We start from the raw sequence: 55,358 nt of genomic DNA on the forward strand, positions 1-55,358 counted from the left end.
CAGGGCCTCCTGGGCCGATTCCCCGGACCGGGCGGTGGCGATGGCCCAGACACTGCCGTCGGCCTGCTCGGTGAGGAAGATCCTCGGGAGCGGGCGGGGCGGCGGGCCGGCGGTGACCTCGCCGGTGCGGGCGTCGAAGACGCCCTCGTGGCAGGGGCAGTACAGCTCTCCGTCGGCGCCCCGGTCCTCGCGCCAGAGCACGGCGCAGGCCAGGTGGGTGCAGACGGCGGAGTAGCCGACGAGGGAGCCGTCCGAGAGCCGCACGGCGAGGGCCCGGTCCTCGTCCCCGGGGTAGCGGAAGGCCACGGACTCGCCCGGCATCAGCTGGTCGGCGACCTTCTTCGGCTCGGGCATCGAGGTGCTGTCCCCGTGCCGGTGCAGGATCCCGGCGGCGACGCCGACGCCGCCGGCGGCCAGGCCGCCGGAGACTGTGGCGACGATCCGCAGGTAGTCGCGGCGGGTGGTGAGGGAGTCGGCGCTGATCCGGTCGCGCAGCTGCTCGGCGGCGGCGTCGCCGTCCTGGCTCCGCGGGCCGGGAGCGGGCGCGGGCGGTTCGGTGATGCTCATCGGACGTCGACTCCGTTCACCTCGACGACGGGCAGGCCGCCGGGGACGGGCCACTGGACCTTGTCGGCGGGGACGACCATGGCCACGCCCGTGCTGACCACCACGTCGCCGAAGGCGAAGGAGTCGGCGACCTGGACGCCGGGGCGCTCGGCGCGGAGCTCTTCGAGGGTTCCGTAGAAGAGGGCACCGGTGGGGCAGACGGTGGCGCACATCGGGGCCAAGCCGTAGGCGGTGCGGTCGTAGCAGAGGTTGCAGTTCATCTGGAGCTTCGCCTGGAGGTCGATCTTCGGGACGCCGAAGGGGCAGGCGTTGACGCAGTTGGCGCAGCCGATGCAGCGGGTGGTGTCGGCCTGCTGGACCACCCCGTCCGCGGTCACCAGGATCGCGTCGGCGGGACAGACCTCGGCGCAGGGCGCGACCGGGTCCTCGCAGTGCATGCAGACAGTCGGGAGGGAGGCGACGGACATGCCGGGTTCGGTGTAGTCCAGGTGGATCATCGACTTACCGCGGTGGGAGTCGCATTCGCGGCAGGCGGAGACGCACGCCTGGCAGCCGATGCAGCGGCCCGGGTCGATGAAGATCGTGCGGCCCATCATGGCGGGTCAGCTCCTCTCCGCCGTGCCACGGCCCTGCGAGGACGTGGGGGGCAGGGGGTCGGTCCGGGAGACCTGCGCCTCCGGGTAGGCCACGTGGCCCGGTGCCGTGGGCGGGGCGGGCACCTCGTCGGCGTGCTCGGCGGGTTCGATGCGGGCCGCGCAGACCTTGTACTCGGGGATCTTCGAGCGGGGGTCGAGGGCGTCGACGGTCAGGGCGTTCGCGGCGGTCGGCACCGGCCAGTGGTAGGGGATGAAGACGGTGTCGGGGCGGATCGCCTCGGTGACGAGGGCGGGGAAGACCTCGCTGCCGCGGCGGGTGACCACCCGTACGGGGTCGCCGGTGCGGTAGCCGTGCGAGGGGTGGACCTCCACCCAGGGGCGCGGGGTCTGTTCGACGAGGGCGCCCAGGCGGCGGGTCTGGTTGCCGGAGAGGAAGTGGGCGACGGTGCGGCCGGTGGTGAGGGAGAGGGGGAACTCCTCGGAGTAGGGGTCCATCGGCGGGTGCCATTCGACGACCTGCAGGTGGATCCGGCCGTCGGGGTGGTAGGTGCGGCCGCCCTCGAACAGCCGGGGGGTGCCCGGGTGGTCGGTGCTGGGGCAGGGCCACATGATGCCGCCGGTCTCCTCCAGGCGCTCGTAGGTGATGCCGTAGTAGTCGTTGACCGTGCCGGCGGAGGCGACGCGCAGTTCCTCGAACACCTCGCGGGAGCTCGCGAAGTCGAATTTGTCGCCGTGTCCGAGGCGCCGGGCGAGCGCGCACATCACCCAGGTGTCGGTGCGCACGCCCGGCGGGGGCTCCTGGGCCTTGTTGTGCTTGACCACGCGGGCCTCGGTGTTGGCCATGACGCCCTCGTCCTCGGCCCAGACGGTGACGGGGAAGACCACGTGCGCGTTGGCGGCGGTCTCGGAGAGGAAGAAGTCGAACTGGGCGTGGAATTCCAGGGTGTCGTAGCCCTGCTTGACCGTGCTGTAGTGCGGGAGGGAGACGAAGGGGTTGTTGCAGATTCCGATGAGGCCGCGGATCTCCTGGCGCTGCATCTGCCAGACCATCTCCATCATGGAGGTGCCGGCGGGCGGGAGCTCGGATTCCTCGATGCCCCAGATCTCGCAGATCTGGCGGCGGTGCTCCTCGTTGAGGATGGACCGGCCGCCGGGGAGGAGGTCGGACTTCTGGCCGTGCTCGCGGCCGCCCTGGCCGTTGCCCTGGCCGGTGATGGTGCCGTAGCCGGCGCCGGGCCGGCCGAGGTTCCCGGTGGCGACGCACAGGTTGATGATGGACAGGCAGTTCTCGACGCCCTGGGAGTGGTGTTCGACGCCGCGGGCGTGGAAGGCCATGGCCTTGGCGGCGCCGCCGAACATCCGGGCCACCTGGACGATCTGCTCGGCGGGGACCCCGCAGATCTCGGCGGAGCGGGCGGGCGGATAGTCCTGGACGGTCTTCCGGACCTCGTCCCAGCCGGTGGTGTGGGCGGCGAGGTACGCCTCGTCGGTCAGCTTCTCGGCGACGATCACATGCAGCACGGCGTTGAAGAAGGCCGAGTCGGTGCCCGGCTTGAGGGCCACGTGGACATCGGCGGTGCGGGCGATCGCCGTCTCGCGCGGGTCGACGACGATCAGGGAGGCGCCCCGGTCGCGGGCGCCCCACAGGTACTGGGTCATCACCGGGAAGCACTCCCCCACGTTCGACCCGGCGATGAGCAGGCAGTCGGTGAGGAGGATGTCGGAGAAGGGGTTGGCAGCCCGGTCGATGCCGAAGGCGAGCTTGTTGGCGCCCGCCGCGCTGACCATGCACAGCCGGCCGTTGTAGTCGACGTGCCGGGTGCGCAGGGCGACCCGGGCGAACTTGCCGACCAGGTAGGTCTTCTCGGAGTAGAGGCTGGCGCCGCCGAGCACACCGAAGGCGTCATGGCCGTGCGCGGCCTGGATGCGCCGGACCTCGGAGACGGTGAAGTCCAGCGCCTCCTCCCAGGACACCTCCCGGAAGGGCTCGTCCCGGGAGCGGCGCATGAGCGGGGCGGTCAGCCGGTCGGGGTGGTTGACCTGCTGGTAGGCGTTGATGCCCTTGGGGCACAGCCGCATCCGGTTGATGTCGTGGTTGCGGGGCTCCACGCCGAAGACCTTGCCGCCCGCGTCCACCCGCAGGTACATCCCGCACTGCACGCCGCAGAAGCAGCAGTGGGTGGGCACCAGGGTCTCGCCGTTCTGGTCGGCGTGCCAGCGGTCGGCCGGAATGCCGCCCGCGTCCCGGAAGTTGCGGGTGCCGGGCGGGGCGATGGACGGGTCCAGGGGAAGGGGGGCGGGCCGGGACGGGGCCTTGTCGGGGTCGGTCGCGGTCACTTGAACCCCTTCTTCACATGGCTCAGGTAGGCATTGCCGCGCAGGACCCGTTTGCAGCGCGGGCAGTATTCGACGAGGGCGTTGAAATCGAGCTGGAGGTCCCGCATGGTGCCGCGCAGGTTCTCCACGTACGGGGTGGTGTCGATGGGCTCCCCGCAGCGCTTGCAGGCGAAGACCTGCTCGTCCTGGCGGGCGGTGTACTTGAACAGCTGCATGCCGACGGCGGCCGGGCGCTGCACGATGTGGAAGAACTTCCCGAAGGGGATGTAGATGAGGGTGAACACCACCGACACCATGTGCAGGACGGCCAGGAACTCGTAGCCCCCGCCGTGCAGGAAGATCGACGAGAAGGTCAGCAGCAGCCCCGTCACGGAGATCACGATGAGGCAGATCAGCGGCAGCAGGTCGTAGGCGAAGCGCTGGCCGGTGATGGCGCCGCGGTCCTTCATCCTGCGCCACAGGAAGTACGAGGCTCCGGGGATCACCAGGACGGCGGCCACGTCCAGGCCGTGGAACATCAGCCAGCCCAGGAGGTCCAGCGAGTCGAAGCCCAGCACCTTGATGCCCCAGATCCGCATCTCGTAGCCCGGTCCGGAGCCGGTGGCGGAGGTGAAGGTGAACCAGCCCCAGGTCAGCGGGAAGGTGATGAGGGCGGCGAGGACGCAGCCCCAGAAGATCAGCTGGTGGGCGATCCACCGGGAGCGCGAGCGGGCGCCGAGGAACTTCTGGAAGCCGAGGTAGGTGGCGATCATGCGCGGTACGGCGGTGGGCGCGCGGCGGAAGTTCTCAGCGGAGAAGAAGCTGCCGAAGCCCTTCCGGAAGAGCCGGCGCGCACCGGGCGCCGAGACCCAGACCGTGTAGCGGTAGGCGACGCCGAAGGCGAGGAAGACGGTGGCGACGGCGTACGGGAGCAGCGCGGAGTCGAAGTCGCGCAGCAGCCGGCTGCCGAGCACGATCGCGGCGATGAGCAGCAGCGAGACGAGGGTGCCGGCCAGGGTGGCCCGTACGGACACGGACCGGCGGCTCCCCGAACCGGCGGGAAGGTGCGGGGCGGCAGGGGCTTCTGAGGGCTCGGGCACAGCCCCACGCTAGGCGGTCTGCCCGGTTTCAGCCCGCTGTGACCGGTTCCGTACTGAGCCGAACGGGGGTCATACGGCCCGCAGCCCGTACCCCTCGAACACCGCACGGGCCGCCGCCACCTGGGCCGCGCTCGGCGGCGGGGTGCCGCGCAGGGCGTAGTCCATGCCCAGCGCCTCCCACTTGCCCGCGCCGAGGGTGTGGAAGGGCAGCACGTCGACCCGCGCGACATTGCCGAGGGAGCCCGCGAAGGCCGCGACGCCCTCCACGTTCTCCCGGGCGTCGGTCAGCCCCGGCACGAGCACGAACCGTACGTGGACCTCCTTGCCCAGGTCCGCGAGGCGCCGGGCGAAGTCCAGCGTGGGCCGCAGCGGGCGCCCGGTCACCCGGCGGTAGGTCTCCCGGTCCCAGGACTTGAGGTCCAGCAGGACCAGGTCCGTATCGCGCAGCAGCGCGTCGGTGGCGCGCCCGCCGAGGTACCCGGAGGTGTCCAAGGCGGTGTGCAGCCCCAGCTCGTGCTTCATCCGGTGCAGCAGCTCCCCCGCGAAGACGGGCTGGAGCAGCGGCTCCCCGCCGGAGAGGGTGGCCCCACCGCCCGAAGCGGCGATGAAGGCGCGGTACCGGGCCGCCTCGGCGATCACGTCGTCGGCCGAGGTGCGCCGGCCGCCGCGCATCCTCCAGGTGTCGGGGTTGTGGCAGTACAGGCAGCTCAGCGGGCACCCCGCGAGGAAGGTGACGAAGCGCGTGCCCGGCCCGTCGACTCCGGTGGACACGTCCCAGGAGTGCACCGACCCCTCACTGGGCCGCCGGGTCACCGCCGCGGCGGGGGTCACGGCCGGTGTCACGGCCGGGGTCACGGCGGTGGGCCCGGGACGGGCGGGGTTCGAACCGAGGACGACGGTCATGGCAGGTGCTCCCGACTGATCCGGTGTGCGGCGGAGGACTGGTACAGGGCGTGCGGTGCGGTCCTACAGCGACCCGTGGAAGGTGCGCCCCAGCACATCGAGCTGCTGCGCGCGCGTCAGCCGTACGAAGTTCACCGCGTAGCCGCTGACGCGGATGGTCAGCTGCGGGTACTTCTCCGGGTGCTCCATGGCGTCGGTCAGGGTGTCGCGGTTCAGGACGTTGACGTTCATGTGGAAGCCGCCCCCGGCCGTGTACCCGTCGAGCACCCCCGCCAGGTTCGCGATCCGCTCCTCGGGCGTGCGCCCCAGGCCCTCGGGGGTGACGGTGCTGGTCAGCGAGATGCCGTCCTCCGCGTCCGCGTAGGGCAGCTTCGCCACCGACAGGGCGGAGGTGACATAGCCGTGGGTGTCGCGGCCGTTCATCGGGTTGGCGCCCGGCGAGAAGGGCTCCCCGGCGCGGCGGCCGTCCGGGGTGTTGCCGGTCTTGCGGCCGTAGACCACGTTCGAGGTGATGGTCAGCACCGACTGGGTGTGCTCGGCGCCCCGGTAGGTCTCGTGCCGCCGGATCTTCCGCATGAACTCCTCGACGAGCCCGACCGCGAGGGCGTCGGCGCGGTCGTCGTTGTTGCCGTAGGCCGGGTAGTCGCCCTCCACCCGGTAGTCCGTGACCAGCCCGCTCGCGTCCCGCAGCGCGGTGACCCTCGCGTGCTTGATGGCGGACAGCGAGTCGGCGGCGACCGACAGCCCGGCGATGCCGCAGGCCAGGGTGCGACGTACGTCGCGGTCGTGCAGGGCCATCTCGACGCGCTCGTAGGCGTACCGGTCGTGCATGTAGTGGATGACGTTGAGGGCGTGCACATAGGTGGCGGCCAGCCACTCCAGCTGGGCGTCGAACTTCGCCCGCACCTCCTCGTAGTCCAGCACCTCGGAGGTGACGGCTCCGGTGTCCGGGCCGACCCGCTCCCCGGAGATCTCGTCCCGGCCGCCGTTGACCGCGTAGAGCAGGGTCTTGGCGAGGTTCACGCGGGCGCCGAAGAACTGCATCTGCCTGCCGACGGGCATCGCCGAGACGCAGCACGCGATGGCGGTGTCGTCCCCGGACCGGGGGCGCATCAGCTCGTCCGACTCGTACTGGACGGAGGAGGTGTCGATGGAGACGCGGGCGCAGAACTCCTTGAAGCCCCGGGGCAGCCGCGGCGACCAGAGGACCGTCATGTTCGGCTCGGGCGCCGGGCCGAGGTTGTAGAGGGTCTGGAGGTAGCGGAAGGAGGTCCGGGTGACCAGCGGGCGGCCGTCCTCGCCCATGCCGCCGATGGACTCGGTGACCCAGGTCGGGTCGCCGGAGAAGAGCTCGTCGTACTCGGGGGTCCGCAGGAAGCGCACGATGCGCAGCTTGATCACGAAGTCGTCGACGAGCTCCTGCGCCCCCTCCTCGGTGAGCCGCCCGGCCGCGATGTCCCGCTGGAGGTAGATGTCGAGGAAGGTGGAGGTGCGGCCGAGGGACATGGCTGCGCCGTTCTGCTCCTTCACGGCGGCCAGGTAGGCGAAGTACAGCCACTGGACGGCCTCGCGGCCGGTGGTGGCCGGGCCGGAGATGTCATGGCCGTAGGAGGCGGCCATCGCCTTGAGTTCGTGCAGGGTGCGGATCTGCTCGGCCAGTTCCTCGCGCAGCCGGATCGTCTCCTCCAGCGAGCGGCCGCCGGCCGGCAGGGCGTCCAGTCCGGCCTTCTCCTCGTGCTTGGCGGCGATCAGCCGGTCGACGCCGTAGAGGGCGACCCGGCGGTAGTCCCCGATGATGCGGCCGCGCCCGTAGGCATCGGGCAGGCCGGTGATCACGCCCGCCTTGCGGGCGGCGCGGATCCCGGGCGTGTAGGCGTCGAAGACACCGGCGTTGTGGGTCTTGCGGTACGCGGTGAAGACCTTCTCCAGCTCCTCCGGGACCGGGTAGCCGTAGGTCCGCAGGGCCCCGGCGACCATCCGCCAGCCGCCGTTGGGCATGATCGCGCGCTTGAGCGGGGCGTCGGTCTGGAGGCCGACGATCAGCTCCCGGTCGCGGTCGATCCAGCCGGGGGCGTGGGCGGTGATGGAGGAGGGCACGTCGTACGCGATGTCGTACACGCCCCGCTCGCGCTCGCGCGGGAAGCGGTCCGTGAGGGCCTTCCAGACGGCGGTGGTGCGCTCGGTGGGGCCCGCGAGGAAGGAGTCGTCGCCCTCGTAGGGGGTGTAGTGGCGCTGGATGAAGTCGCGGACGTCGACGGCCTCGCGCCACCGTCCGCCGGTGAAGCCCTCCCAGGCCCGGCCTTCGCTCTTGGTCTCCGCAGCGGTGGCGGTCATCGCCCGCTCCTTCCGTGGCCGGGGCCGCGAGCCCTGGCCGTAGCGCTGTCGCGTGCTTCCATTGCACGCCTTCTGATCGATCACTGGCCGCCGCGTTGGTCCCGAACTGAGGGCCGGAAGTCCTACGACGGCCATCCCGCGGGCTCCTGGAACCTCGCTGAGCTGGGGTTTTCCGGGGGTCTTAAGACCCGCACCCGCTTGTGAAAGTTTTCACTAAAGGGGTGCGCAAAAAGGTCAGCTCGGGGCCTCCGCGCCCGGCCGGGCGTAGAACCACCAGGCCACGGCCACGCAGGTGGCGTAGAAGCCGACGAAGCCCCACATCGCCGCCGTGACCGAGAAGTTGGCGAACATCGCCGGGATGAAGAAGAAGCCGTAGGCGGCGATCCCGGCGGTGAAACCGGTGACCGCGCCCGCCTCGGTCTCCGCCTGCCGCAGCGCCGCCGCGTACCGCGGGGTGCCCTCGGTCAGGCCCTTGAGGTGCAGTCCCCGGAAGATCACCGGGATCTGCCGGAAGGTGGAGCCGTTGCCGATGCCCGAGAAGAGGAAGGCCGACAGGAAGCAGAGGAAGAACCCGGCGAAGGAGCCCCCGTCCGTACCGGAGGGCAGGAAGGCGATCACGCCCGTCAGGGAGGCGGCCATCCCCGCGAAGGACAGGATCGTCACCCGGGCCCCGCCCAGCCGGTCCGCGATCCAGCCGCCCGCCCAGCGGGCCAGCGCGCCCAGCGCCGGGCCCATCCAGGCGTAGGCGGCGACGGAGTACCCCGGGAAGGTGGTCTTGATCAGCAGCGGGAGCGCCGCCGCGAAGCCGATGAAGGAGCCGAAGGTGCCGACGTACAGCCAGGTCATCAGCCAGTTGTGCTTGCGCCGGAAGATGATCCGCTGCTGCTTGAAGGGGGTGGAGGCCACCGTGAGGTCGTTCTGCCCGCACCAGGCCACCGCCGCGAGGACCACCACGACCGGCACCCATACGAAGGCGGCGTTCTGGAGGTGGATCTCCGAGCCGTCGGCCGTGCGCTGTCCCGCCCCGACGGCCAGGACGGAGAGGGTGATCAGGATCGGGGTGAGCAGCTGGACGACCGAGACGCCGAGATTGCCCAGACCGCCGTTGACGCCCGCCGCGTTGCCCTTCTCCCGCTTCGGGTAGAAGAAGCCGATGTTCGCCAGCGAGGAGGAGAAGTTCGCGCCGCCGATGCCGCACAGCGCGGCGATCGCGACGAGCGTGCCGTAGGAGGTGCCCGGGTCCTGCACCGCGAAGCCCAGCCACAGCAGGGGCACCACCAGCACCAGCGTGGAGAGCGCGGTGAAGCGGCGCTGGCCGATCCGCGGGCCGAGGAAGGTGTAGAGGACGCGCCCGGTGCCGCCGGTGAGCCCGGGGACGGCCGTCAGCCAGAAGAGCTGGGCCGGGGAGAAGCCGAAGCCCACGTCCGTGAGGCTGGTCGCCGTGATGCTCCAGACCTGCCAGACCACGAAGGCCACGAGCAGGGCCGGTACGGCGATCCACAGATTGCGGGTGGCGACCCGGCGGCCGGTGGAGCGCCAGAAGTCCGGGTCCTCCGGGGTCCAGTCCGTGATGGTCCGTCCGGGGCGGTACTGGGCCGGACCGGCGGGCGGCCTCGTCGGCTCCGGTGGGCGGGTGGCTTCCCGCGTGGGGGTGGGCGTGGACGTGGCGGCGCTCATGGCGTGGTCCTGAACTGCGAGGGGAGTTCTGACCCCTCCAGCCTCCGGCCCCGGGCCCGGCCCCCGGCAGAGGCCAAGGCACCGCGTACGACGGCCCAAGGCACCGGGCGCGGCGGGCCAAGGTCCCGCGAGGTCCCGCCCGGACCGGCCCCGGACCAGCCCGGCCCCGCCCCGAACCGCCCCGGACCCGCCCGGACCGCCCCGGACCGGCCCCGGACCCGCCAGGCCCCCGGCCCCCGCGGGCCCTCCGGACAGCCCGCCCGACCTGCCGGAAGCCCGGACCTCTGGTCTGCTGGCCGGTATGGCCTACTCCCCCATGACCGCCCGCAGCCCCGACGAGGACCACCGCACCTCGACCCCGCTGGAGCTGTTCTTCGACCTCTGCTTCGTCGTCGCGATCGCCCAGGCGGGCGCCCGGCTGGTGCACGCGCTCGCGGAGGGCCATCCCGGCACCGGGGTGATCGGCTACTTCTTCGTCTTCTTCGGCGTGTGGTGGGCGTGGATGAACTTCACCTGGTTCGCCTCCGCCTACGACTGCGACGACGTCCCGTACCGCATCGCCACGCTCGTCCAGATCGCCGGCGTCCTCGTCTACGCGGCCGGGGTCGGTGAGGCGTTCGACGAGAACGACTGGGCCGTCGCCGTCATCGGCTACATCATCATGCGCGTCGCGCTGACCGCCCAGTGGCTGCGCGCCGCCTCGGGCGAGAGCGGCGCCGCCCGGACGGCGGCCCTCAAGTACGCGGCCGGGCTGGTGATCTGCCAGGCCGGCTGGGTGGCGCTGCTCTTCGCCCCCGCCGGCGCCCAGCGCTGGCTGTTCCTGGTGCTCGTCGCGGCCGAGCTGCTGGTCCCGGTGATCGCGGAGCGCGGCCACCAGACCCCCTGGCACGCGCACCACATCGTGGAGCGGTACGGCCTGTTCACCATCATCGTGCTGGGCGAGACCATCGCCGCGAGCACGGTGGCGGTGAAGTCCGCGCTCGACGAGCACGAGGCCCTGGACCTGCTGCTGCCCATCGCCGCGGGCGGCCTGCTGATCGTCTTCGCCGCCTGGTGGATCTACTTCGCCGTACCGATGCACCAGCACCTGAACTCCAACCGCGAGGCCATCCCCTGGGGCTACGGCCACCTGCTGATCTTCGCCTCGGGCGCGGCGATCGGCGCGGGCATCGAGGTGGCCGTGGAGCACGCGGTGGGCAAGGCGCACATCTCGCAGGCGGCTGCGAACGCCGCCGTCATGGTCCCGGCCGCGGCCTTCCTGTTCATGGTGTGGCTGCTGCACTCCCGGCACTTCAAGCGCGGCCCCGCCCAGCAGCTGGTCCTGCCGGTGGCCGCCGTCGTCACCCTCGCCTGCATCTGGACGGGTGCGTACGCCGTCCTCTACGCGGGCCTCGTCGCGGTGGTCACCGTCACCGTCGGCATGCTCCTGACCGAGCGGTCCGCCGCCCGCACCGGCTGAGCGTACGGAGCTCCGCGCCCGGCCCGGCTCCGGCCGTCACCCCCGCGCCCCCGCGGCCGTTCTCCAGCGCGGAAAGACCCGTACCGACTGGAGGCCCCGGCCATGACACTCCCCGCACCACGCCACGGCACCGACCCCGGCGGGGAGCTGGCCGAGCCAGGCTTCTGGCAGCGGCCCCCCGCCCACCGGCTCGCCGCCTTCGCCCGGCTGCGCGCCGCCGGCGGGCCGGTCTTCGTGCCCGAGGGGGCCGGGCACTGGGCCCTCGTACGCCATGCCCATGTGCAGGAGGCGAGCCGGCTGCCGAAGGTCTTCGCCAGCGCGCCCGGCGTGACCACCCCCGAGCCGGCCCGCTGGGTGCGCGCGCTGTTCGGGGACTCGATGGTCAACCTGGACGGCGCCGACCACGCGAACCTGCGCAGGATCGTCCAGCGGGCCTTCACCCCCCGCCTGCTGGCCGCGGCCGAGGCCGACATCCACGCGGTGGCCGCCCGGATCGTGGACGACGTGCTGGCGGAGGAGCCCGACGAGTTCGTCTCGGCGGTCGCCTCCCGGCTGCCCCTGGAGGTCATCTGCAACATGATGGGCATCCCGGAGCGCCACCGCGCCGAGATCGCCGACCGCGTCAACCACGCCTCGGAGAACATCGGCGTCGAGCGCGGACTGGCCTCCCGGCTGCGGATGCCGGGGCGCGGCCTGCGCGCGCTGGCCCGGATGCAGCGCATGGTGGCGGGCATCGGCCGGGAGCGGCGCAAGCACCCCGGGGACGACCTGATCTCGGCGCTGGTCCGCGCGGACATCGACGGCCAGGGCCTCGGCGCCCGCCAACTGGGCGCCTTCTTCTCCCTGTTGATGGTCGCGGGGGTGGAGACCACCCGCAACGCCATCACCCACGGGCTGACCCTGCTGACCGACCATCCCGAGCAACGTGACCTGCTGCTCTCGGACTTCGAGACCTACGCGGACGGCGCGGTCGACGAGATGATCCGGCACTCGACGCCGATCATCCAGTTCCGCCGCACGGTGGTCGCGGAACACACCCTGGGCGGGCGGGACTTCGTCCCCGGCGAGAAGGTGGTCCTGTACTACGCCTCCGCCAACCGCGACGAGGCGGTCTTCCCCGACCCGGACGCCTTCCTCATCACCCGCTCGCCCAATCCCCACCTGGGCTTCGGAGGCGGCGGCCCGCACTTCTGCCTGGGGGCGCACCTGGCCCGGGTGGAGATGAAGGCGCTCTTCCGCGAGCTGCTGACCCGGCCGGTGGGCCTGCGCGCGGTGGGCCTGCCGGATCTGGCCGGCTCGAACTTCGACAACCGGGTCCGCTCGCTCAGGTTCGCCTTCGAGCGGCCCTGAGGCGGAGCCCGCCGCCGCGGGGACCGGCCACCGGGCGGGCTGGGAGCCCGGCGGCCGGAGCGGGGGGTGCGGCCGGGGCGCGGCGGCGGGCGGTGCGGGCCGCGCGCGGGCGCCGGACCGGCCCCGGGGCGCTACTTCTGCAGGCGCCGCACGGAGAGCACGCAGTGGGCGCTGCCGGTGAGCACCGACTCGTCGCCCGCGAACGCCTGGAGGGTCGCCGCGTCGACCGGGCGGCCCGGGACGGCCTCGGGCCAGGCGCGCGTGGCGAACAGGAAGTACGCCTGCCCGCTCTCGTCCGCGGCGGCCACCCACTCGTCGGGGGCGGTGCACTGGGCGTTCATGCCCGGCAGGGTGAGCGCGATCTGGTTGCCCTCCAGCAGGATCTGCACGGGGAAGGCGGCGGGGTTGCGGGTGCCGTCCATGACGACGTCACCGATGGGCAGGCCGATCTCCTCCAGCAGCCCGCGTGCCGCAGCCTCCCCGGCCTCCCGGCCCTGCGGGCCGTCGCCGAGGGTGTAGGCGAGGAGGTAGGGGATGTCGTGCGCCTCGGAGGGGTCGCCGATCCACGCGAGCACCGAAAGGGTGCCGAGCTGGGACCGGTCGATTTCGGCTTGAGTAGAAGTCATGCGCCGCACCCTAGTGGTCCCGCGCCCGGCCCTTTCACGGCCTTTCACCCGGGCGGGCTAGACGGCCCAGAATCCCTCTCCGGAATTCGGCCGGATGTTCGTGTCCTGGTACTGGATCCGCCGAATGGCAGCGTTTTCCGGGATTTCGAACACCACCCATCCCTCGGCCCGCTCACCGACCTCCAGGGAATCGAAGACGACGGTTTTGCCGGTGGTCAGCTCACCCGTCCGCACCACCGGGTGGCGCCGCCCCGCGCTGTCGTGCGCCCACATGCGTCCGAGCGCCCCGTACGAGGCACCCCCCACGTTGACGAAGGACATCGAGGCGGCCACCCAGCGCTTCCCGGCGGGCGGCGCGAAGTTCCGGTCGGCGCTGATCGCGGGGTCGACGTACGCCCCCAGCTCCACCTGGAGATGCCGCCCGACCTGGGAACCGCGCACCCGTACGGAGTCACCCACACGGGCCTCCTTCCCGGCGGGCCGTACGGGGACGCCCCCGCCCCCCGGGACCCCGTCGTCCACGGGGACGGCGGGCACCGCGGCGGGGGCGAGCGCGGCGCCCTCGGGGGCGCTCTGGCAGGCCGTGGCACCGAACAGCAGGAAGGGCAGGAGGGCGGCGGCGAGGACGGGGGCGGCGGACTGGCGCATGCGGGATCCCTTCAGGGACGTGATTCCGGCCAGTCTCACGCCCCCGGGCGGGCAATGCCGCACAACGACACGAGCACACGGAGCGCATCCGCACGCCCGGCTGCCAGCACAATGCGTTCCGGCGGAATCCCGCCGCCCCGGAACACCCCCGGAACAATCCCGGAACACCCTGGAGGAAAAATGCCCGTCCCCGCCCGCCGTATGGCCCTGGCCGCCTTCTCCGCGCTCGCCGCCACGGCCCTTTTCACCGCCCCGGCCGGCGCCACCGTATTCCAGCAGGGCATTTCCGTGGACGACGAGGCCCGTATCACCGAGGACGGCGGCGTCATCCTTTCCGGTACCTACCACTGCGAGCAGGCGTCACCCGAGGGGGCGATGCAGGTGAAGGCGAGCGTCGAGCAGGACGGCGGCCGGCTCGGCATCGGCGCGGAGCGCATCGTCTGCGACGGCACGGAGCGCCGCTGGGTCGCCCACGCGCCCGGCGAGTACGCGCACGTCCGCGAGGGCCGGGCGAAGGTCACCGCCGAGCTCCAGGAGGTCCGCCTCAAGGGCTTCTTCCCCCGGTCGGTCGACACTGTGGCCCTGGACGCGAAGGACGTCACCTTCCGCCGCTGAGCGGCGCCGGACCCCGAGGCGCCCGATCCCTGCCGTCCGGCAGCCGGGCGTCAGCGGCCCCGGGCCCCAGCGGCGCCCGGGCGTCAGCGGCCCCGGGCGTCAGCGGCACTCGGGCGCGGCGCCCGTCATCGACATGAACTCCACCGACCGGCACGCGGCATCCGCGTGCGGGCGCCCCGAGGTCCAGTCCAGCACCCTCGGCACCCCGGCGGCCAGCAGCAGTACGGCGAGGACGCCGGTCACGGCGCCCCTGCTCAGCCCGCGCACAGTACGTTCCGTTCCATGGTCCGCATCATCACCCCGGCCCGGACCGCCCACAACTCGGCGTACCGGCCCGGTCACCCGGCGTCCGCACGCTCACTCCGCCTCGCCGGGGACGCCCCCGACGGCGAACTCGCACCACACCGCCTTGCCGTCGCCCCGGGACTCCACACCCCACTGCGTGGCCAGCGCGTCCACGAGCAGCAGCCCGCGGCCGGTCGTCGCCGCCTCCCCCGGGCTGCGCCGCCGCGGCCAGACGCTGGAGCGGTCCTTGACCCACAGCCGGATCCGCCGCACCGGCTCCGGCAGCACCTCCATGGTCAGCACCGCCCCGCCGTCGGTGTGCAGCAGGGCGTTGACCAGCAGCTCCCCCGCGGCCAGCTCCACGTCGTCGGCCAGCTCGGGCACACCCCAGTCGCGCAGCGCCTGGCGCAGGGCGTAGCGGGCCTCGGACAGCCCCTCCGGGTCCGCCTGGTGGATGTACTGGTGGATGCGCGGGGCCCGGTGGGTGCCCGGGTCGGGTGCCCGGCGCAGCACCAGCAGGGCCACGTCGTCCCCGGAGCCCCAGCGCTCCCACAGCCGGTCGGAGAGGTGGTCGGCCAGCGCGCCCGCGTCCTGGGGGCCGCTGCGCACGGCCTGGGCGAGGGCCTCCATGCCCGCGGTGATGGTGGTGCCGGGCTCCTCCACCAGGCCGTCCGTGCACAGCACCAGAGTCTCGCCGGGGACCAGGTCGAGCTGGGTCTCGGGGAACTCCTCCTGCGCGAAGGCCGAGGCCACCCCCAGCGGCAGGCCGCCGCGCACATTGGGCCAGCCCGTTCGGCCGTCCGTGTGGCGGATCAGCGGGCCGAGGTGGCCCGCGCGGACCGCCCGTACGCCGCCGGTCTCCAGGTCGACCTGCGCGTACAGGCAGGTCGCGAAGCGCTCGGTGTCCAGCTCGGCGAGGAAGCGGGAGGCCCGCGCGAGCACGGTGGAGGGCGGGTGCCCCTCCCCCGCGTACGCCCGCAGCGCGATCCGCAGCTGGCCCATGATGGCGGCGGCGTGCGTGTCGTGGCCCTGGACGTCGCCCACGACGAGCCCGACGCGGTTGCGGGGCAGCGCGATGACGTCGTACCAGTCCCCGCCGACCTCCCGCCCGCTCCAGGCGGCGTGGTAGCGGACGGCGATCTCCCCGCCGCTGATCTCCGGGATCCGGCGCGGCAGCATGGCGGCCTGGAGGCCCGTGGCGAACTCCCGCTCCTGGTCGAAGAGGAGCGCCCGCTGGAGGGACTGGGCGACGATGCCGGCGAGGCCGAGGCAGAGGTTGCGCTCCTCGGGGCTGAACTCGCTGCGCCGCCGGTAGAAGAGCACCAGGCCGCCGATCGCCTTGGCCTGCGCGATCAGCGGCAGGTAGGCGGCGGCGTCGAAGCGGATGCGGTGCAGATAGTCCGTGAGCAGCGGGAACTCGCCGCCGAGTTCGGCGAGGGAGGTGACAAAACGTGCCTGCCGGGTGAGGACCGCCTGCGACAGCGGCAGCGAGCCGTCCAGCCGGGTGAAGCGGCGCTCGCTGAGGATCTCCAGCGACTCCCCGCTCAACGCGATGATCTTGATGGTGCCGCCCTCGACCAGCCCCAGCGCCAGCCCGTCGGCCCCCAGCCGCTCCAGCGCGCCCACCCCGGTCAGCGCCGCCGTGACATCGTCCACCGTGACCGCCCGCGACAGGGCCTCGGTGGTCCGCTGCACGATCGTCGTCTGCTGGGCGCGGGCCGCCTCCAGCTTGCGCAGCAGCGTGGCGTGGGCCAGCTCGGCCGCCGCGTCCCGGACGATGCCCGCGATCCGGTCCGGCTCCCCGCCGCCGCCGCGCAGCACCCGGCCGGAGGTGTGCGTCCACTGGTCGCGGCCGTCGCGCCGGTGCACCGTGAAGTAGGCCCCGTAGGTGTCCCCGCCCTCCTCCAGGACCCCGGTGATCGTCTCGCGCAGCCGCGCGGCGTCCTCCGGTCTGACCCGTACGGCGACCCCGTCGGCCGTGCCGTCGAAGGCGGCGGGCTCCACGTCGAAGAGGGTCATCGCGGCCGTGTCCATCGTGATGGTCCCCGAGTGCAGGTCCCACTCGAAGCTGCCCATGCCGTTCAGCGCGAGCCGGTCCCCGGGGTCGGTCACGGGCGGCCGCCCGCCCGCCCCCGGCCCGTCGCGCTCCGCCGCCGCCATCCGCCCGGCCCCTAGCGGCCGGGCCAGTACGGCTGGGAGATCAGCCGCTCCCACTCCTCGTCGGGATGCCCCGGCAGGGTGCGGCCGGCGGCGCGCCAGCGCGCGACGACGGAGAGGTAGATCGTGGCCGGGTCGGGGGGCTGCGGCGGGGCGTACGGGCCGCCGTACGGGCCCGCGTACGGGCTCCCGTACTGGCTCCCGTACTGCTGCCCCGCGTACTGCCCCGACCAGGGTTCACGCTCGTACCCGGCGGGCCCGGGCGGGGCGGGCTGCTCCGCACGGCTGGCGGGAATGCGCACCCAGCCGCGGCCCTGTGCTCGCTCGGCGCTCATCACGGACCCCTCTCACCGCGGCTCTCACCGCGGGTACGTCGTCGGATGCCCCGGGCTCACCCCCGGAGGCCGCCCGGAGGAGGCAGCCCGGCCGGACCGGGCGGCACCGGGGGAGCCCGGCCGCGGACCCCGGGCGCCGAGGCGCTTGCGGACTCCTCTCACCAGTCTCCCCGCCGTGAAGCCCGCACCGTGTACGAATCGCATGGAAGGGCCGAATGAGGGAGCCGCCAGCAGCCCCGCGAAGAACAGGCCGGGCCACGAGGACTCGAAGCCGGGGCCCAGCTCCGGCGCCCTGCCCCGGCCCACCCTCGCCAGCGCCGCGCGCAGCCCCGCGTCCAGCAGTTCCAGCCGGGCCAGGTCCGGGGCGAAGCCGGTGGCGGCGATGACGTGCGCGAAGTCCAGGGCCACCGGGGACCCGTCCGGCGCGGTCAGCGTCAGCCGGGTCCGGTCCCCGGCCGGCTCGGCCCGGCGCAGCTCGTGCCCGAGCAGCGCGGGCACCCGCTGCTCGAAGCGGTCCCGCAGCCACCAGGCGCCCGCGGGGCCCAGCGCGGTCGCCGCGATCCGCTCGCGGCGCTGCGCGGGCAGCCGGCGCACCGCCCAGGGCAGCTCCGACCACACCCAGCTGCGCCAGCCCGTGCCGAGGCCGCTGTGCGGATCGCGCAGCGCGCGCAGCGGGGGCCGCTCCAGGGGCTGCGGGACGGTGTTCCAGTTCAGCCGGGGGCGGCGGGCCACCAGGCAGGGCCGCGCCCCCCGCTCGGCCAGCAGGGCGGCGGTCTCCAGGGCCGCCTGGCCCGCCCCGAGCACCGCCACGTCCTGGCCCGCGAACCGGGCCAGGTCGCGGTGGCCGCTGCTGTGCGAGTAGTGCCCGGCGGGCAGCTCGCGCAGGGCCCCGGGGTGCTGGACGAAGGGCATCACCCCGACCGCGAGGGCCACCGTACGGGTGAGCAGGTCCGGGCCCTCGGCGGTGCGGATCCGGAAGCCCTCCCCCTGCGGGGTCACCTCCGTGACGGTCACCTCCTCCACCTCCGGCGCGGCCTCCCGGGCGAACCACATCCCGTACGCGCTGAACGTGCCGATCGGCAGCGGAGTGCCGTGCTCCGCTGCCGTGCCGCGGGTCGCGCAGTACGCGGCCAGCGTGTGCCGCCCGTCCGGCGCGGACAGGTTGGAGGACCACGGCTCCGACTTGAGGTACATGCCCTCGGGCATATGGTCCCGCCACGAGGCCATGGGCCGCCCCAGCAGCCGTACGCCGAGCCCCGCGCCCGCCGCGTGCGCCGCGATGGACAGCCCGTACGGGCCCGCGCCGATCACCACCAGGTCCTCGATCCGCGTCACCGCCGCTCCTTCCGCTCCTTGGTCACCGCACCGGACTCCGTCACCGCGTCACCAGCTCGTCGGGCTCGGCCGGAGCCTCCGGCGGCGCCGGCCGCGAGGCCGTCCCGGCGGCCGTGTCCTGCTCCCGGCTCCGCTGCCGGGGCGCGCGGACGACCGCCCGCGCCGTACGCCGTCCCTGCGCCGGGACGCCGCGCAGGACCCGGACCCCCTTGTCCGCGCCCCGCCCGAGGAAGGCGGCGAGCATGGCCACGAAGGGCCGCGGGTCGTCGGCGGCGAACCAGGCCGTCTCGACGCGGCTCCGGTCGGCGGGGGGCGCGGGGGCGGCCGCGGGGGCCGCGGGCGTGGCCGGGGCAGGAGCCGGGCGGCTGCGGGGCGGGAGGGAGCGGCCGCGTACCGCCGCCAGCAGGGCGTAGTTCTCCGCGACGAAGACCCGGCCCGGTCCGCCCGAGGGCCGCGGGACCCGCTGCCCCGTCAGGTCCAGGTACATCGCCTGGACCACGTCCAGCCCGGCCGTGTCCGCGAACAGCCGGAACTGCGCCCCCGGGCGCGGGTTGAAGTCGACCAGCCGGAAGACCCCCCGCTCGTCCCGGCGGAAGTCCAGGTCCAGGATCCCCTGGTAGCCCAGCCGTTCGGCCAGCCGCAGCGCCGCCTCCTCCACCGCCGGGTCCGGCAGCCAGCGCCCGACCGCCGTCAGCCCCGTCCGCACCGGCCAGGACAGCTCCTTGCGGCCCGATCCCGCGAGCAGCGGCCGCCCGCCGCGCGCGAAGGCGCCGTGGAAGAACCAGTCGGTGTCCGGGCCCGCCGGCAGGAACCGCTGGAGCAGCAGGCGGCTGCCCGCCTCCGCGGAGCGCTCGTACAGCCGGCGTGCCTCGGCGGGGGTCCGTACCAGCGTCGTACTGCGCAGCCCCGCCCCGGCGGGCAGCAGCCACGGACGGCTCCACTTGGCGATCACGGGCGGCCCCAGCCGCCAGGCCGCCTCCGCCGCCTCCGCCCCGCCGGCCGGGACCACGGTCTCGGGGTGCGGGACGTCCCAGCGCTCGCACAGGGCCGCCAGTTCGGCCTTGTCGGCCACCCGGGCCGGCAGGTTGTCCGGCTGGTGCGGGATCCGGAACCGCTCGCGGAGCACGGGCGCCACCCGGGACACGGCGATGGCGCTCAGGTCGTCCATCGCGATGAGCACGGCCGGGCGCCCGATCCGCTCGGACACCCCGGTCAGGCACTCCAGCAGCGCCTCCGGCGCCTCCGGGTCCAGCCCGCCGGCCGGCCCGGAGTGCACGGCGCGCAGATAGCGCGAACGCCCCATGGGACCTCCCCCGGCCTCGACGACGGCGTGGACCTCCACGCCCTTGCGGCCAAGGGATCTGACGGCGCCGAGGGTTCCGTGGTGGAACGGATTGCGGTCGAGTCTGAGCACAACGGCGGGCACATGGTTGGCGAACGCGTGCATGGCAACGGTGTCTTTCACCTAGTCGGACCAAGCGGGGGTGGTGTGCAACTGCTAATGGCCTAGGCGGACCTTCCCGGACAGGCCGTTCGTCAGATGTGATGCCTAACGTCTCTGGCAAGCACACCGCTTCGGGAAAGCTCGGGAGACGCCATGTCCAGACCACGCCGCCGACTGGCGGGCACCTGCGTCGGTACGGTCACGGCCGGCCTGCTGGCCACCGGCGCCGCCCTCGCGGCGCCCGGCGAGAACGGGCCGCGGAGGACCGACATCGCCATGGGCGCCTATCTCGACTACGGGCCGAACGGTGTGGCCCGCATCGCCCAGCTGTCGCGCTGGCTGGGCGGCAAGGAGATCCGCGTCGGGCACACCTATCTCCCGGGCGACCAGTGGGCGGGCATCGAGGGCCGGGTGTCCTTCCTGGAGGACTGGGCCCGGTGGCGCCGGGCGCAGGACGACCGGATGTTCGTCCTCAACGTGCCCATGCAGGCGCGCAACGAGGAGCGGGTCCCCGACCGCGAGGTGGCCCGGCTGATCCGGTCCGGCGCGGCGGGCCAGTTCGACCAGCACTTCCGCAGGCTGGCCGAACGGCTGGTGGCGCTGGGCATGCCGGACACGGTGATCGTGCTCGGCTGGGAGATGAACGGCATCACCTACACCCACCGCTGCGGGCCGGACCCGGAGAACTGGAAGGCGTACTGGAGGCGCGTCGTCACGGCGATGCGGTCGGTGCCCGGCCAGGAGTTCAAGTTCGACTTCGCCCCGAACCGGGGGACGGACGCGATCGGCTGGACGAAGTGCTACCCGGGCGACGATGTCGTCGACATCATCGGCATGGACTCCTACGACCAGGGGCCCGGTCAGGACTTCGACGACCAGATCACCCAGCCGTACGGGCTCCAGCAGCATGTCGACTTCGCGAAGGAACACGGCAAAGCGATCTCGTACCCGGAGTGGGGGCTGTTCCGGCGCGGGGACAACGCGGAGTACGTGCGGCGGATGCTCCAGTGGATCGAGCGGCACCGGCCGCTCTACCACACCATCACCGACTACTGCCCGCACGGCGTCTGGCAGTGCAAGCAGAACCCGACCTCGTCGAAGGTCTTCCGCACGGCCCTGACCCCGGTGGCCCCGACCCCGGTCCCGACGCCGGTCGTCCCGACGCCCGTGGTCCCGACCCCGGTGGTCCCCACGCCGGTGATCCCGACCCCGGTCGTCCCGACCCCGCAGATCCCCACTCCGCAGGTCCCGACTCCGCAGGTCCCGACACCCCAGGTGCCGACCCCGCAGATCCCGACCCCGCAGGTGCCCACGCCTCAGGTGCCGACCCCGCAGGTCCCGACGCCCCAGGTGCCGACGCCCCAGGTGCCCTCCCCCGTCCCGACCCCCGTGGCGCCCAAGCCCTCCCCGGTCGCCCCCAGCCCGGTCGCGCCCAGCCCGAAGCCCTCGGTGTCCGTACCGGTGCCGGTCACCCCGACCCCGGTCGCGCCCCGGCCCACGCCCAAGCCCACACCGACCCCCACCCCGCCGCCCCCGGTGAACAGCAAGGAGTGGTGCGTGCCGCTCAACTTCGGCGAGTGGCTCTCCAAGCTCGTCGGCAAGCAGTCGGTCTGCGTCAAGCTGAACTGGCCCTTCTAGGCGAAGACGCGTCATCGCACCCGCAGTTCGTTGAGCCGCGACCGCCAGTCCCTGGCGGCCGGCAGCGCCTCCCGCAAGGCGTCCACCGCCCGCTCGCGCCCCGAGAGCTGCGACTCGTGCAGCCGCAGCAGGGGCGCGAGCGCGTGTGTGGCCAGCAGCAGCCGCTGGTTGACGACCGTCCGGGGCCGCCAGTGGTTCTTGTACGGTTCGCTGCCCCGCAGGAAGCTCACCACCGGGCGGCCGTCCGCGAGCGCCCGCCCGGCCTCGTAGCGCAGCAGCAGCGTCGCCACGTCCACCTTCCGTGCCCGCAGGTCCGGGTCGGCCCCGTACAGGTAGCCGCCGCTCAGCCCCGCCGACAGCAGCGTGACGTTGGCCGCGACCACCTTCCCGTCGAGCCGGAACTCGGTCAGCCGGCCCTCGCCCGCCCGCACCATCCGCCGGGTGGCGCGGGTGAGGTGTTCGGCGAAGCGGGGTCTCAGGTGCTCGGGGGTCACCCCGCGCCCGCGCCACTGCTTCTCGTGCAGCCGCAGCAGCGTCCGTACCGCGCGCGGCACCTCCTGCTCGGTGACCTCGTGCTCCTCGATGCCGGCCGCGTCGGTCTTGCGCAGCTTGGCCCGCACCCGCTGGGCGCCGGAGGCCGGCATCCGCTTGACCAGCTCGTCGAAGGGCAGCGTCGGCAGCTCCATGCAGGTGGAGTCGGTGAGCCGGCGGCCGATGCCCGGCCACTGCCGGTACAGCTCCTCGGCCACCGCCCCCGGACGCACCTCCCGCAGGTCGACGACCGCCCCGCGGGCCGCCCGGTGCAGCCCGCGGGCCAGCGCCGGGACGACCTGGCCGGCGTGCTCCGCGGCGGCGAGCACGTCGAAGTAGTCGGTGATCGGGCCGCCCAGCGGCACCAGCAGCGGCATCGGCCGGTGGACGAGCATCAGCGGGGCCGCGCCCACCAGTTCACCGCCGCGCCGGACGAGGACGATCCGCAGCCGGCCCTCCTTGCCGTACGAGAGCCACCAGGAGTGCAGCCAGGCGTGGGTCTGGAAGGGGGTGGCCGAGGGGCAGGCCCGGACGAGCCGGTTCCACGCCTCCTCCAGGGTGGCGAACTGCCGGGGATCGCGGCACAGCGTCACCGACAGGGCCCCCGCGGAGCCCGTCCTCATCGCACGGACTCCTTCTCCTTGGCCTCCGCGTGCTCACCCTGCGCGGGGAGGCTCGCGTACTCCTCCACCACCGGCTCGGGCCGGGGCGCCGCCACCGGGCCCGCCTCCGTCTCCTCCGGGCGGCGCGCGCGGCCGGGCCGGGCCAGCAGCCACAGCCCGCCCAGCAGGCCGCCCGCGCAGGTCCCGACGGCTCCGCTGATGGCCGCGGAGGGGGAGGCCGGGTCGGTGGGGGCCACGGCCTGGTTGAACAGGAGCAGCTGGACGCCGGTGTTCTTGGCGGCCTGGTTGCTGCTCAGGGAGAGGGCGTCGGCGACGGCGTTCGCGATGTCCGCGGCCTCGGCCGGGCTGGTGGAGGTGCCGGTGACCGCGATCATCGGGGACTCGGGCGAGGTCTCGGCCCGCACCTGGGTCCGCAGCTCCCGGGCGGTGACGCCCGCGCGCGGCTGGGCGTAGGCGAGGGTGGAACTGCTGGTGGCGATCCGGGCGTACGCCTGCGCGAAGCCGAGGGCGGTGGCGGGCTCGGTGGTGTCGTCGGGCACGGCGACGACATAGCTGGTGGCGGCGTACTCGGGCGCCTTGAGCACCCCGTACGCACCACCCGCGGCGAGACCGAGCAGGGCGCAGGCGGGCAGCGGCCACCAGGCGGGGACCGGGCGGCGGCGCGCCTTCCGCTCGGAGCGGTGGTCAGGCTTCTTCCCGGGCTGCTGCTGGGCGGACTGCTTCCCGGACGCCTTCCCGGACGTCTTCCCGGACTTCGTCTGGTCGGAGGTATCGGCCATGAACCTGCTCGCTTCCTTGGGTGAAGGGGGTTTCCCGGGTCCCGCCGGGACGGCTTGCGGTGGTACGGACGAATCAGCCGACGCCACTCGGCTCCCCCGCGCGGACCGGGCCCGCCAGGGCCAGGGCGTAGACGTCCAGGAGCTGGCGGGCGCTGCTGGCGATGTCGTAGTGGCGGACCACCGGGGGCGGGGGGAGCCGGCGGGCGCCCGCCTCCATGTGGCCGCGCAGGGCCGCGACCAGTTCCTCCGTGCCGGTGCCGATGCGGCGGGCTCCGGGGGCCTGCGCCGCGGGCAGGTCGTCGATGGCCGGGCAGGTCACGTGGAGCACCGGCAGCCCCGCCGCCAGCGCCTCCACCACCGCGAGCCCGAACGCCTCCTCCCGCGAGGGCGAGACGAAGACGTCCATGGCGGCCAGCAGAGCCGGGATCCCGGGCGTCCGGCCGTCCGCGCTGTCGCCCAGCGGATCCCGCTCCCCCAGCAGGTGGATCCGGCTCTGCGCGCCGAGCTCGGCAGCCAGCCGGCGCAGCCCCGCCCGCTCCGGCCCGTCCCCGGCCAGCAGCAGATGCGCGCCCGGCAGGGCGGCCACGGCCCGTACGAGCACGTCGAAGCGCTTGCCCGGCACCAGCCGCCCGACCCCGCCGACCACGAAGGCCCGCTCGGGCAGCCCGGTCCGGGCGCGGGTGGCCCTCCGTACGCCCTCGTCGAAGCGGAACCGGGCCGCCTCGATGCCGTTCGGGACGACATGGACCCGCGCGGCCGGCACCCCCCACCCCTCCAGCCGGGCGGCGACGGTGCCGGAGACGGCGACCGTGGCCGCGCCCAGCCGCTCGCTGGCCAGGTACAGGGCCCGGACCCCGCCCGAGAGGGGACGGCCCTCGATCTCGCCCTCCCCGAGGGAGTGCTCGGTGGCCACGGTGGCCCGCGCGCCGGCCAGCCGGGCGGCGAGGCGCCCGTACACGCAGGCCCGGTACAGGTGGGTGTGCACGAGGTCGTAGCGGCCGCGGCGGATGAACCGGACCAGCCGCGGCAGGGCGCCCAGGTCGCGGTTGCCGCTCATCCCGAGGTGCACCACCCGCACCCCGTCGGCGCGCAGGCCCTCGGCCACCGGGCCGGGGTTGGTCAGCGTGAGCACGTCGCAGCGCATCGGCATGTGCCGGAGCAGCAGCCGCAGTTGCTGCTCGGCGCCGCCGACCCCGAGGCCGGTGATGACGTGCAGGGCCTTGACCGACTCCATCGGCTTCACAGGTGCACCGCCCCGCGCAGGGCGCGCACCCGGTGACGCAGCCGCTTGGCCCGCAGCCGCGCGCTCCCGTCGGCCTGGCTGACGTGCGTACGGGGCAGGGCGTACGGGCCCGTGAGCCGTCCGGGGTCGATGGCGCAGGCGTAGCCGTAGCCGGCGGCCCGCGCGGCGGCGACGACGCGGGCGTCGAGGTGGCCGTACGGGTAGCAGAAGCCCTCGGGCAGGGACCCGGTCAGCTCGCGCAACAGGTCCCGGCTGCCGCGCAGTTCCTGGTGCAGGACGTCGTCGGGGGCGGCGGTGAGGTCCTGGTGGAGCAGCCCGTGCGAGCCGATCTCCTGCCCGGAGGCGACGACTTCGCGGATGCCCTCGGCGGTGAGCAGGGACTTGCGCGGGCCCAGCGGGTCCCACACGTTGTCCACGCCGAGCCGGCCGGGCAGCACGAAGAGGGTGGCGGTGCAGCCGTGCCGCAGCAGCTGCGGCACGGCGTGGGTGAGGAAGTCGGCGTAGCCGTCGTCGAAGGTGAGCCCGACCAGCCCGGCGTCCCGCCCGGCCGCGCGGGCCCGCAGCAGCTCGCCCACGGAGACCCCGCGCAGCCCGCGCGCGTGCAGCCAGCGCAGCTGCTCGGCCAGGGTGCGGGGGGTGACGGTGATCCCGTACGGGTCCTCCGCGGGATCGGTGAAATCGGCGACCGAGTGGTACATCAGCACCCACGGCGGGGCGCTCCGGCGGGCGGGGACCACCGCGGCGGCGGGGGCCGTGTCGGTGTCAGCGGGCATTGCGGAACCTCTGGGTGAACTGGGAGATCTGACCGGGCAGGGCGGTGACTTCGAGGGCGCGTATGGCCGTACCGGTGGCGCCGAACATGGCCGGGACCAGCAGGCAGCCGAGGGCGGCGCTGAGCAGCGGGTCGGGGATCATGGGCCCGGCGATCCAGCCGGTGGCGCACGCGGCGGCGGCGGCCACCGCGAGCCGGCCGATGCTGACGGCGACCTGGCGGACCTGGAGGGCGATGATGCGCCGGCCGAGCCCGGTGAGCAGCAGGACGGCGGTGGTGGTGATCCCGGCGGCGTTGGCCGCGGCGATGCCCCAGGTGCCCCACCAGCCGACGGCGAGGGCTCCGGCCAGGATGTTCACGAGCAGTCCGGCACTCATCGCGAGCGCCGGGAACCAGGTGGGCCGGGCGGTCGAGAAGAAGGGCCGGGACAGTGCCCCGACGAGGCAGTGGCCGAGCAGTCCGAGGGCGTAGACCCGCATGACGGAGGCGGTGGCGAGGGTGTCCCCGTGGCTGAACGCACCGCGTTCGAAGAGGACCTGGATGATCTGCGGCGCGTAGCCGATGACGAGGGCGGTGCCCATGAGGACCGCGAGCGAGGCGAGCGCGAGGTCCTGCTCCACCCGGCGGCGGGCCTTCTCCCGCTCGCCGGCGGCCATGGCCTGCGCGACGACGGGGAAGGTGACGGTGCAGATCATCAGGGAGAGCACCATCGGCATCTGGGCGACTTTTTGGGCGTAGTTGAGGTGGGAGATCGCCCCCGGGGGGAGGGAGGCGGCGAGGAAGCGCTCGACGAGCACCTGCGACTGCCGGAAGACGGCGAAGAGGATGACGGGGGCGATCACCCCGAAGGCGATGAGGGTGGGCCGGTCCCGCTCGCGCCGGCTGCGCGGGGCGGCGGCCCGCCGGGCGCGGAGCGGGCCGAGGCCCACGTGCCGCACGAAGGCGGGCAGTTGTACGAGGGCCATCAGCAGCCCGCCGACGGCGACACCGGCGGCGGCGGCCCGGACGCCCCACAGGGTGTGCAGGGCGACCATGGTGGCGATGATGCCGGTGTTGTAGGCGACGTAGATCGCGGCGGGCGGCAGGAAGGAGCGGTGCGCGCGCAGGGCAGCGCTGAAGTATCCGGCGACGCCGAAGGAGAGCACGGTCAGGGCGGTCAGCCGGGTGCAGTCCACGGCCAGCGCGGGATCGGGCAGTCCGGGCGCGAGCACGGCGACGACGGCGGGCGCGGCCGCGACGAGCAGGGCGGCCACGGCGGCGAGGAAGAGCACGAGCCGCGGCAGGGTCGCCCCCACCAGCAGCCGTACGGGGTCCTGGGCGCGGGCCTCCCGGCGGCTGAGCCCGGACCGGTCGGCGGCCCGGCGGGCCAGGGCGTGGCTGAACGCGGGCACCATCAGCAGGGCCATGGCGTCCTCGATGAGCAGCGTCGAGGCCATCTCGGGCACGGTCCACGCGATCAGGAAGGCGTCGCTGGCGTGCCCGGCTCCGAAGAGGTGCGCGATGGTCTGGTCGCGCACCAGCCCGAACACGGCCCCGGCGGCGGTCAGCCCGGCGGTGACGGCGGCGGCCTTGGCGAGGAACCGCCCGAGGGGGGCACCGCCGGAGCCGCCGGTACGCCCCTTCCGCGGGGCGGCTCCGGCGGCGGGGGGATGCTCGGCGGCCGCTGCCCCGGCGCTCTCGCCGGTGCGGCACGCGGGTCCGTCCACGGCACTGCTCCCCCCGGAGGTGATGGTTCGCCGGGCGGGCGCCCGCCCGGCGGCGGCCGGTCCCGCGACCGCGGTGGCGCGCCCTCCGGGGGTAACGCGCCCGGGGCCCTCGCCGACACGGCGTGCGCGGGAGGCGGCCGCGCCCACGAGGGCCGCGCCGGAGGCGCCCGCCTCGGCGGCGGGGCGGGCGGGGGCCTCGGGCGTGCCGGTGCCGGGGCCCGGCCGGGTCCGCTCCCCGGCGGTGCGGGGCGGGACGTGGAGGGTGCGGGTCCCGGTGGCGGTGCCCGGGTAGCCGGCGGAGCCGGAGGCGGCCGGGACACGGGCGGGGCCCGCCCCGGCCGGAAGGCCGGAGGCGGGCCGCCAGGGCGTGGGATCCGTCACCGGCCGCTCGAAGCGTCGGCGTCGGCGGCGGCCGGGAGCGCCCACCAGGCCGCCAGGCCGACGATCACCCCGGTGAGCACGGTGGACGGCCCGCCGATGTCGGCGTAGAGGAAGTCGGTGAGCTGCCACACGAGGAGCCCGACGGCGATCAGCCCGCAGTCCTTGGCGGCGATGCCCGGGCCCCTGCCCGCCGCCTCGGAAGGCCCCGTGCCCGTCAGCGCCCCCGGCCGCGCCAGGAGCCGCCGCAGTCCGGCGGCCAGCAGGACCGCCCAGCCGCCCGCCAGCGCGGTCAGTCCGATCAGCCCCTGCTCGCTCAGGACCAGCAGGTACATGTTGTGCGGGGACAACAGCGGCTGGCGGATGTAGCCCTGGCCCGCGCCGGCGGTGTCGCTGCCGGAGGACAGCCCCAGCGAGGAGTGGCCGTCGCGGTGGGCCGGGAAGCCCTTGAGGCCGACCCCGACGGCCGGCCGCTCGCGCCACATCGACTCGGCGGCGGCCCACATCGTGTAGCGGTCGGTCACCGACTGGTCGGGGGCGCTGGAGACCTGGGTGATGGAGGCGAGCCGTTCGCCGACCATCTCGGAGCCGACGCCCAGCCCGCCCACCAGGACCACCCCGGCGGCGGCCAGCGCCGCCAGCACCGTGAGGGCCCGCCGGATCCCGGCCAGCACCATCACCAGCAGCGCCGCGCCGAAGGTGGCGATCCAGGCACCCCGGCTGAACGACAGCACCAGCGGCAGGACCAGCAGCAGGGCGCAGATCCCGGCGGTCCGCCGGACGCGCCGGGAGAGCCCGGGGGCCAGCGCGGCGGCGGTGGCGACGATCAGCCCGTACGCGACGACGGTGGCCATGCCCATGACGTCGCCGGGGCCGAAGGTGCCGACGGCGCGGACGTCCTCGCCCTGGTACGAGGCCCCGGTGTGGGTCGCGTACTGCACCACCCCGATCCCGCCCTGGACGAGGGCCAGCACCACGAAGCACCCGGCGGCCAGCCGGAACTCCCGGGCGTCGCGCACCAGCAGCACCACCGCGGCCGGGACCAGCACGAACACCTGGAGGTAGCGCACGAAGCCGGGCAGCGCCGCGTACGGGTCCCCGGCGGTGACGGTGGCGACGGCCAGGCCCACGGCGGGCGTCCCGAGCACCAGCACCCCGAGCGGGCTCAGCCGGCGCACCTCGCCGCGCAGCGCCCGTACCGCGCAGACCAGCACCAGCAGCAGCGAGGCGGCGTCGGCGGGGCCGACCTTCCCGGAGGCGGTCGCGTCGCCCGCCGGGAGGGGGGCGAGCAGGAACAGCACGGTCGCGGCGAGCGGCAGCAGCGGCCAGTGGCGGCGCAGCGCGCCCGGCAGGTCCGGCCGGTGCCACGCGCCGGGGAGGGCGAGGCTCATCAGCTGCCTCCCAGCCGGAAGCGGAAGAAGGAGGAGGCGGTGCGGGCGAGGATCCACAGGTCCTGCCAGAGCGACCAGGTGTCGATGTAGTGGTTGTCGAAGCGGGCCCGGTCCTCGATGGAGGTGTCCCCGCGCAGTCCGTTGACCTGGGCGAGGCCGGTGATGCCGACGGGCATCCGGTGGCGGGCCTCGTAGCCGGGGTGGACGGTGGAGAACTTGGCGACGAAGAAGGGCCGTTCGGGACGCGGCCCGACCAGGCTCATGTCCCCCCGTACGACGTTCCACAGCTGCGGCAGCTCGTCCAGGGAGGACTTGCGCAGGAAGGAACCGACGGGGCTCATCCGGCGGTCTCCGGCGACGGTCCAGCGGGTGGCGGACTCGTGCGCGTCGGCGCGCAGCGTACGGAATTTCAGCAGGGTGAAGGGGCGCCCGTACAGCCCGACCCGCTCCTGCCGGAAGATCACCCCCGGCCCGTCCCCGAGCCGTACGGCCAGCGCGCACAGCCCCATCACGGGCGCGGCGGCGAGCAGTGCCAGCAGGGCGAGCGCCGAGTCGATCACGCGCTTGGCCGAGCGCTCCACCGGCCGGGCGGGGCGCGGGAGCAGGGGCTGGACCGCGTACCCCCACAGGTGGTCGGCGGGGTTCGGGGTGCGCATGCCGGTCATCCGGGCGGTGCCGGCGGGGTCCGCGAGCCAGAGCCGGCAGCCGTGGTCGTGGAAGAGCCGTACCAGGGAGGCGGTGCGCTCGTCGGCCTCCGGCGGGCGGGTGAAGACGGCGTGCCGCACGGAGTTCTGGATGACCGCGCGCCGGATGTCCTCGTGGGTGGTGAGCAGCGGCAGCGCTCCGCTGTCCGCGTCGGCGGGGCCGGTGTCGGCCAGCCCGACGGGGCGCAGCCCGTACTCGGGCCGTCCGTGCAGCGCGGCGGCAACCGCGCCCGCCCCGGCGCCGGGGCCGACGACGAGGGCGGAGGCGGGCCGGCGCAGACCGGCGCGGCGGTGCAGCTGGTTGACGAGCCCGCGCCCCGCGCACACCAGTACGGCCTGCAGGCAGACGGCGGTGAGCAGCGCGCTCCAGCCCAGCGGCCGGCCGGGGTCGACGGCGGCCAGCACGGCGGCGGCCACGCACCACAGGACGGCGGACCGCCCGGCCACGGCGGGCAGTTCGAGCAGCGCGGAGGGCGCGAGCCGCGGCCGGTAGAGCCCCGCCCGCCCGTGCAGGACGGCGAGTACGAGGGGCAGCGCGGCCACGACCGGCAGGGCGCCGGGCGCGGCTGTCGCGTGGCCGGGCAGCGCGGCGGCGGTGAGTACGGTGGCCAGCGCGTCGGCGGTGAGCCACGGCAGGGCGCGGCCGCGCCGGCGCACGCGCCGGGGGCGCAGGACGGACCGGACGTGGTCGGTCCGGGGGCCGCGCGGGGGGTGGATGGCGGTCGCGGAACGGCGGGTGGCTCGGTGGGGGGCGGGGGCGAAGGCGCTGCCGCCCGGGCCCGTTCCGCCCGGCCCGGTGTGCCGGGCTGGTGCGCTGTCCATCGTCATCGGCTGTTGCGCTCCTGGTTCGAGGGCCGGGGCCTGCCCAGCAGTTCGTGGTACAGGCCGGTGACCGCGTCCGTGGTCCGCCTGACGTCGAAGTCGGTGCGGGCGTGCTGCCGGGCCTGCTCGCCCAGTCCGGCGAGGAGCCGCGGTTCGGCGAGCAGCCGTCCCAGGGCCTTGGCCAGGGCCGTCGGGTCCTCCGGCGGCACCAGGCACAGGCGTCCCTGGCCGGGCGGCAGGCTCTCCCGGGCCCCGCTGACGTCGGTGACCAGGACCGGGCGGCCGCAGGCCATGGCTTCGAGCGGGGCGAGCGCCATGCCTTCCCACCGCGACGGCAGTACAACGAGATCGGCGGCCCGAAGCCACGGTCGGATGTCGGCGGCGGCTCCGGCGAAGTGGACCCCGGGCGGGGCGGTGACGCGCAGGCGTTCGGCGTCGGGCCCGTCGCCGACGAGCACCAGCCGGGCGGCGGGCAGCCCGGCGGCGGCCTCCGGCCAGGCCCGCAGCAGGAGGTCCTGCCCCTTCTGCGGGCAGATCCGGCCCACGCAGACGGCGAGCGGGCCCTCCGCCGGGAAGTCCGCGGGCAGCGGCAGCACGGCGCGGGCCTCCGCCCGGTCCCGGCCGGGGTCCGGTCGGCCGGGGGCGAAGTGGGCGAGGTCGACCCCGTTGCGGACGACCGTCCAGTGCGCGCTGATCCCCTCGGTCTCGCCCGCGCGGCGCTCGGCCTCGCTGACGCAGAGCACCCGGTCGGCCCAACGGGCCCCGTACCGCTCCCAGCGCAGGGCGAGCGCGGCGGTGGCCCCGCCGACGGCGTCGAAGGACCAGGCGTGCGGCTGGAAGACGGTGGGCAGCGCTCCGCGCGCGGCGAGCCGGCCGGCCAGTCCGGCCTTGGCGCTGTGGGCGTGCAGCAGGTCGGGGCGCAGGTGGCGCAGCAGCCGCCGGGCGCCGAGGACTTCGGCGGGCAGCGCGGGGCCGGGGGCGCGCCCGGCCTTCCAGGTCAGGACCTCGGCCCCGGCCGTGCGGGCGGCGTCCGCGAGGGTGCCGCCGGGCGGGCAGCCGACGACGGCGCGCAGTCCCGCGGCGGTCTGGGCGCGGACGAGGTCGGTGACGACCCTGGCGACACCGCCGTCCACGGGCTGGACGAGGTGGAGGACGGTCGGGGGCTGCGCCGGTCCGGGGTGCGTGGGCACGTGGAGGGGTCTCCTGCGTTCAGCGGCGCGCGTCTGTCTGCACGAAGAGCACACCGAGGAAATGACCTTGACTTTCGCCCGTGAACCGGAAGTTCAGGCTCTGGGCACCACCGGACAGGACGGGGCTGAGGTCGAACACGTCCGCGTCATATCCGAGGTTATTCATATGTTCGGGCTGTCGCACGAACGACTGACCACCAATTTCCGTGATCGTGGAATTCATAACATCATTAAAAGGATTTTCTTCATCGCTGAGGCTCACCCGGCGCCCGCTGTCCGCCGTCACGGTGAGTGAGTCCCCGAGGGTCCCCCGGTCCCCGTCGTAGGCCACCAGCCCGACCCGGCCCGCCGCCCCCGCCGGCGCGTCCAGGCCCTGCACGTCGACCACGCCGTCGCCGGCCCGCGCCGCGAGCCGTTCGAAGCCGTCCCAGAGCGAGATCCGGCGCAGCGGCTCCTGCGGGTGCTCGTAGGCGACGACCAGCGTCCAGCCGCCCCAGGCCCCCACGTCGGAGTGGCCCATGGCGATGTTCAGCTGGGAGACCGTCCACATCCCCGCCCCGCCCCGGCGGACCAGCGGGGTCACGTCGGCGGACGCCTGGTAGGCGTCGCTGCCCGCGTCCGTGCGGTGCCCGATCACCGTGTCGGCCAGGACCTCCTTGTAGGCGCCCCCCGGCTCGGCGACCAGCACCCGCCCGTTGTCCTCCGGCGGCTTCTGCTCCCCGACCCGCAGGTTCCCGCCCCAGTAGAGCCGGGCGTACGAGACCTTCGCGCCCCGGGGGACCTTGAGCTCGGCCCGGGTGGAGTTGTAGGTGTCCGGGTCCCGGTCGACCTCGCTGTAGAACATCTCGTACTCGCTGTTGACCCCGGCCGCGCCCCGCTTGACCTCGGCGCAGGGCTCGGCCTGCGGGGCCTCCTCCGTACGGCAGCTGATGCCGGAGTTGGAGGCGCGTACGAGACCGCCGTGCTGCACGGCCTGGTAACGCTGGGTGAAGGGAATCCGGGGCAGTTCCTTCGGGGCGGGAACCGTGGCGGCGGCCGCGGGGACCTGGGACGAAAGTGCGAGGCAGGACAGCAGACCGAGCGCGCCGAGGATTCTGCGGGAGGAACCCATGACCCTGTCTCCATTTTCGATCAAGGGGACAAAACAGGAGTGAACTTTGGCAGAAATCAGCCCGGAAATCACGTCGGACTCGCTTGTACGGCCTTTTGGGCGACGGCACGCACCCTCGCGTCGGGCGGGTCGTTATCGGGGCCCCTTTGCCCGGCGGGAGGAGAAATACGGGAGCCGCCCGACGGAACACCCGAGCGTCAACCGGACCGCGCGAAACGCCTGCATACGGGTGAAGCCACGCAACCCGGGCCGGGTCCGCCCCGTTGATCCGGGTGCTCCACTACCGGGCAATCCTGCAAAAAAGGGACGACAATGATCAAGAAGATGATGGCCTCGGCCGCGGTTGCCGCCTCGGTCGTGGGTATGGGCGCCGCCATGGCCCCGCAGGCGATGGCGATCGGCAACGACAACGGCGTCAGCTCCGTCAACGGCAACAACTCGGCGCAGATCTACGGCAACCAGGCCACCTACGGCAACATGAGCCCGCAGATGGCGCTCATCCAGGGCTCCTTCAACAAGCCCTGCATCGCCCTGCCCGCGAAGGCCAACGTGCAGTCGGTCCTGGCCCTGGTCAACGTCGGCGTCCAGGACATCCCGGTCCTGTCCAGCCCGCAGAACCAGCAGTGCACCGAGAACTCCACGCAGGCGAAGGGCGACGAGGCCCTGTCGCACATCCTCAGCAACATCCCGGTCCTCTCCGGCAACGCCTCCGCCGGCAGCTGACCGAAGCCGCGCGCCAGCGAGGCCGCCGCACCTCCGGGTCGCGGCGGCCTCGCCGCGTATGAGGCCCCTTCCCGCCCCCCTTCACCCCCTTTTCCGGGATTACGGAAGCGGGCGGGAAATGATCACCAGGAAAATTCGGCCGGGCATCGGAGTGAATTCCCCGGAGACCGTCGGAAAAGCGCGGTTTCTTTTCTCCCGGCCACTCGTTGTCAATTCTGCAGCGGATACGCCTCTGCGGGAAGGATCGGAAGCAAAATGACGTACAAGAAGGCATTCGTGCTGGCGGCCGGCGTTCTGATGGCGGCGGGTGCCGCCTCCCCCGCCATGGCGGACGCCGGGGCCGAGGGCGCGGCCATCGGCTCCCCCGGCGTGGCCTCCGGCAACCTGGCCCAGATCCCGGTCCACGTCCCGGTCAACGTCTGCGGCAACACCGTGAACGTCATCGCCCTGCTGAACCCGGCGTTCGGCAACACCTGCGTCAACGCCTGACGCAGCGCTTGCCCGTGAGGGCGGACCTCCTCGGGGTGGCCCCGGAGTGCACGGCGGTGCACTCCGGGGCCGCCTTCGACACAGCACCGGCGCCCGTGCCGGTAGACAGGGAAGGACCCATGCGACAGGTACTGAGCCGACAGGTACTGGGCAAGGGGATGCTCACGGCGGCAGCCGCGTCGAGTCTGCTCTCGATCGCGACCGGCGCCGCCTCCGCGCATACCGGTGCGGCGGCCGAGGTCGCGCACTCGCCGGGGGTGCTGTCCGGCAACAGCGTCTCGGTACCCATCACGTTCTCCCCGAACGTCTGCGGCAACAGCGTGGACGGCGGCGCGGCCCTGAATCCCGCCATGGGGAACACCTGCGTCACCGGTGGCGGCGGCGCGCACGCCGGAGGCCCGGACTACGGGCGCTACCTCAGCCCCGAGCACGCCGAGGCGTTCGAGCGCTACCTCGCCGAGCGGCCGGGCGGCCGGCACGCGATGCCGGAGCAGCGCCAGGAGTCCCGCCCCCAGGAGGCCCCGCGGGCCGAATCCCCGCAGGCCCCCCGGCGCGAGGGCCCGCGCCACGCCAAGCCCCGCCCGCAGGAACCGCGGCACGAGCAGGGCTACGGCGGCCAGGGCGAGCACGGCGGCTACGGCGGCCCCGGCGGGCAGCAGGCCGAGGAGGAGTGCGACGACCACCCGGCTCCGCAGCCGCCCGCGCAGCACGGTCCGCCCGCGCCGGAGCACCCGCACCCGATGCCGGTCCCCGTCGAGGACCACCCGGCCCCGCTGCCCGCCCCGCAGCCGCTGCCCGCGCCGCCCGTCGCGGAGCAGCCCGCGCCGCTCCCGGCCCCGGCGCCGCCCGCGCCGCAGCCCCCGGCCGAGGAGGCGCCGCACACGCTGCCCGCCCCCGCGCCCGTGGAGGAGGGCCCCGCGCCGGCTCCGCCGCACGGGAGCCAGCCCGTGGAGCGCCCGGCTCCGGCGCCCGGTCCCGAGGTGCTGCCTCCCGGGGACCAGCCCCCGGCCGCCCCCGCGGGTGACACCCCGGTACACCTGCCCCCGGCGCCCGCACCGGCTCCCGCGCCCGCCCCCGCGCCGGCTCCGCTCCCCGCGCCCGCCCCGGCGCCCGAGCGGGCTCCCGTACCGGCGCACGTGACCGGGCCCGTCCTGGCCGAGACCGGCGCGGGCCAGCCCGCCGCCGCGGCCGTGCTCGCCACGGCCCTGATCCTGGGCGGCGCCATTCTGTACCGCCGCTCCCGGGTGGCCTGAGCGGCAATACCGGTAATCGGAAGAAATATCGGCCGGAGAATCCCTCGTCGGATTCTCCGGCCGCTGTCGTGCACCCGCGCGCCCGCGTTTCCGTAGCGCCCGGGAATCGTTAGCCAGGGCAATAGCGGCGCGACGGTCGTCGCTGACGCCGCTGTCCAGGAAAGAAGAGGATTTCGACTTATGAAGCTCTCGAAGGTCGCCGCTGTCGTCGCCGGGTCCGTCGCCGCCCTCGGCGCCTCCGCCCCCGCCTTCGCCGCCGAGCCCGCGATGCCCCCGATGAGCCTGACGAGCGGGGTGACGGAGACGCTGAACGCGGTCGGTCCGGTGTCCGAGTCGCTGCCGCAGACCGTGGGCAACGGGCTGGCCGAGCAGGGTGACACCGTCAACAAGGTCGTGGGCACCGCCCAGAAGGTCAACAAGGTCCGCAACGACGTGCCGGGCACGGTCCTCGGTCTCGCCAACAACGCCACCCAGGCGTCCCCGATGCTCGGCGGCGTGAAGCTCAACGGCGGCCAGGGCTGAACCGGTTGAACCGGCTGCCGATATGACTGTGGGCGCCACCGGCCGAACCGGTGACGCCCACAGTCGGTCGTGCGAACGACGTCAGTCGTTGACGCAGACGTTGCCGAACGCGGGGTTCAGCAGCGCGATGACGTTCACGGTGTTGCCGCAGACGTTGACCGGAACGTGGACCGGGACCTGGAGCAGGTTGCCGGAGAGGACGCCGGGGGAACCCACGGCCGCGCCCTCGGCCGACGAGTCGGCGACGGCGGAGCCGGCGGCACCGGCCGCGGCGAGACCAGCGGTGGCCAGGACCAGGGCGGCCTTCTTGGCAGAGTTCATGGGAAGTGCACCTTCTGTTCGACGTTCTGCCCCGCTCCGGGGCTCACACCGAGCGAAACGGTCCGCCCCGCCAGAACGACACGGCTTCACACATGATCAGACCTGATCGGCTCAATTGTCGTAACCATGTTGCCGTGCAGCCGTGTTGAGGCCGCCCTCATGTCCGTACGCCCGTACGTCCTCAGGCCCTGCGGACGGGGACGTCCGGCACCTCGGGCAGCTCCGGGAGCTGCGGTACGCCGGGCACCTCGGGCAGCTCCGGCAGCTCGGGGACGGACGGGATCTCGGGCAGTTCGGGGATGTCCGGGATCTCGGGCAGCTTCGGCAGCTCGATCTGCGGCAGCTTCACCCCGTCGGGCAGCAGCCCGCCGAGGGAGGCGAAGAGGTCCGCGAGCCTCTTGTTGAGGTCCGCGAGCAGGTCGTCGAGGGGACCGGCCGCCGCGCGCTGCTCGATCTTCTCGATCTGCCGCTGGACGGAGGCCGTCCGCTCGGCCGGAGCCGCCCGGCCGCCGCCGTCCGCGGCGCCCGCGGGAGCCGCCGCGCCGGACAGTATGACGACGGCGAGGGCCGACGGGACGAGGAGTCGGGCGCGGAGCGGCTTCGGTCGGTGCATGGGGGTTCCTTCACGTGGGGACAGAGAAGCGGAACCGAGCGATCCGCCTCATCACCTACCGTGCGGCACCCCGCACGGAGCGCAACAGGATCTTGGAGCACTGAGGGCTGCGTACGGGCTTCGCGCACGCGTCCGCAGGCCGCTCACCCGGGCCGGGGAAAAGCTCGCCCGGGGCAGGCCGTTTGAGTGAAGCGGCGGAACCAACCCCGAGGAGGGCCAGTTGACCAGGGCGCTCCATCAGCGGGCACTCGTGCGACAGAAGGATCAAGATGTTCAAGAAGTTCATGACCGCCGCCGCGGTTTCCGCCGTTGCCGTCGGCGCGGGCGCTGCTGCCGCTGCTCCGGCCATGGCCATCGGCAACGACAACGGCGTCAGCACCGTCAACGGCAACGGCGCCGTGCAGGCGTACGGCAACCAGAAGACCCACGGCGACCAGAGCCCGCAGCTCGGCCTCGTCCAGGGCACCCTGAACAAGCCCTGCATCGGCCTGCCGGCCAAGGTCAACGCCCAGTCGCTGATCGCCGCCCTCAACATCGGCGTCCAGGACATCAACGTCCTGTCCAACCCGCAGAACCAGCAGTGCACCGAGAACTCCACCCAGGCCAAGGGCGACGAGCCGCTCTCGCACATCCTGGACAACATCCCGGTCCTGTCGGGCAACGCCTCCGTCGGCAGCTGACGACGTGACGAGGGCCCCGGCAGCATCCGGCTGCCGGGGCCCTCGTACGTTCCCGCGCGTACGCGGCGGTCAGCCGGTCCAGAAGTCCCACCACCGGGTGAGGATGAGCATGCCGATCACCCCGATGTGCAGGGCGGGCGGCGCCCAGCCGAACTCGTCGAAGAAGACCCGTACGGGGCGGGGGGCGGGCAGGATCCCCGTACGGACGGTGTACGCGGTGACCGCCCAGAACATCAGCAGCGTCGCCACCCAGGCCAGGCAGCACCAGAGGCAGAGCGCGTTGATCTCGTAGAGCGACTGGACCATCAGCCAGGTGCAGAACGCGACACCGAAGGCGGTGCCTGCGTTCAGTCCGAGCCAGAACCAGCCGCGGTGGCGGGCGCCCGCGAGCACGCCGGCGCCGACGCAGACCACGACGGCGTACGCGACCAGCCCCAGCATCGGGTTGGGGAAGCCGAAGGCTTGCGCCTGGTCGCTCTGCATCACGCTGCCGCAGGAGACGACCGGGTTGAGACTGCACGCGGGCTTGAAGTCCGGGTCCTCCAGCAGGAGGAACTTGTCGAGGGTGATCACCCAGGAGGCCAGGACCCCGGCCGCGCCGGTGAGGACCAGCAGCAGGGCGAGGCCCCTGGGGGCGGCTTCCGGCGCCCCCCGCTGTCCGTCGCGGGGGCGGGTCTGCTGTCTGGGGACGCCCACAGTATTCGTTGCCATGTGGCCCATAGTCCCCTGATTCCTCCCAGAGCGGGCCCAATCACCAGTATCCGTATGCAAGTTGACCTGAAGGTGTGGCGGGAACCGCCGATGCTTCCCGGACGTTTTACCGAACCCCGGACGTGATGTCAGAGCCAGGGGTTACGTTGAGCATCCGCGAAGTGACAAGCAGCGACGGCCTGGAGACCCCCCTTGAGCGATCCGTACGAGACAACCGAGGCGCACCTCGACCGACTCCTCGGCCGCGCCCTGAACTCCTTCGACCTGCCCGACCGGCTGGTCGAGCGCATCGGTACGGCGCTCGCCCACAGTTCTTCGCTCTACACCACGCACCACAGTCCGGCGGCGGGCACCTGGCGGGAGACCCACCGGCACACCTACCTGCTGGCCGACGGGAGCGCGGTCTCGCTGTGGGAGCTGTCCTACCGGCTGGAGGTGAACGGACCCGTCCGGCATGAGGTCTTCGCGAGCAAGGCGGAGTCCTGCCTGGCGGTGACCCGTCTCTTCGGGGAGCCCGCGGCGGGCAGCGCGCCGGATCCGGCGCTGCTCCCGGCGGACGAGGAGCCGGAGGGGGACGCGGCGGCGCTGAGCGCGCTGTTCGTGCCGGCGGCGCCGGTGCCGCGCCACCGGGAGTACGCGGTGGGGGAAGCCGCCGACCACGCGCGGCGGGTGCTGCGCCGCGCGGAGAACGCGGACCGGCCCGGCGAGGAGGTCTCGGCCCGGCTGCGCGGGGCGTACGCGCACCAGATCACCCAGGCGTTCGGCGCCCGGCAGGCCCTGTCGAACGGGCGGGACGCCGGCTTCCACCTGTACGAGCACGCCTTCGTGCTGCTGGACGGGACCGAGCTGAGCCTGTGGGAGGTCGAGCACACGGCGACGCCCGACGGGCGGCACATGTGCGAGGTGTACGAGAGCGAGGCGGCCGCGCGGGGCGCCATGGAGCTGCGGGCCCGCGTGCGCTGAGCCGGAGCCGGGCGCGGAACCGCCCCCGCCCCGGTCCGCGTGCGGCGGGGCCGTCGCGGGACCGGGGCGGGGGCGGGGATTGCCGTACCGCCTAGGGGGCCGGGATCTTCTCGGGGGCGGGGGCCTCCGTGTGCTCCTCGGCGCCCTCGCGCTCCGCCGCCGGGAGGGCCTTGCGCGGCAGGAAGAACATCACCGCGAAGATCACGACGAGGACGGCCACGACCCACCACAGCGCGCCGCGGAATGCCTCGACGTACGGCGGGCCGAAGATCATGTCGTCCTCGATGCTGCCGAAGAAGACGACGGAGGTCAGCGCGAGGCCCAGGGCGTTGCCCATCTGGGCGGTGGTGTTGATCAGGCCGGAGGCGGAGCCGGCGTCGCGGCGCGGCACCTCGGACAGGATCGTGTCGTTCAGCGGGGCCACGATCAGGCCCATGCCGACGCCCATGACGACCAGCGGCAGGGCCATCTGCCAGGAGGCGATCTCCATGCCGTAGTGGTCGGACAGCCAGATGTAGAGGAGCAGTCCGGCGGCCATGGCCAGGGCGCCCGCCTGGAGCACCTTGCGGCCGAAGCGCGGTACGAGCTTCTCCACCGACAGGCCGGCGGCGACCGAGACGGCGATGGAGAAGGGGATGCCGGTGCAGCCGGCGCGCAGGGCGCTCCAGCCGAGGCCCATCTGCATGTACAGCGTCCAGACCAGGAAGAAGATGCCGGTCGCGATGCCGAAGGTCAGCTGGACGGCGATACCGCCCGCGAAGCTCTTGACCTTGAAGAGGGAGAGCTCGACGAGCGGGGAGCCATCCTTGTTGATCTTGTACTTCTCGTAGGCGATGAAGACCGCGAAGACGAGCGGGGAGGCGAGCATGAGGACGAAGCCCCACGCAGGCCAGTCGTTCTCCCGGCCCTGGGTCAGCGGGAAGATCAGCATGACCATGGCCGCGGTGGCGAGCACGACACCGATCAGGTCCAGGCGCAGGGCCTGCGGGGCCTTGGACTCGGTGATGAACTTGCGGCCCAGGATCACGCCCGCGATGCCGACGGGCAGGTTGATCAGGAAGATCGGGCGCCATTCGAGGCCGAAGAGGTTCCACTCGGTGAGCAGCGCGCCGAGCATCGGGCCGGAGACCGCGCCGAGGCCGACGATCGCGCCGAACATGCCGAAGACCTTGCCGCGCTCGTGCGGCGGGAAGGTGACGTGGATGATCGCCAGGACCTGCGGCACCATCAGCGCGGCCATGCCGCCCTGGAGCAGGCGGGAGGCCACGAGCATGCCGGGGTTGGCCGCGACGCCGCAGAGCAGCGAGGCGGCGGTGAAGCCGGCGATGCCGATGAGGAAGAGGCGCTTGCGGCCGAAGATGTCACCGAGACGGCCGCCGGTGATGAGCCCGGCGGCGAAGGCGAGCGCGTAACCGGCGGTGATCCACTGGATCGCGCTGGTCGAGGCGCCGAAGTTCTGGCGCATGCTCGGTATCGCGATGTTGACGATCGTGACGTCGACCAGGTCCATGAAGGCGGCGGTCATCACGATGGCGAGCGCCAGCCAGCGGCGGCGGTCGGCGGGTTGGCTGGAGCTGGGTGCGCCGGGAGCGGCGTCGGTGCGCTCCCCGGACGCGGGCCCGTTCTCTCTTTCGGGCGATGTCTTGGTCGTCTCGGTGGTCATGGGGAGAAACCTAATCGGCATGTAGGTCAGATGGTGTCCTCTTTCCCTGGCAGCCTGGAGGACATGACCGACACTCCGGCACGGCTGCTGTCCCTGCTGTCCCTCCTCCAGACACCCCGCGAATGGCCCGGGAGCGAGCTCGCGCACCGTCTCGGCGTGAGCTCGCGGACCATCCGGCGGGACATCGAACGACTGCGCGACCTCGGGTATCCGGTGGAGGCCACCCTGGGGGCCGAGGGCGGCTACCGGCTGGTCGCGGGCGCGGCCATGCCGCCGCTGCTGCTCGACGACGAGGAGGCCGTGGCCATCGCGGTCGGGCTGCGGGCGGGGGCCGGGCACGCGATCGAGGGGGTCGAGGAGGCGTCCGTACGGGCCCTGGCCAAGCTGGAGCAGGTCCTGCCCTCCCGGCTGCGCCACCGCGTGGGCGCCCTCCAGTCGGCCACGATCGCGCTGACGCGGGGGGACGGGGCGAGCGTGGACCCGCGCACGCTGACGACGATGGCCTCGGCGGTCGCCGGGCCCGAGCGGCTGCGGTTCGCCTACCGGGCGAAGGACGGGGCGGAGACCCGGCGGCAGGTGGAGCCGTACCGGCTGGTGAGCACGGGCAGCCGCTGGTACCTGGTCGCCTACGACCTGGACCGCGAGGACTGGCGGACCTTCCGGGTGGACCGGGTGGCGGATGCCTTCGCGACGGGCGCCCGGTTCACGCCGCGGGCCCTGCCGATGGAGGCGGAGGAGTTCGTACGGCGCGGGCTGCGCGGTGGGGACGTCGCCTACCCGGTGGAGGTGGTGCTCGCGGCGGAGCCCGAGCGGCTGCCGCCGTGGCTGCGGTGCCACGCGGAGGCGGGCGCGGGCGGGGAGTCGCTGGTGCGGTTCGAGAGCACGGAGGCCCCGGAGTGGGTGGCCGCACGGCTGGCCCTGACCGGGATCCCCTTCACGGTACGGGCTCCGGAGCCGCTGGTGGAGGCGGCCCGGGCGCTGGGCGGGCGGCTGGCGGCAGCCGCGCCCTGACGGGGCGGGGGCAGGGGGGAGCCCCGGCGCCTGGGGGGGGATAGGCACCGGGGCTCGTCTTGGGGGGCGGCGGCGGCCTGCGCGCCGTCCGAGGGGGGCTACGCCACCGCGTCGAAGCCGGTGTCGCGCGCCATGCGCTTGAGCTCCAGCAGGGCGTGCTTCTCGATCTGGCGGATCCGCTCACGGGTCAGGCCGTGCTGCTTGCCGACCTCCGTCAGGGTCCGCTCGCGGCCGTCGTCGATGCCGTAGCGCATCTTGATGATCGAGGCCGTGCGCTGGTCGAGCTTGCCGAGCAGGTCCTCCAGCTCCTCGCTGCGCAGCAGGGAGAGCACGGACTGCTCGGGGGAGATCGCCGAGGTGTCCTCCAGGAGGTCACCGAACTGCGTGTCGCCCTCGTCGTCCACGGACATGTTGAGGCTGACCGGGTCGCGCGCCCAGTCCAGGACGTCCCCGACGCGCTTCTCCGTGGAGTCCAGCTCGGCGGCGATCTCGGCGTGCTCCGGGTCGCGGCCGTGCTCGCGGTTGAACTCGCGCTGGACGCGGCGGATGCGGCCCAGCTCCTCGACCAGGTGGACGGGGAGGCGGATGGTGCGGGACTGGTCGGCGATGGAACGCGTGATCGCCTGGCGGATCCACCACGTGGCGTACGTGGAGAACTTGAAGCCCTTGGTGTAGTCGAACTTCTCCACGGCGCGGACCAGGCCGGCGTTGCCCTCCTGGATCAGGTCGAGGAGGGGCAGTCCGCTGCGCGGATAGCGGCGGGCGACGGCGACGACGAGACGGAGGTTGGAGCGGATGAAGATCTCCTTGGCACGCTCGCCCTCGGCGGCCAGCGCCTCCAGCTCCTCAGGCGCGGGGGCCTCCCCCTCGCGCTCGGCCACGCCGTCCAGGATCTGCTGGGCGTAGACGCCCGCCTCGATGATCTGGGAGAGCTCCACCTCCCGAGCGGCGTCGAGCAGCGGGGTGCGCGCGATCTCGTCCAGGTACATGCCGACCAGGTCGCGGTCTGCGATCTCCCCGCCCACAGCGCGAGCGCTGCTCGTGGACTGACGACGGGCGACGGCGCGGGTTGCCATGCGTGCTCCCTTGCGATGAGTTCGGTCGCGGTGCGGCTGCCGGACGACACCTCTGGTGCGCTGGTGCGTCCCCGGACACTCTCCCGAGTGCCCGCTTCCGAAGGAAACAACGACTGGAATCGGGACAGAATTCCCGCGCCGCGCCCTCTTTCCGGAGATCTTGCAGTATCCTGCCCCGCCCCGACCCGGGACGGCCGCCGCAGATCCCGAAAAAACCGCAGGTCAGCCCGCCGCAGAACCCCCGGCACCCCACCCGCCGCACCTTCCCCCCAGAAGACGACCCGCCCGCGGTTTTGGTTGCCTGCCCAGGTCGGCCGTACGCCTCTCCGGGCCCGCGCCCACCGTCTTCCCCGGGTTCGCTCTCCTGATCACCTCGTCCGGGTGGGATCTCCGCATATCCCCCCGACATAGGCCGGGACGCTCGTAGCGTCGGGGCGTCGCTTGTCCCGTCCGGCCGGCGACGCCCACACTGATGAGGAGGTGCTGAACCATGACCGCTCACGCAGACGAGACGCAGGAGGCTGCGATGTCGAAGGTCACGACTCCCCCGTCGGACCTGGACGACGCCCTGTGGCAGGCATGGAAGGCCATCGAACTCCCCGAGGGCTACCACGCCGAGATCGTCGAGGGGTTCATCGAGGTGTCACCCACGGGGCGCTACGCGCACGGCCGCATCGTCAACCGGCTGAGGGACCGGCTGGTCGTCTTCCTCGCCCAGGGCGAGTACGCCGCGTATCAGGACATCAACGTCGCCCACCGGCGCAAGGTCTGGATCCCGGACCTGTTCGTGGCATCGGCGGACGCCGAGGAGCACGTCACCGAGGACGGGCTCGGCATCGACGCCTCCGCGGTGCGGCTGGTGGTCGAGGTGGTCTCGCCCGGCAGCGACGGCATCACCCGCGACCGCACGCGCAAGCGGCGCGAGTACGCCCGGGCGGGCATTCCCGTCTACGTGCTCATCGACGACTTCGACGACGGCGGCACCATCACCGTACTGACCGCCCCCGACCGCGAGGCCGCCGTCTACGGGGACGAGCTACGGGCCCCCTACCGCCTGGGGGCGGCGCTCCCCGAGGGGCCCGCCAAGGGATTCGTGATCGGCGCGGAGATCGTCGGCGCGGGGCGGGTGGGTTAGCCGAACTGGAGGGAGCGTTTGGAGAGGCCCAGCCAGAAGCCGTCCACCGGGGTGTGGGGGGTGGTGAGGTCGCCGGTGGCGTCCGCTGCGCCGAGGGTGACGAAGAGGGGGGCGAAGTGTTCCGTGCGGGGGTGGGCCAGGCGGCCGGACGGGGACTTGGCCTCGAAGTCCAGCAGGGCGTCCACGTCCCCGGCGGCCAGGGCCTCGTGGCCCCAGGCGTCGAACTCGGCGGACCAGGCGGGGACGCCGGGGCCCTGGTGGCGGAGCGCGGCGAGGTTGTGGGTGAAGAAGCCGCTGCCGACGATCAGGACGCCCTCGTCGCGGAGCGGCGCGAGCTTGCGGCCGATGTCCATCAGGCGGCGCGGGTCCAGGGTGGGCAGGGATATCTGGAGCACCGGGATGTCGGCGCCGGGGTACATCTCCACCAGCGGGACGTACGCCCCGTGGTCCAGCCCCCGGTCCGGCATGTCCTGGACGGGGGTGCCCGGGGCCCGCAGGAGGCGGCGTACCGAGGCGGCGAGCTCCGGGGCGCCGGGGGCCTCGTAGCGGACCTGGTAGTAGTGCTCCGGGAAGCCCCAGAAGTCGTACACCAGCGGGACGCGCTCGGTGGCGCCGAGGGCGAGCGGGGCCTCCTCCCAGTGGGCGGAGACCATGAGGATCGCCGTGGGGCGGGGCAGGTCCGCGGACCAGGCGGCCAGCTCGGCGGGCCAGAGCGGGTCGTCCGCGAGCGGGGGCGCGCCGTGGCTGAGGTACAGCGCCGGCATGCGGCCCTCGTACGGGGCACCGCCTGCCGAGTAGGAGGGGGCGGGGGCTGGGGTCGCGGCCATGGGGCGCTCCTCCGTCGTGCGTGCTGCGGGGCCGGCTGGCTGCCGGAAAAAGACTAACCCCATCTGGTTCAAATTTGAACCAGATGGGGTCCTCAGTCATTCCCCGGCGGGGACCGCCGTCAGTGCGCGATCACCGGCACCTTGAGCCCGGCCTCCTCCGCCGAGCCCTCGGCCACCGGGCCGCCGGCGCCCGGCCGGCCGGTGTTGATCAGCGTCAGGGCGAGGGTCGCGCTGGCGACCAGGATGCCCACCGCCCACCAGATGGCGGCGGAGTAGCCCTCGACCATGGCCTGCGCCTGCACCAGCCGCACCGCGGGCCCGCCCGCGGCGAGCTCCGCCGCGTGGTCGGTGAGGTACGCGGTGGTCGCGGAGGCGGCGATGGTGTTCAGCAGGGCCGTACCGATGGCGCCGCCGACCTGCTGCGAGGTGTTGACCATCGCGGAGGCCACACCGGCGTCGGCCGGGTTCACCCCGTACGTGGACAGGGACATGGCGGGCATGAAGGCCGTACCCATGCCGAGGCCGAGCAGCAGCTGCGCCGGCAGGATCAGCGTCGCGTACGAGGACCCGACCTCCAGCTGCGTCAGCATCAGCATGCCGACCGCCGCGAGCAGGAAGCCCGGGCCCATCAGCAGGCGCGGCGGGACGCGGGTCATCAGGCGGGCGCCGATCTGCGTGGAGCCGGTGATCATGCCCGCGATCATGGGCAGGAAGGCGAAGCCGGTCTTGACGGGCGAGAAGCCCTTCACGACCTGGAGGTAGTAGGTGAGGAAGAGGAACAGGCCGAACATCGCGATGACGGCCAGGCCGAGCGAGAGGTAGACACCGCCGCGGTTGCGCTCCAGCAGCACGCGCAGCGGCAGCAGCGGGGACTTCACCCGGCCCTCGACCAGGACGAACCCGGACAGCAGGACCACGGCGGCGGCGAACATGGACACGGTGACGGCGTCGGTCCAGCCGGCGGACTCGGCGCGCGTGAAGCCGTACACCAGGGCCACGAGGCCGGAGGTGGACAGGAGCACGCCGGGGATGTCCAGCGGGGCGCGGTTGCGGGAGCCGGCGGGCTCCCGGATGACCATCCAGGCACCGACGGCCGCGACCACCGCGAACGGGATGTTCACGAAGAAGGTCCAGCGCCAGTTCAGGTACTCGGTGAGGAAGCCGCCGAGGATCAGGCCGACGGCGCCACCGCCACCGGCGATCGCACCGTAGATGCCGAACGCCTTGGCGCGCTCCTTGGCGTCGGTGAACATGACGGCCAGCAGCGACAGGGCCGCCGGGGCGAGCAGGGCGCCGAAGGCACCCTGGAGGGCGCGGGCGCCGAGCATCATGGCCTCGCCGCTGGCGGCGCCGCCGAGCGCGGAGGCCAGGGCGAAGCCGATGAGGCCGACGACGAAGGCGTTCTTACGGCCCCACTTGTCGGCGATGCGGCCACCGAAGAGCAGCAGCCCGCCGAAGGCCAGCGCGTACGCGGTGATGACCCACTGGCGGTTTCCGTCGGAGATGCCGAGGTCGGTCTGGGCGGAGGGCAGGGCGATGTTCACGATGGTCGCGTCGAGCACGACCATCAGCTGGGCCAGGGCTATGAAGACGAGGGCCTTCCAGCGGCTGGGGTCGGCAGCCGGCGGGAGCGTCGCGGCTGTTTTCGGCATGGGGGTACCCACTTCACTGTGCGGAATGACTGAAAAAGGCTAGTTCGAGAGGCTTGGTGGTGTCACACGGTTTTCTGCGTCAGGTCTTCCAAGGTGGCCGCCGAACCCGGGAGTTCGGAGTGGGCCGGCGCCCTCAGGCCGTCCAGGAACAGCTGGAGGTGGCGATGGGCGAAGCGGTCGGTGTCGAGGCATCCGGTCCCGGGCAGGGGCCGGCTGAGCTGGGAGAGGGCGACCATCAGATCGCCGGTGCCGATGTCCGGGCGGACGAGTCCGGCGGCCTGGCCCGCGGCCAGCAGGTTCTCGACGGCCTCCGCCAGGGCGACGCGGGCGTCGAGCAGTTCGGGGTCCTCGCGGTCGAAGCCGTCGGCGAGCATCGGGCAGAGGGCGCCGATCCGCTCGTGGGCGGCGGCGTGCGTGAAGCGGCACAGCGCGGCGAAGGCGTCGGGCGCCTCGGCGAGGGCCGCCTCCGCGGAGGCCGTCACCCGGTGCATGGTGAAGAGCACGACGTGGTGGACGAGGGTGGGGCGGTCGGCGAAGTGCCGGTAGAGGGTGGCGTTGCCGATGCCGGCCCGGCGGGCCACCTCGTCGAAGGGGGCCGCGGAACCGAACTCCACGAAGACCTCGCGCGCGGCGGCGAGGATCCGCTCGCGGTTGCGGACGGCGTCGGCGCGCGGCCGCGGCATCACGGCGGCCCCGCAGACCGGGGCGGTGCTGGCGCGCTTCATTCCGGGGCCTCCTCGGGCGGTGCGGTGGGGTGGTGACCGTACGGCACCCCCGTTGAAACGGGGAGCCGGTCCCCGCTTGTGGGGACTCCCTTGCAAACGGGGATCCGCTCCCCGGTTATTTCACCCCCTCGTGTGATCCGGCTCACAAGGCGCCCCACGTTCGGCCTCCCCCGGCGCGCGGGCGCGCCACGCCCGGCGGAGGGTGGGCGGACAGGGCGCAGTCCGGACAGGGCCGGCTGCCGCGGACCGGAAGGCGATCCATGCAGCAGCCCCGCCACCGGATACGCAGACCACGCCTGACCGGCGCGTACATCGGCCTGACCGCGCTGGCCCTCGGCATCACGGCGACCGCCAGCACCGGGGAACCCGGGCGCGGCCAGTCGGCCGCCGGGGCGGTGGCCACGAGCGTGGAATCGGCCCTCGCGCCCTGCCGGATCGCCGGCACCATGGGCGTGCAGATGTCCGAGGGGCTGCCGACCCCGCCGGGCTACTCGCGGTCGACGGGCGAGGTCCGGGCGCTCAACCTGATGATCGACTTCCCCGACGCGAAGGGCGAGGGCACGGCCCTGGACCGGCTGGCGGAGTTCTTCCCGCAGACCGCGGACTGGTTCCGCACCAGCTCGTACGGGCGGCTGTCGTACCTGGCCGAGGCGCCGATAAGGGGCTGGCTGCGGATGCCGATGCCCTTCGCGGCGTACGGCATCGAGCGCGGGTCCTCGTACGAGCCCGGTTACCGCCAGCTGGTCGAGCACATCGCGCGGGCCGCCGACCCCGAGGTGGATTTCAGCCGCTACGACCTGGTCAATGTGCTGGTCACGCCGAACGCCGGGCCCTCCGCCCTGGACACCGTCCTGTCGGTGACCTTCTCGGGCAACGGCGAGGCGCCCGTCGCGGACGGGGTGCCGCTCGCGAACACGTCCTTCGTCTACAGCCGCCAGGACGACGGCTCCGGCACCTACCGCGAGACCGGCTACCGGGTCCTGCCGCACGAGAACGGCCACGTCTTCGGCCTGCCCGACCTCTACACCGCCGACGGCGGGAGCACCGTGGGGCACTGGGACATCATGAGCGAGGACTGGGGCGCCAACAACGACCTGATGGGCTGGCACAAGTGGAAGCTGGGCTGGCTGGACAGCGGCCAGATCAGCTGCGCCGCCAAGCCCGGCACCAGCGAGCACGTGCTGTCCCCGCTGGCGGTGGAGGGCGGCAAGAAGCTGGCCTTCGTACCGCTGTCGGAGAGCGCCGGGTACGCGGTGGAGGTGCGCACCCGGGCCGGGAACGACGAGGCGGTCTGCAAGCCGGGCGTGCTGATCTACAAGGTGGACTCGGACGTGGACACCGGACACGGCCCGGTCACCGTCTCGGACAGCGCGCACGCGAGCGGCGGCTGCACCCGGCGGCCCAATGTGCACGCGGAGCTGTCGGACGCGCCGTTCCGGCCGGGCGAGACCTTCACGGACGAGAAGGCGGGCATCACCATCGCGGTGGTGGGCGAGCTGCGCAACGGGAGCTACCAGGTGCGCGTCACGCGGCCGTGACGGCCGCCGCTCTCCGGAGGCTCCTTACGGGCCGGTGAGCGCCGCGCGCAGTACCTCCGTGACCTCGCCGCGGTGCTCCGGGGTGAGCAGGAAGAAGTGGTCGCCCTCGAAGCGGCGGACCCGGCAGGGGCCCGTGGTGTGAGCGGCCCAGTCGTCCAGCGGCTCCGGCGGGATGAGGGGATCGGCCGTGCCACCGAGCACGTCCAGGGGCACGTCGAGCCGGACGTCCTCGAAGCCCGCGGCCGCCTCCCGGCTCAGCTCGATGTCCGCGCAGAGCACGCGCGTGACGTGGGCGAGCATCGCCGGGTCCTCCATGACCCAGGCGGGGGTGCCGCCGCCGTCGCGGAGCAGGCGTACGGCGTCCTCCTCGCTGCTCGTGGCGTGCGCCAGCCGGGGTGTCCGGCCGGGCACCTGGCCGGAGACCACGGCCGCCCGGCAGTGCGCGCCGAGCAGCCGGGCGGCGCGGGTGGCGAGCAGGGCGCCGAGGCTGTGCCCGAAGACCACGGTGGGCAGGGGGTCGCGGCGCAGCACCTCGTCGGACACGGAGTCCAGGACCTGGGCGAGGGTGCAGCCGGGCGGCTCCCCGAACCGGCGCTCGCGGCCGGGCAACGAGAGCCCGAGCACCTCGACGTCCTCGGGCAGGGACTCGAAGAGGGGGAAGAGGGTGTTCGGGCCGGACCCGGAGTGCGGGAACACCAGCAGGCGCGCCCGGGGTACGGAGGCCACGCCGCGGGTGCGCAGCAGGGGCCACCAGAGGCTGTCGGTAGGCACGTGTGGGGCTCCCGTCAGGGGCAGTGGATGATCTGGCCGGCGTAGGACAGGCCCCCGCCGAAGGCGAAGAGCAGGACGGGCGAGCCCTTCTCGATGGCGCCCCGCTCCACGAGCTTGGACAGCGCCAGCGGGATGCTCGCGGCGGAGGTGTTGCCCGAGTCGACGACGTCCCGCGCGACGACCGCGTTGACCGCGCCTATCTTGCGGGCCAGCGGCTCGATGATCCGCAGGTTGGCCTGGTGCAGGACGACCCCGCCCAGTTCCTCGGGTGTGACCCCGGCCCGCTCGCAGACCTGGAGCGCGACCTTGGGCAGGGCGGTGGTGGCCCAGCGGTAGACCGACTGGCCCTCCTGGGAGAACGTATGGCTGGGGGCCTCGATCCGTACGGCGTGCCCCATCTCCGGTACGGATCCCCACACCACCGGGCTGATCCCGGCCTCCTCGGAGGCGACCACGACGGCCGCGCCGGCGCCGTCACCGACGAGGACGCAGGTGGTGCGGTCGGTCCAGTCGGCGAAGTCGGTCAGCTTCTCCACGCCGATGACCAGGGCCTTCGTGGCGGAGCCGGCCCGGATGCTCTGGTCCGCGAGGGCGAGGGCGTGCGGGAAGCCGGAGCAGGCGGTGTTCACGTCGATCGCGGCGGGCGCGACGGCCCCGACGGCGGCGGCGACGCGGGCGGCGGTATTGGGCGAGCGGTCCTGCGCGGTGCAGGTGGCGACGATGACGAAGTCGATGTCGGCGCCGGTCAGCCCGGCGTGGGCGAGCGCCCGCTCGGCCGCCTTGGCCGCCATGTCCGCGACCGACTCGCCCTCGGCGGCCACATGGCGTGTCCGGATCCCGACCCGGCTCTGGATCCACTCGTCGCTGGTCTCGACGATCTGCTCCAGATCGGCGTTGGTCAGCACCTTCGCCGGCTGATAGTGCCCGAGCGCGAGCACCCGCGACCCGACCATGAGCGGTTCCCCCCTTGTTCTTCTTGTTCCCCTGGTTGCCCGGGTTGCCCTGGTTCCCCTGGTTGCCCTGGTGGTTCCCCGGGTTCCCCTGGTGGTTCCCCTGGTTCCGGCACCCCGGAGACGTCTCCGGGATCACCCCGTGGCCAGCCTATGCAGCGGGCCCGCTCCGCTCACACGCCTTTCCCGCCGACCACCGACAGTCAGTTTTCGGCCAAGTCCTCGCGGCTCGAATGCGCTGGCCGGCAAGGGGCGGAACGGATCAGTGCGCGGCGCAACAATTAGGAGGAATCATTCCGGACATGTGCGCGAATAATCAGGAACCGCAGGTGGCGTGCCCGTCGTTACTCTCAGCAGCCACACGTTTCGTCAACCCGTTCGAGGATCCGTTCGAGGTTCGGGGCGGGGATTTCACATCAAGGGGGGACCGGTGCAGAGTCGCCGCGTCATGATTTCCGCTGCAGTCGTAGCAGCAGCCATCGGCTTCGTGCCGGCCACGGCCCAGGCCGCGGAGAAGCCCGCCGACCGCACGGGGGGTGCGGTCGCGGCGATCGATGCCGCGAAGGCGGCGGCGGTGCAGGGCGCCGTCTTCACCAGCCCGGCCGAGCGCACGGTGCGCAAGGACGCCGGTGCGGGGGCCGCCGGTGTCGCGTCCGCCGGCGTCGCGTCCGCCGACGCGGCGAAGGGCGGCGTCGGCCCGAAGGTCGGCCTCGTCGCCAAGGGCACCAGCGCGTACGGCATCAGCCTGGAGTCGAAGGTCGACGCCGGCGCCGGGACATCCGTCCGGGTCGACATCGACTGGGGCGACGGCAGGACCGAGACCGCGCAGGCCACCGGCTCCACGGTGCTCACGTCCCGCCACACGTTCGCCGAGGTCGGTGCCCGCAAGGTCACCGTGACCCTGACCGACCAGGCCACCAAGGTGACCTCTGTCAACAGCGTGGACATCCAGGCCGTCGGTTCGAAGTTCACCGCGCAGGCCCCGACCCGTCTGCTGGACACCCGCAGCGGCGTCGGCGCCGAGGCGGGCGCGGTCCGCCCGTACAGCGTGGCCCGGGTGAAGGTCGGCGGCAACAGCGGCATACCGTCCGGTGTCACCGCCGTGGCCCTCAACGTGACCGTCACCAACGCCCGTTCGAGCGGCCACATCACGGCCTACCCGTCGGGCACGGACCAGCCGACCACCTCGAACGTCAACTTCGTCGCGGGCCAGACCGTGCCGAACATGACGATCGTGCCGGTCGGGGCGGACGGCTACGTCGAGCTCGTCAACCGCAGCTACGGCGACGTGGAGCTGATCGCGGACGTCACCGGCTACTTCACCCGCTCCGCCGGCAGCGGCTACACCTCGCTCGACCCGTTCCGCATCGTCGACAGCCGCGCGGGCCAGGGCACCTGGGGCCCGGTCGGCGGCCGGACCTCCTTCGACGTGCAGGTCGCGGGCCAGGGCGCGATACCGGGGAGCGGCGTCACCGCCGTGGCCCTGAACGTCACCGTCACCGCGCCCCGGGGCGCCGGCCACCTGACCGTCTACCCGAGCGGGCAGCAGGCGCCGGACACCTCGAACGTCAACTTCACGGCCGGGCAGACCATCGCGAACTCCGTGATCGTCCCGGTCGGCCCCGACGGCCGGATCAGCGTCCGCAACGGCGCCTGGGACCCGGCCGACGTCATCGTCGACGTCGTCGGCTACTACAGCCCCAGCAGCAAGGCCGCGTACCTGCCGACCAAGCCGACCCGCCTGCACGACTCCCGCGAGTGGGACTTCCCGGTCCAGGGCCAGGACTACCGCTACCTGCCGCTGGCGGACGGCCGGCCGGAGATCACGGCGTACGCGCTGAACGCCACGGTCACCAACACCCAGGGCAGCGGACACCTCACGGTCGCGCCGGACCCGAACCCCTGGAGCAAGTACCTGGACGGGACCGCGATCAGGCCGACCCCGCCGAACTCCTCCAACCTGAACTGGACGAGGGGCGCGACCGTCCCGAACCTGGTCCAGGCCGGCACCGGCCCGACCGGCGTCATCGACTTCTGGAACCGCGGCTGGGAGAAGACGGACCTGATCGTCGACATGTTCGGCCTCTACGAGAAGAACTGACCCACCGGGCGGCCCCGGGGGCGCTCCGGGGCCGGTCCCGCTGAGCCTCCGGGGCGCTCGCCTGGGGCGCTCCCGGGGGCCCCTCCCGGGGCCCAGCCGCGCGATCACCGGCGTCGGGGCGTGCGGATCGGCTACGGTCCTGCGGTGTGAACCGTACCGAGCGGCTGTACGCACTGGTGGAGGAGTTACGTGCGGTCTCGCCCCGGCCGCGCAGCGCCCGGTGGCTCGCCGAGCGCTTCGGCGTCAGTGTCCGCACGATCGAACGCGACCTCGGCGCCCTGCAGCAGTCCGGCGTGCCGGTCTACGCCGAGCCCGGCCGCAGCGGCGGGTACGTGGTGGACAAGGACCACACCCTGCCGCCCCTGACCATCACCCCGGCCGAGGCGGCGGCGCTGGCCGTGGCCCTGCACCGGCTGTCCGACACCCCGTTCGCCGCGGACGCCCGCTCGGCGCTGTACAAGGTGTTCGCCGTCATGCCCGAGCGCGAACGCCAGGCCGCGCGCGAGCTGGCGGCCCGGGTCCGGCTCACCGTGAACCCCGTACGCCCCACCGCCCTCCCCCACACCCTGCGCGAGGCGCTGTCCACGGGCCGGCTGCTGCACCTGCGCTACGCCGACACCCACGGCGGCGACACCGACCGCACCGTCGAACCCCTGGGCTTCCTCGGCGGCGACCACTGGTACCTCGTCGGCTGGTGCCGCCTGCACTCCGGCGTACGGGGCTTCCGCCTCGACCGCATCCGCGAGGCGCGGGCCCTGGAGGAGACGGCGGAACCGCGGCCCATGGACCTCTCCGAACTCGGCACCCTGGGCGGCGCTTTAGTGGCACTGGACGAGCTCTACAGTTTCGCTTGAGCGGCCTCCCAGGGGCCTAAACACCGACAGGGGGTTGTCGCCGTCGGCCCGGAGGCTGGGTGACCACGAACCGACCACGGAGGGCACCCATGTCTGCGACGACGACCCCCACCACCGACTCCGCCCAGCTGACCCGCGAGGCCGGCACCCGCCTGGTGGAGGGCTGGACGGCGCTCTGGAACGGAGACGTCGCCCTCGCCGAGCACATCCTCGCCCCGGACTTCCGGCTGCACTTCGCGGACGACTTCGACGGCACCGGCTCCGCCGCCACCTTCGGCCCGGAACAGCTCCTCGCCTTCATCTCCTCCAGCGGCCACACCCTGGCGGGCCTCACCTTCGCGGCGGACGCGGCCCCCCTGGTCGACCCGGAACGCGGCGAGATGGCCTGCCGCTGGATCGAGAGCCAGGACGGCGGCGGCGGCGAGACGGTCGTCCGCAGCGGCATCGACATGTTCGCGGTCACGAACAACCGCATCACATCGGTCTGGTCCCTGACCGGCAACCGCCGCTTCTCGGCCTGACGACTACAAGCCTTTGGTATGCGCCGAGTTCGACGGGAAGATCGTCTACCGGGTGGACACCGCTGCACCGTAGGGGTGCGGGCCCGGCCCTTGAGCGGAGGCCGCCCGGCGGCCGTGACACGTGGAACACCTGGCGCTCGCCGTGGTGGCGGTGGTGCTCGGTGTGTCCCGGCGAGGGCCGAGCAGCCCCTCAGGCTGCGTGCGCGGCCGTTCGACGCGGAGGGGACGCCGGCCACGCCGTTCGCTCGTCTCGGTCTCCCGGAGCCGGATGCGTTGTCCGAGGTGCGGGAGGGGCAGGTGTGCGGGCCGTGCGAGGGTGGGGTGGACTGGCTCAAGGTGGCGGTGGCGCCGGTCGACGGACGGAGCAGCCGGGTCTACCTGCGGGCGGCCGACTGAGCCCGTGAGCACGTATCTCTGCTTACGGATCATGCACCACCCGCTACACTGACCGCGGTGGCCACGCCCTCCGGGCGCCCGCCGCGACCTGTCGCCGAGCATGACACGCTTGTCGTCAGACCCCCGCCTTCGTAGCTCAGGGGATAGAGCACGGCTCTCCTAAAGCCGGTGTCGCAGGTTCGAATCCTGCCGAGGGCACAGAGGAAGTAGCAGGTTAGGCATATGTGAAGCCCCTCGTTCGTTAGAACGAGGGGCTTTTTCATGATCGAAGTCCACAGGGAGTCCGCACCCACCCCACGGTCATGCCCTGTGGTCTCTCAACGGGCCGCGGCCCGCAACGCGGTCAGCCGCTCCTTGTACAGCTGACCCGCGGCGTACGAGGCCGCCTCTGCCGATGGCGCGGCCGACTCGATCAGATGATGAGCCCTGGCTTTCACCTCAGCCGACCACGCCAGCGCATGCTGCTGTGCCGACAGGCCGCACTGCTGCGGCTCCCCGGGCAGGCACAACGGAAGCGGCTGGCCGAGCTTGTTCGCGGCGTGCCGGACCATCCCGGCGAGCGTCGCCCACTGCTCCTCGGTCCGCTGCCCGCCGGGCGGGGCCGGCCAGCCGAGCAGGTGATCGCCGTGCGGGTCCATCAAGGTCCTCCTCGGTGGTCAGGTGGTCAGGTGGTCAGGTGGTCGTAGCGGCGGCCATCGGTGCCATCTCGGGGTCGCAGTGCCCGACGGAGGGAACGCACGGGCCGCACGGCCCGCACATGGGGAGGAACTGCGGCGGCGTGCAGGCGGCGGCGCCGGCTCCGTGGACGGCGGCTATCCCGGCCCGTGCCTCGGCCAGGCGGGAACCGGCCCAGATTTCCGCAAGTGTCCCGGAACGGACGTTGCCGACGTCGATGAACCGGCCCAGCACGCACGGCCAGACGGCGCCGTCCGGGCCGATGGCCACTTTCTCGTACGCGCAGTGCCCGCACAGGTCCTTGATCTGCGGGTGGACACCGGCGCCGGCCCGCCCGAAGGCACGGATACGGTCGCCTCCGACCTCATGCACCCCGATGGCGCGCAAGTCGGACACAGCCTGCATCGCGCGCTGCCCCTCCCGGAGGGAGACGACACCCCCGCGGATCGGGATCCCGAGGTCGACTGCCTTCGTGATGTTCGCGCGGGTCTTGCGGTGCGCGCCGCGGAGCCGGGTGATCGAGTCGTGCTCGGCGCCGTCATCGGAGTAGTAG

52 protein-coding genes and 1 tRNA gene (2 of these 53 cut by a window edge) are annotated in these 55,358 nt (G+C 73.4%); 18 read left to right on the plus strand and 35 right to left on the minus strand.

All coding sequences use genetic code 11. The annotated features are described in order from the left end of the window. The 7 genes from ABZ873_RS02770 to ABZ873_RS02800 all read right to left on the minus strand — a co-directional run. Positions 1-567: the 5' portion of a Rieske (2Fe-2S) protein gene (locus ABZ873_RS02770; protein WP_360864186.1), read on the minus strand. 117 nt of this gene lie to the left of the window's left edge; the window shows 567 of its 684 coding nt (coding positions 1-567); its start codon is at positions 565-567; the stop codon falls past the left edge of the window. After that, entirely contained in the window at positions 564-1,163 is a 600-nt protein-coding gene (locus ABZ873_RS02775) for a 4Fe-4S dicluster domain-containing protein (protein WP_360864187.1), read from the minus strand. Before ABZ873_RS02775 ends, ABZ873_RS02770 begins: the two co-directional genes overlap by 4 nt. A gap of 6 nt (positions 1,164-1,169) precedes the next feature. After that, positions 1,170-3,500: a molybdopterin oxidoreductase family protein gene (locus ABZ873_RS02780; protein ID WP_360864189.1), complete on the minus strand. Its 2,331-nt coding sequence runs from the start codon at positions 3,498-3,500 to the stop codon at positions 1,170-1,172. Then, a complete protein-coding gene (locus ABZ873_RS02785; protein ID WP_360864191.1) occupies positions 3,497-4,579 on the minus strand; it encodes an MFS transporter in 1,083 nt (360 codons plus the stop codon). The genes ABZ873_RS02780 and ABZ873_RS02785 overlap by 4 nt, the downstream gene beginning before the upstream one ends. A gap of 69 nt (positions 4,580-4,648) precedes the next feature. Then, a complete protein-coding gene (pflA, locus tag ABZ873_RS02790; protein WP_360864193.1) occupies positions 4,649-5,482 on the minus strand; it encodes a pyruvate formate-lyase-activating protein in 834 nt (277 codons plus the stop codon). Positions 5,483-5,545: 63 nt separating this feature from the next. Next, the gene (gene pflB / locus ABZ873_RS02795; protein ID WP_360864195.1) at positions 5,546-7,816 is read right to left on the minus strand and encodes a formate C-acetyltransferase; all 2,271 of its coding nucleotides are present in this window, start codon (positions 7,814-7,816) and stop codon (positions 5,546-5,548) included. Between the two features lie 234 nt (positions 7,817-8,050). After that, positions 8,051-9,493 carry an MFS transporter gene (locus tag ABZ873_RS02800; protein ID WP_360864197.1) on the minus strand — a complete coding sequence of 481 codons (1,443 nt, stop codon included), beginning with the start codon at positions 9,491-9,493 and terminating at the stop codon, positions 8,051-8,053. Positions 9,494-9,794: 301 nt separating this feature from the next. Between ABZ873_RS02800 and ABZ873_RS02805 the strand changes: the two genes are divergently transcribed. Both ABZ873_RS02805 and ABZ873_RS02810 read left to right on the plus strand, forming a co-directional pair. Further along, on the plus strand, positions 9,795-10,952 hold the full coding sequence (locus ABZ873_RS02805; RefSeq protein WP_360864199.1) for a low temperature requirement protein A: 1,158 nt from the start codon (positions 9,795-9,797) through the stop codon (positions 10,950-10,952). Positions 10,953-11,054: 102 nt separating this feature from the next. Next, positions 11,055-12,302: a cytochrome P450 gene (locus tag ABZ873_RS02810; RefSeq protein WP_360864201.1), complete on the plus strand. Its 1,248-nt coding sequence runs from the start codon at positions 11,055-11,057 to the stop codon at positions 12,300-12,302. Between the two features lie 131 nt (positions 12,303-12,433). Here ABZ873_RS02810 and ABZ873_RS02815 read toward each other — a convergent pair whose 3' ends face one another. After that, the gene (locus ABZ873_RS02815) at positions 12,434-12,928 is read right to left on the minus strand and encodes a DUF5949 family protein (RefSeq protein WP_360864204.1); all 495 of its coding nucleotides are present in this window, start codon (positions 12,926-12,928) and stop codon (positions 12,434-12,436) included. A gap of 57 nt (positions 12,929-12,985) precedes the next feature. After that, on the minus strand, positions 12,986-13,576 hold the full coding sequence (locus tag ABZ873_RS02820) for a hypothetical protein (RefSeq protein WP_360864206.1): 591 nt from the start codon (positions 13,574-13,576) through the stop codon (positions 12,986-12,988). A gap of 180 nt (positions 13,577-13,756) precedes the next feature. Between ABZ873_RS02820 and ABZ873_RS02825 the strand changes: the two genes are divergently transcribed. Further along, entirely contained in the window at positions 13,757-14,191 is a 435-nt protein-coding gene (locus tag ABZ873_RS02825; RefSeq protein WP_360864208.1) for a DUF6299 family protein, read from the plus strand. A gap of 99 nt (positions 14,192-14,290) precedes the next feature. On the opposite strand, the gene ABZ873_RS02830 is transcribed toward ABZ873_RS02825, so the two are convergent. The 5 genes from ABZ873_RS02830 to ABZ873_RS02850 form a co-directional block, all read right to left on the minus strand. After that, the gene (locus tag ABZ873_RS02830; RefSeq protein ID WP_360864210.1) at positions 14,291-14,434 is read right to left on the minus strand and encodes a hypothetical protein; all 144 of its coding nucleotides are present in this window, start codon (positions 14,432-14,434) and stop codon (positions 14,291-14,293) included. A 114-nt stretch (positions 14,435-14,548) separates the two neighbouring features. Then, positions 14,549-16,636 (minus strand): SpoIIE family protein phosphatase, encoded by a 2,088-nt coding sequence (locus tag ABZ873_RS02835; protein ID WP_360864212.1) that lies wholly within the window; start codon positions 16,634-16,636, stop codon positions 14,549-14,551. A gap of 11 nt (positions 16,637-16,647) precedes the next feature. After that, complete coding sequence (locus ABZ873_RS02840; RefSeq protein ID WP_360864214.1) at positions 16,648-16,968, minus strand: hypothetical protein; 321 nt, start codon at positions 16,966-16,968, stop codon at positions 16,648-16,650. 24 nt (positions 16,969-16,992) lie between these two features. Then, positions 16,993-18,294, minus strand: coding sequence for an NAD(P)-binding domain-containing protein (locus ABZ873_RS02845; protein ID WP_360864510.1), 1,302 nt, complete (start codon positions 18,292-18,294; stop codon positions 16,993-16,995). Between the two features lie 49 nt (positions 18,295-18,343). Next, the gene (locus tag ABZ873_RS02850) at positions 18,344-19,750 is read right to left on the minus strand and encodes an ATP-grasp domain-containing protein (RefSeq protein WP_360864512.1); all 1,407 of its coding nucleotides are present in this window, start codon (positions 19,748-19,750) and stop codon (positions 18,344-18,346) included. 273 nt (positions 19,751-20,023) lie between these two features. Here ABZ873_RS02850 and ABZ873_RS02855 point away from each other — a divergent pair, with 273 nt between their 5' ends. Then, positions 20,024-21,385: a glycosyl hydrolase gene (locus tag ABZ873_RS02855; RefSeq protein ID WP_360864513.1), complete on the plus strand. Its 1,362-nt coding sequence runs from the start codon at positions 20,024-20,026 to the stop codon at positions 21,383-21,385. 11 nt (positions 21,386-21,396) lie between these two features. Here ABZ873_RS02855 and ABZ873_RS02860 read toward each other — a convergent pair whose 3' ends face one another. The 9 genes from ABZ873_RS02860 to ABZ873_RS02900 all read right to left on the minus strand — a co-directional run bounded on the left by ABZ873_RS02860 (position 21,397) and on the right by ABZ873_RS02900 (position 32,707). After that, positions 21,397-22,539 carry a GNAT family N-acetyltransferase gene (locus ABZ873_RS02860; protein WP_360864216.1) on the minus strand — a complete coding sequence of 381 codons (1,143 nt, stop codon included), beginning with the start codon at positions 22,537-22,539 and terminating at the stop codon, positions 21,397-21,399. Next, positions 22,536-23,318, minus strand: a complete 783-nt coding sequence (locus ABZ873_RS02865) for a lipopolysaccharide biosynthesis protein (RefSeq protein ID WP_360864218.1) — start codon at positions 23,316-23,318, stop codon at positions 22,536-22,538. The genes ABZ873_RS02860 and ABZ873_RS02865 overlap by 4 nt, the downstream gene beginning before the upstream one ends. A 73-nt stretch (positions 23,319-23,391) precedes the next feature. Then, the gene (locus tag ABZ873_RS02870) at positions 23,392-24,552 is read right to left on the minus strand and encodes a glycosyltransferase (RefSeq protein ID WP_360864515.1); all 1,161 of its coding nucleotides are present in this window, start codon (positions 24,550-24,552) and stop codon (positions 23,392-23,394) included. 5 nt (positions 24,553-24,557) lie between these two features. Continuing rightward, a complete protein-coding gene (locus ABZ873_RS02875) occupies positions 24,558-25,334 on the minus strand; it encodes a polysaccharide deacetylase family protein (protein WP_360864220.1) in 777 nt (258 codons plus the stop codon). After that, entirely contained in the window at positions 25,324-27,420 is a 2,097-nt protein-coding gene (locus ABZ873_RS02880; protein WP_360864222.1) for a lipid II flippase MurJ, read from the minus strand. The genes ABZ873_RS02875 and ABZ873_RS02880 overlap by 11 nt, the downstream gene beginning before the upstream one ends. Beyond that, positions 27,417-28,808 carry an O-antigen ligase family protein gene (locus tag ABZ873_RS02885; protein ID WP_360864224.1) on the minus strand — a complete coding sequence of 464 codons (1,392 nt, stop codon included), beginning with the start codon at positions 28,806-28,808 and terminating at the stop codon, positions 27,417-27,419. The genes ABZ873_RS02880 and ABZ873_RS02885 overlap by 4 nt, the downstream gene beginning before the upstream one ends. After that, a complete protein-coding gene (locus ABZ873_RS02890; RefSeq protein ID WP_360864226.1) occupies positions 28,808-30,340 on the minus strand; it encodes an exopolysaccharide biosynthesis polyprenyl glycosylphosphotransferase in 1,533 nt (510 codons plus the stop codon). The genes ABZ873_RS02885 and ABZ873_RS02890 overlap by 1 nt, the downstream gene beginning before the upstream one ends. Further along, positions 30,337-31,524: a glycosyltransferase gene (locus ABZ873_RS02895; RefSeq protein ID WP_360864228.1), complete on the minus strand. Its 1,188-nt coding sequence runs from the start codon at positions 31,522-31,524 to the stop codon at positions 30,337-30,339. Before ABZ873_RS02895 ends, ABZ873_RS02890 begins: the two co-directional genes overlap by 4 nt. A gap of 19 nt (positions 31,525-31,543) precedes the next feature. After that, complete coding sequence (locus ABZ873_RS02900; RefSeq protein ID WP_360864230.1) at positions 31,544-32,707, minus strand: DUF3344 domain-containing protein; 1,164 nt, start codon at positions 32,705-32,707, stop codon at positions 31,544-31,546. Positions 32,708-32,947: 240 nt separating this feature from the next. Here ABZ873_RS02900 and ABZ873_RS02905 point away from each other — a divergent pair, with 240 nt between their 5' ends. The 4 genes from ABZ873_RS02905 to ABZ873_RS02920 all read left to right on the plus strand — a co-directional run bounded on the left by ABZ873_RS02905 (position 32,948) and on the right by ABZ873_RS02920 (position 35,622). After that, the gene (locus tag ABZ873_RS02905) at positions 32,948-33,358 is read left to right on the plus strand and encodes a rodlin (protein ID WP_360864232.1); all 411 of its coding nucleotides are present in this window, start codon (positions 32,948-32,950) and stop codon (positions 33,356-33,358) included. A 255-nt stretch (positions 33,359-33,613) separates the two neighbouring features. Further along, the gene (locus ABZ873_RS02910; protein WP_360864234.1) at positions 33,614-33,847 is read left to right on the plus strand and encodes a chaplin; all 234 of its coding nucleotides are present in this window, start codon (positions 33,614-33,616) and stop codon (positions 33,845-33,847) included. A 119-nt stretch (positions 33,848-33,966) separates the two neighbouring features. Continuing rightward, positions 33,967-35,100 (plus strand): chaplin, encoded by a 1,134-nt coding sequence (locus ABZ873_RS02915; RefSeq protein WP_360864236.1) that lies wholly within the window; start codon positions 33,967-33,969, stop codon positions 35,098-35,100. A gap of 180 nt (positions 35,101-35,280) precedes the next feature. Further along, positions 35,281-35,622, plus strand: coding sequence for a hypothetical protein (locus ABZ873_RS02920; RefSeq protein WP_360864238.1), 342 nt, complete (start codon positions 35,281-35,283; stop codon positions 35,620-35,622). 81 nt (positions 35,623-35,703) lie between these two features. On the opposite strand, the gene ABZ873_RS02925 is transcribed toward ABZ873_RS02920, so the two are convergent. Together ABZ873_RS02925 and ABZ873_RS02930 are read right to left on the minus strand one after the other, a co-directional pair. Further along, positions 35,704-35,943, minus strand: a complete 240-nt coding sequence (locus ABZ873_RS02925) for a chaplin (RefSeq protein ID WP_030845163.1) — start codon at positions 35,941-35,943, stop codon at positions 35,704-35,706. Positions 35,944-36,124: 181 nt separating this feature from the next. Beyond that, positions 36,125-36,556 (minus strand): hypothetical protein, encoded by a 432-nt coding sequence (locus ABZ873_RS02930; RefSeq protein ID WP_360864240.1) that lies wholly within the window; start codon positions 36,554-36,556, stop codon positions 36,125-36,127. 269 nt (positions 36,557-36,825) lie between these two features. On the opposite strand from ABZ873_RS02930, the gene ABZ873_RS02935 reads away from it, so the two are divergent. Beyond that, complete coding sequence (locus tag ABZ873_RS02935) at positions 36,826-37,236, plus strand: rodlin (protein ID WP_360864242.1); 411 nt, start codon at positions 36,826-36,828, stop codon at positions 37,234-37,236. A 69-nt stretch (positions 37,237-37,305) separates the two neighbouring features. Here ABZ873_RS02935 and ABZ873_RS02940 read toward each other — a convergent pair whose 3' ends face one another. Continuing rightward, entirely contained in the window at positions 37,306-37,947 is a 642-nt protein-coding gene (locus ABZ873_RS02940) for a vitamin K epoxide reductase family protein (RefSeq protein WP_360864244.1), read from the minus strand. A 192-nt stretch (positions 37,948-38,139) separates the two neighbouring features. Between ABZ873_RS02940 and ABZ873_RS02945 the strand changes: the two genes are divergently transcribed. Next, entirely contained in the window at positions 38,140-38,910 is a 771-nt protein-coding gene (locus ABZ873_RS02945; protein ID WP_360864246.1) for a DUF6227 family protein, read from the plus strand. 91 nt (positions 38,911-39,001) lie between these two features. On the opposite strand, the gene ABZ873_RS02950 is transcribed toward ABZ873_RS02945, so the two are convergent. Continuing rightward, complete coding sequence (locus ABZ873_RS02950) at positions 39,002-40,573, minus strand: MFS transporter (protein WP_360864247.1); 1,572 nt, start codon at positions 40,571-40,573, stop codon at positions 39,002-39,004. A gap of 63 nt (positions 40,574-40,636) precedes the next feature. Between ABZ873_RS02950 and ABZ873_RS02955 the strand changes: the two genes are divergently transcribed. Continuing rightward, on the plus strand, positions 40,637-41,584 hold the full coding sequence (locus ABZ873_RS02955; protein WP_360864249.1) for a YafY family protein: 948 nt from the start codon (positions 40,637-40,639) through the stop codon (positions 41,582-41,584). 98 nt (positions 41,585-41,682) lie between these two features. Here the strand turns inward: ABZ873_RS02955 and ABZ873_RS02960 are convergent, their stop codons facing one another. Further along, entirely contained in the window at positions 41,683-42,660 is a 978-nt protein-coding gene (locus ABZ873_RS02960) for a sigma-70 family RNA polymerase sigma factor (protein ID WP_360864251.1), read from the minus strand. Between the two features lie 490 nt (positions 42,661-43,150). Between ABZ873_RS02960 and ABZ873_RS02965 the strand changes: the two genes are divergently transcribed. Further along, entirely contained in the window at positions 43,151-43,795 is a 645-nt protein-coding gene (locus ABZ873_RS02965) for a Uma2 family endonuclease (protein WP_360864253.1), read from the plus strand. Here the strand turns inward: ABZ873_RS02965 and ABZ873_RS02970 are convergent. The 3 genes from ABZ873_RS02970 to ABZ873_RS02980 form a co-directional block, all read right to left on the minus strand. Next, positions 43,792-44,622 (minus strand): class III extradiol ring-cleavage dioxygenase, encoded by an 831-nt coding sequence (locus ABZ873_RS02970; protein ID WP_360864255.1) that lies wholly within the window; start codon positions 44,620-44,622, stop codon positions 43,792-43,794. The two genes, ABZ873_RS02965 and ABZ873_RS02970, sit on opposite strands and share 4 nt — an antisense overlap. Before the next feature lie 119 nt (positions 44,623-44,741). Beyond that, positions 44,742-46,274: an MFS transporter gene (locus tag ABZ873_RS02975; protein ID WP_360864257.1), complete on the minus strand. Its 1,533-nt coding sequence runs from the start codon at positions 46,272-46,274 to the stop codon at positions 44,742-44,744. A gap of 62 nt (positions 46,275-46,336) precedes the next feature. Further along, a complete protein-coding gene (locus ABZ873_RS02980; RefSeq protein ID WP_360864259.1) occupies positions 46,337-46,999 on the minus strand; it encodes a TetR/AcrR family transcriptional regulator in 663 nt (220 codons plus the stop codon). A gap of 260 nt (positions 47,000-47,259) precedes the next feature. Between ABZ873_RS02980 and ABZ873_RS02985 the strand changes: the two genes are divergently transcribed. Next, positions 47,260-48,537: a M6 family metalloprotease domain-containing protein gene (locus tag ABZ873_RS02985; protein ID WP_360864262.1), complete on the plus strand. Its 1,278-nt coding sequence runs from the start codon at positions 47,260-47,262 to the stop codon at positions 48,535-48,537. Positions 48,538-48,561: 24 nt separating this feature from the next. Here ABZ873_RS02985 and ABZ873_RS02990 read toward each other — a convergent pair whose 3' ends face one another. After that, entirely contained in the window at positions 48,562-49,308 is a 747-nt protein-coding gene (locus ABZ873_RS02990) for an alpha/beta fold hydrolase (RefSeq protein ID WP_360864264.1), read from the minus strand. A 14-nt stretch (positions 49,309-49,322) separates the two neighbouring features. Next, positions 49,323-50,261 (minus strand): beta-ketoacyl-ACP synthase III, encoded by a 939-nt coding sequence (locus tag ABZ873_RS02995; protein ID WP_360864266.1) that lies wholly within the window; start codon positions 50,259-50,261, stop codon positions 49,323-49,325. A gap of 445 nt (positions 50,262-50,706) precedes the next feature. Between ABZ873_RS02995 and ABZ873_RS03000 the strand changes: the two genes are divergently transcribed. From ABZ873_RS03000 to ABZ873_RS03020, 5 genes are all read left to right on the plus strand, one after another. Then, a complete protein-coding gene (locus tag ABZ873_RS03000; RefSeq protein WP_360864268.1) occupies positions 50,707-52,359 on the plus strand; it encodes a hypothetical protein in 1,653 nt (550 codons plus the stop codon). A gap of 146 nt (positions 52,360-52,505) precedes the next feature. Continuing rightward, a complete protein-coding gene (locus ABZ873_RS03005) occupies positions 52,506-53,213 on the plus strand; it encodes a WYL domain-containing protein (protein WP_360864269.1) in 708 nt (235 codons plus the stop codon). 89 nt (positions 53,214-53,302) lie between these two features. Next, on the plus strand, positions 53,303-53,734 hold the full coding sequence (locus ABZ873_RS03010; RefSeq protein WP_360864271.1) for a hypothetical protein: 432 nt from the start codon (positions 53,303-53,305) through the stop codon (positions 53,732-53,734). Between the two features lie 273 nt (positions 53,735-54,007). Then, complete coding sequence (locus tag ABZ873_RS03015) at positions 54,008-54,130, plus strand: hypothetical protein (protein WP_360864272.1); 123 nt, start codon at positions 54,008-54,010, stop codon at positions 54,128-54,130. A gap of 125 nt (positions 54,131-54,255) precedes the next feature. Beyond that, positions 54,256-54,328, plus strand: a tRNA-Arg gene (locus tag ABZ873_RS03020). Between the two features lie 119 nt (positions 54,329-54,447). Here ABZ873_RS03020 and ABZ873_RS03025 read toward each other — a convergent pair. Both ABZ873_RS03025 and ABZ873_RS03030 read right to left on the minus strand, forming a co-directional pair. Continuing rightward, positions 54,448-54,768, minus strand: coding sequence for a hypothetical protein (locus ABZ873_RS03025; RefSeq protein WP_360864274.1), 321 nt, complete (start codon positions 54,766-54,768; stop codon positions 54,448-54,450). Between the two features lie 34 nt (positions 54,769-54,802). Continuing rightward, positions 54,803-55,358, minus strand: partial view of a radical SAM protein gene (locus tag ABZ873_RS03030; RefSeq protein WP_360864276.1) — the 3' portion only. The gene runs 311 nt beyond the window's last position; the window shows 556 of its 867 coding nt (coding positions 312-867); the start codon falls outside the window, past its right edge; it ends in the stop codon at positions 54,803-54,805.

This window comes from Streptomyces sp. NPDC047014 (assembly GCF_040644195.1).
Classification (GTDB): Bacteria; Actinomycetota; Actinomycetes; order Streptomycetales; family Streptomycetaceae; genus Streptomyces.

Excerpts from the sequence above, each read along its gene's own strand:
- ABZ873_RS02775 (WP_360864187.1), bottom strand. The coding sequence starts at position 1,163 with ATGATGGGCCGCACGATCTTCATCGACCCGGGCCGCTGCATCGGCTGC.
- pflA (WP_360864193.1), bottom strand. The coding sequence starts at position 5,482 with ATGACCGTCGTCCTCGGTTCGAACCCCGCCCGTCCCGGGCCCACCGCC.
- pflB (WP_360864195.1), bottom strand. The coding sequence starts at position 7,816 with ATGACCGCCACCGCTGCGGAGACCAAGAGCGAAGGCCGGGCCTGGGAG.
- ABZ873_RS02800 (WP_360864197.1), bottom strand. The coding sequence starts at position 9,493 with ATGAGCGCCGCCACGTCCACGCCCACCCCCACGCGGGAAGCCACCCGC.
- ABZ873_RS02805 (WP_360864199.1), top strand. The coding sequence starts at position 9,795 with ATGGCCTACTCCCCCATGACCGCCCGCAGCCCCGACGAGGACCACCGC.
- ABZ873_RS02810 (WP_360864201.1), top strand. The coding sequence starts at position 11,055 with ATGACACTCCCCGCACCACGCCACGGCACCGACCCCGGCGGGGAGCTG.
- ABZ873_RS02815 (WP_360864204.1), bottom strand. The coding sequence starts at position 12,928 with ATGACTTCTACTCAAGCCGAAATCGACCGGTCCCAGCTCGGCACCCTT.
- ABZ873_RS02820 (WP_360864206.1), bottom strand. The coding sequence starts at position 13,576 with ATGCGCCAGTCCGCCGCCCCCGTCCTCGCCGCCGCCCTCCTGCCCTTC.
- ABZ873_RS02825 (WP_360864208.1), top strand. The coding sequence starts at position 13,757 with ATGCCCGTCCCCGCCCGCCGTATGGCCCTGGCCGCCTTCTCCGCGCTC.
- ABZ873_RS02835 (WP_360864212.1), bottom strand. The coding sequence starts at position 16,636 with ATGGCGGCGGCGGAGCGCGACGGGCCGGGGGCGGGCGGGCGGCCGCCC.
- ABZ873_RS02840 (WP_360864214.1), bottom strand. The coding sequence starts at position 16,968 with ATGAGCGCCGAGCGAGCACAGGGCCGCGGCTGGGTGCGCATTCCCGCC.
- ABZ873_RS02850 (WP_360864512.1), bottom strand. The coding sequence starts at position 19,750 with ATGCACGCGTTCGCCAACCATGTGCCCGCCGTTGTGCTCAGACTCGAC.
- ABZ873_RS02855 (WP_360864513.1), top strand. The coding sequence starts at position 20,024 with ATGGGCGCCTATCTCGACTACGGGCCGAACGGTGTGGCCCGCATCGCC.
- ABZ873_RS02860 (WP_360864216.1), bottom strand. The coding sequence starts at position 22,539 with ATGAGGACGGGCTCCGCGGGGGCCCTGTCGGTGACGCTGTGCCGCGAT.
- ABZ873_RS02865 (WP_360864218.1), bottom strand. The coding sequence starts at position 23,318 with ATGGCCGATACCTCCGACCAGACGAAGTCCGGGAAGACGTCCGGGAAG.
- ABZ873_RS02870 (WP_360864515.1), bottom strand. The coding sequence starts at position 24,552 with ATGGAGTCGGTCAAGGCCCTGCACGTCATCACCGGCCTCGGGGTCGGC.
- ABZ873_RS02875 (WP_360864220.1), bottom strand. The coding sequence starts at position 25,334 with ATGCCCGCTGACACCGACACGGCCCCCGCCGCCGCGGTGGTCCCCGCC.
- ABZ873_RS02885 (WP_360864224.1), bottom strand. The coding sequence starts at position 28,808 with ATGAGCCTCGCCCTCCCCGGCGCGTGGCACCGGCCGGACCTGCCGGGC.
- ABZ873_RS02890 (WP_360864226.1), bottom strand. The coding sequence starts at position 30,340 with ATGACGATGGACAGCGCACCAGCCCGGCACACCGGGCCGGGCGGAACG.
- ABZ873_RS02905 (WP_360864232.1), top strand. The coding sequence starts at position 32,948 with ATGATCAAGAAGATGATGGCCTCGGCCGCGGTTGCCGCCTCGGTCGTG.
- ABZ873_RS02910 (WP_360864234.1), top strand. The coding sequence starts at position 33,614 with ATGACGTACAAGAAGGCATTCGTGCTGGCGGCCGGCGTTCTGATGGCG.
- ABZ873_RS02915 (WP_360864236.1), top strand. The coding sequence starts at position 33,967 with ATGCGACAGGTACTGAGCCGACAGGTACTGGGCAAGGGGATGCTCACG.
- ABZ873_RS02920 (WP_360864238.1), top strand. The coding sequence starts at position 35,281 with ATGAAGCTCTCGAAGGTCGCCGCTGTCGTCGCCGGGTCCGTCGCCGCC.
- ABZ873_RS02925 (WP_030845163.1), bottom strand. The coding sequence starts at position 35,943 with ATGAACTCTGCCAAGAAGGCCGCCCTGGTCCTGGCCACCGCTGGTCTC.
- ABZ873_RS02930 (WP_360864240.1), bottom strand. The coding sequence starts at position 36,556 with ATGCACCGACCGAAGCCGCTCCGCGCCCGACTCCTCGTCCCGTCGGCC.
- ABZ873_RS02935 (WP_360864242.1), top strand. The coding sequence starts at position 36,826 with ATGTTCAAGAAGTTCATGACCGCCGCCGCGGTTTCCGCCGTTGCCGTC.
- ABZ873_RS02940 (WP_360864244.1), bottom strand. The coding sequence starts at position 37,947 with ATGGCAACGAATACTGTGGGCGTCCCCAGACAGCAGACCCGCCCCCGC.
- ABZ873_RS02950 (WP_360864247.1), bottom strand. The coding sequence starts at position 40,573 with ATGACCACCGAGACGACCAAGACATCGCCCGAAAGAGAGAACGGGCCC.
- ABZ873_RS02955 (WP_360864249.1), top strand. The coding sequence starts at position 40,637 with ATGACCGACACTCCGGCACGGCTGCTGTCCCTGCTGTCCCTCCTCCAG.
- ABZ873_RS02960 (WP_360864251.1), bottom strand. The coding sequence starts at position 42,660 with ATGGCAACCCGCGCCGTCGCCCGTCGTCAGTCCACGAGCAGCGCTCGC.
- ABZ873_RS02965 (WP_360864253.1), top strand. The coding sequence starts at position 43,151 with ATGACCGCTCACGCAGACGAGACGCAGGAGGCTGCGATGTCGAAGGTC.
- ABZ873_RS02970 (WP_360864255.1), bottom strand. The coding sequence starts at position 44,622 with ATGGCCGCGACCCCAGCCCCCGCCCCCTCCTACTCGGCAGGCGGTGCC.
- ABZ873_RS02975 (WP_360864257.1), bottom strand. The coding sequence starts at position 46,274 with ATGCCGAAAACAGCCGCGACGCTCCCGCCGGCTGCCGACCCCAGCCGC.
- ABZ873_RS02980 (WP_360864259.1), bottom strand. The coding sequence starts at position 46,999 with ATGAAGCGCGCCAGCACCGCCCCGGTCTGCGGGGCCGCCGTGATGCCG.
- ABZ873_RS02985 (WP_360864262.1), top strand. The coding sequence starts at position 47,260 with ATGCAGCAGCCCCGCCACCGGATACGCAGACCACGCCTGACCGGCGCG.
- ABZ873_RS02995 (WP_360864266.1), bottom strand. The coding sequence starts at position 50,261 with ATGGTCGGGTCGCGGGTGCTCGCGCTCGGGCACTATCAGCCGGCGAAG.
- ABZ873_RS03000 (WP_360864268.1), top strand. The coding sequence starts at position 50,707 with ATGATTTCCGCTGCAGTCGTAGCAGCAGCCATCGGCTTCGTGCCGGCC.
- ABZ873_RS03010 (WP_360864271.1), top strand. The coding sequence starts at position 53,303 with ATGTCTGCGACGACGACCCCCACCACCGACTCCGCCCAGCTGACCCGC.
- ABZ873_RS03025 (WP_360864274.1), bottom strand. The coding sequence starts at position 54,768 with ATGGACCCGCACGGCGATCACCTGCTCGGCTGGCCGGCCCCGCCCGGC.